General features: G+C 69.2%; 38 protein-coding genes and 7 pseudogenes (2 of these 45 running past the window's edge). 26 read left to right on the top strand and 19 right to left on the bottom strand.

Features of this window, described 5'->3' with window-relative positions; all coding sequences use genetic code 11:
- The 5 genes from xylB to exaC form a co-directional block, all read left to right on the top strand.
- On the top strand, nucleotides 1-850 hold the 3' portion of the coding sequence (gene xylB, locus K1J60_RS39830) for a xylulokinase (RefSeq protein WP_220650455.1). Its footprint begins 596 nt before the window's first position; the window shows 850 of its 1,446 coding nt (coding positions 597-1,446); its start codon lies beyond the left edge, outside the window; its stop codon occupies nucleotides 848-850.
- A gap of 115 nt (nucleotides 851-965) precedes the next feature.
- Nucleotides 966-2,174: an ROK family transcriptional regulator gene (locus tag K1J60_RS39825; protein WP_220650454.1), complete on the top strand. Its 1,209-nt coding sequence runs from the start codon at nucleotides 966-968 to the stop codon at nucleotides 2,172-2,174.
- 270 nt (nucleotides 2,175-2,444) lie between these two features.
- The gene (locus tag K1J60_RS39820) at nucleotides 2,445-3,044 is read left to right on the top strand and encodes an N-acetylmuramoyl-L-alanine amidase (RefSeq protein WP_220650453.1); all 600 of its coding nucleotides are present in this window, start codon (nucleotides 2,445-2,447) and stop codon (nucleotides 3,042-3,044) included.
- Nucleotides 3,045-3,129: 85 nt separating this feature from the next.
- Entirely contained in the window at nucleotides 3,130-4,407 is a 1,278-nt protein-coding gene (locus tag K1J60_RS39815) for a GAF domain-containing protein (RefSeq protein WP_220650452.1), read from the top strand.
- Nucleotides 4,408-4,652: 245 nt separating this feature from the next.
- Nucleotides 4,653-6,176, top strand: a complete 1,524-nt coding sequence (exaC, locus tag K1J60_RS39810) for an acetaldehyde dehydrogenase ExaC (RefSeq protein ID WP_220650451.1) — start codon at nucleotides 4,653-4,655, stop codon at nucleotides 6,174-6,176.
- 160 nt (nucleotides 6,177-6,336) lie between these two features.
- On the opposite strand, the gene K1J60_RS46405 is transcribed toward exaC, so the two are convergent.
- The gene (locus K1J60_RS46405) at nucleotides 6,337-6,609 is read right to left on the bottom strand and encodes a site-specific integrase (protein WP_259408116.1); all 273 of its coding nucleotides are present in this window, start codon (nucleotides 6,607-6,609) and stop codon (nucleotides 6,337-6,339) included.
- A gap of 171 nt (nucleotides 6,610-6,780) precedes the next feature.
- Here K1J60_RS46405 and K1J60_RS46400 point away from each other — a divergent pair.
- The 4 genes and pseudogenes from K1J60_RS46400 to K1J60_RS39790 all read left to right on the top strand — a co-directional run.
- Nucleotides 6,781-7,390: pseudogene (locus tag K1J60_RS46400) on the top strand (family 43 glycosylhydrolase); the annotation flags it as partial.
- A gap of 188 nt (nucleotides 7,391-7,578) precedes the next feature.
- Entirely contained in the window at nucleotides 7,579-15,765 is an 8,187-nt protein-coding gene (locus K1J60_RS39800) for a type I polyketide synthase (RefSeq protein WP_220650450.1), read from the top strand.
- Complete coding sequence (locus K1J60_RS39795; protein ID WP_220650449.1) at nucleotides 15,762-17,267, top strand: tryptophan 7-halogenase; 1,506 nt, start codon at nucleotides 15,762-15,764, stop codon at nucleotides 17,265-17,267. Before K1J60_RS39800 ends, K1J60_RS39795 begins: the two co-directional genes overlap by 4 nt.
- Before the next feature lie 259 nt (nucleotides 17,268-17,526).
- A pseudogene (locus K1J60_RS39790) lies at nucleotides 17,527-17,682 on the top strand (transposase); the annotation flags it as partial.
- Between the two features lie 138 nt (nucleotides 17,683-17,820).
- On the opposite strand, the gene K1J60_RS39785 reads toward K1J60_RS39790, so the two are convergent.
- Together K1J60_RS39785 and K1J60_RS39780 are read right to left on the bottom strand one after the other, a co-directional pair.
- On the bottom strand, nucleotides 17,821-19,146 hold the full coding sequence (locus K1J60_RS39785; RefSeq protein ID WP_220650448.1) for a cation:proton antiporter: 1,326 nt from the start codon (nucleotides 19,144-19,146) through the stop codon (nucleotides 17,821-17,823).
- A gap of 410 nt (nucleotides 19,147-19,556) precedes the next feature.
- A complete protein-coding gene (locus K1J60_RS39780; RefSeq protein WP_220650447.1) occupies nucleotides 19,557-20,534 on the bottom strand; it encodes an RNA ligase family protein in 978 nt (325 codons plus the stop codon).
- A 334-nt stretch (nucleotides 20,535-20,868) separates the two neighbouring features.
- Here K1J60_RS39780 and K1J60_RS47290 point away from each other — a divergent pair, with 334 nt between their 5' ends.
- Complete coding sequence (locus K1J60_RS47290) at nucleotides 20,869-21,342, top strand: recombinase family protein (RefSeq protein WP_398683939.1); 474 nt, start codon at nucleotides 20,869-20,871, stop codon at nucleotides 21,340-21,342.
- A 14-nt stretch (nucleotides 21,343-21,356) separates the two neighbouring features.
- Here the strand turns inward: K1J60_RS47290 and K1J60_RS39770 are convergent, their stop codons facing one another.
- Entirely contained in the window at nucleotides 21,357-22,058 is a 702-nt protein-coding gene (locus K1J60_RS39770; protein WP_220650446.1) for a response regulator, read from the bottom strand.
- Nucleotides 22,055-23,350: a sensor histidine kinase gene (locus K1J60_RS39765; RefSeq protein ID WP_259408115.1), complete on the bottom strand. Its 1,296-nt coding sequence runs from the start codon at nucleotides 23,348-23,350 to the stop codon at nucleotides 22,055-22,057. The genes K1J60_RS39770 and K1J60_RS39765 overlap by 4 nt, the downstream gene beginning before the upstream one ends.
- A gap of 213 nt (nucleotides 23,351-23,563) precedes the next feature.
- Between K1J60_RS39765 and K1J60_RS39760 the strand changes: the two genes are divergently transcribed.
- Complete coding sequence (locus K1J60_RS39760; RefSeq protein WP_220650445.1) at nucleotides 23,564-24,256, top strand: ABC transporter ATP-binding protein; 693 nt, start codon at nucleotides 23,564-23,566, stop codon at nucleotides 24,254-24,256.
- On the top strand, nucleotides 24,253-26,598 hold the full coding sequence (locus K1J60_RS39755; RefSeq protein WP_220650444.1) for an ABC transporter permease: 2,346 nt from the start codon (nucleotides 24,253-24,255) through the stop codon (nucleotides 26,596-26,598). The genes K1J60_RS39760 and K1J60_RS39755 overlap by 4 nt, the downstream gene beginning before the upstream one ends.
- Before the next feature lie 1,083 nt (nucleotides 26,599-27,681).
- Here K1J60_RS39755 and K1J60_RS39750 read toward each other — a convergent pair.
- The 3 genes and pseudogenes from K1J60_RS39750 to K1J60_RS39740 all read right to left on the bottom strand — a co-directional run bounded on the left by K1J60_RS39750 (nucleotide 27,682) and on the right by K1J60_RS39740 (nucleotide 31,955).
- On the bottom strand, nucleotides 27,682-29,958 hold the full coding sequence (locus tag K1J60_RS39750) for a GmrSD restriction endonuclease domain-containing protein (RefSeq protein WP_220650443.1): 2,277 nt from the start codon (nucleotides 29,956-29,958) through the stop codon (nucleotides 27,682-27,684).
- Nucleotides 29,959-30,168: 210 nt separating this feature from the next.
- Nucleotides 30,169-31,039: pseudogene (locus K1J60_RS39745) on the bottom strand (IS5 family transposase).
- 235 nt (nucleotides 31,040-31,274) lie between these two features.
- Nucleotides 31,275-31,955, bottom strand: coding sequence for a hypothetical protein (locus K1J60_RS39740; RefSeq protein WP_220650442.1), 681 nt, complete (start codon nucleotides 31,953-31,955; stop codon nucleotides 31,275-31,277).
- A gap of 17 nt (nucleotides 31,956-31,972) precedes the next feature.
- Here K1J60_RS39740 and K1J60_RS39735 point away from each other — a divergent pair, with 17 nt between their 5' ends.
- The 5 genes from K1J60_RS39735 to K1J60_RS39715 all read left to right on the top strand — a co-directional run bounded on the left by K1J60_RS39735 (nucleotide 31,973) and on the right by K1J60_RS39715 (nucleotide 37,688).
- Nucleotides 31,973-32,569 carry an alpha/beta fold hydrolase gene (locus tag K1J60_RS39735; protein WP_259408114.1) on the top strand — a complete coding sequence of 199 codons (597 nt, stop codon included), beginning with the start codon at nucleotides 31,973-31,975 and terminating at the stop codon, nucleotides 32,567-32,569.
- A gap of 271 nt (nucleotides 32,570-32,840) precedes the next feature.
- Complete coding sequence (locus tag K1J60_RS39730; RefSeq protein WP_220650441.1) at nucleotides 32,841-34,310, top strand: amidase; 1,470 nt, start codon at nucleotides 32,841-32,843, stop codon at nucleotides 34,308-34,310.
- Between the two features lie 68 nt (nucleotides 34,311-34,378).
- A complete protein-coding gene (locus tag K1J60_RS39725; RefSeq protein ID WP_220650440.1) occupies nucleotides 34,379-35,626 on the top strand; it encodes an NADH:flavin oxidoreductase/NADH oxidase family protein in 1,248 nt (415 codons plus the stop codon).
- Nucleotides 35,627-35,848: 222 nt separating this feature from the next.
- Nucleotides 35,849-36,808, top strand: a complete 960-nt coding sequence (locus tag K1J60_RS39720; RefSeq protein ID WP_220650439.1) for a GlxA family transcriptional regulator — start codon at nucleotides 35,849-35,851, stop codon at nucleotides 36,806-36,808.
- Between the two features lie 262 nt (nucleotides 36,809-37,070).
- Entirely contained in the window at nucleotides 37,071-37,688 is a 618-nt protein-coding gene (locus K1J60_RS39715; RefSeq protein ID WP_220651912.1) for a TetR/AcrR family transcriptional regulator, read from the top strand.
- Nucleotides 37,689-37,738: 50 nt separating this feature from the next.
- Here K1J60_RS39715 and K1J60_RS39710 read toward each other — a convergent pair whose 3' ends face one another.
- Nucleotides 37,739-40,498, bottom strand: coding sequence for an AAA family ATPase (locus K1J60_RS39710; RefSeq protein WP_220650438.1), 2,760 nt, complete (start codon nucleotides 40,496-40,498; stop codon nucleotides 37,739-37,741).
- 749 nt (nucleotides 40,499-41,247) lie between these two features.
- Here K1J60_RS39710 and K1J60_RS39705 point away from each other — a divergent pair.
- On the top strand, nucleotides 41,248-41,994 hold the full coding sequence (locus K1J60_RS39705; protein ID WP_220650437.1) for a response regulator: 747 nt from the start codon (nucleotides 41,248-41,250) through the stop codon (nucleotides 41,992-41,994).
- Between the two features lie 146 nt (nucleotides 41,995-42,140).
- On the opposite strand, the gene K1J60_RS39700 is transcribed toward K1J60_RS39705, so the two are convergent.
- Complete coding sequence (locus K1J60_RS39700) at nucleotides 42,141-42,722, bottom strand: GtrA domain-containing protein (protein WP_259408113.1); 582 nt, start codon at nucleotides 42,720-42,722, stop codon at nucleotides 42,141-42,143.
- Between the two features lie 544 nt (nucleotides 42,723-43,266).
- Between K1J60_RS39700 and K1J60_RS47285 the strand changes: the two genes are divergently transcribed.
- From K1J60_RS47285 to K1J60_RS39685, 4 genes and pseudogenes are all read left to right on the top strand, one after another.
- On the top strand, nucleotides 43,267-43,434 hold the full coding sequence (locus K1J60_RS47285; RefSeq protein WP_398684338.1) for a transposase: 168 nt from the start codon (nucleotides 43,267-43,269) through the stop codon (nucleotides 43,432-43,434).
- 183 nt (nucleotides 43,435-43,617) lie between these two features.
- A pseudogene (locus K1J60_RS47280) lies at nucleotides 43,618-44,304 on the top strand (transposase); the annotation flags it as partial.
- Nucleotides 44,305-44,412: 108 nt separating this feature from the next.
- Nucleotides 44,413-44,660 (top strand): annotated as a pseudogene (locus K1J60_RS46975) (group II intron reverse transcriptase/maturase); the annotation flags it as partial.
- Between the two features lie 114 nt (nucleotides 44,661-44,774).
- Entirely contained in the window at nucleotides 44,775-45,149 is a 375-nt protein-coding gene (locus K1J60_RS39685; protein ID WP_220650436.1) for a hypothetical protein, read from the top strand.
- Between the two features lie 34 nt (nucleotides 45,150-45,183).
- On the opposite strand, the gene istB is transcribed toward K1J60_RS39685, so the two are convergent.
- A complete protein-coding gene (istB, locus tag K1J60_RS39680) occupies nucleotides 45,184-45,954 on the bottom strand; it encodes an IS21-like element helper ATPase IstB (protein ID WP_220650435.1) in 771 nt (256 codons plus the stop codon).
- Nucleotides 45,951-47,369, bottom strand: coding sequence for an IS21 family transposase (gene istA / locus K1J60_RS39675; protein WP_220650434.1), 1,419 nt, complete (start codon nucleotides 47,367-47,369; stop codon nucleotides 45,951-45,953). Before istA ends, istB begins: the two co-directional genes overlap by 4 nt.
- Nucleotides 47,370-47,580: 211 nt before the next feature.
- On the opposite strand from istA, the gene K1J60_RS47275 reads away from it, so the two are divergent.
- The 3 genes and pseudogenes from K1J60_RS47275 (at nucleotide 47,581) to K1J60_RS47270 (ending at nucleotide 49,020) form a co-directional block, all read left to right on the top strand.
- On the top strand, nucleotides 47,581-47,793 hold the full coding sequence (locus K1J60_RS47275; RefSeq protein ID WP_398684336.1) for an HNH endonuclease: 213 nt from the start codon (nucleotides 47,581-47,583) through the stop codon (nucleotides 47,791-47,793).
- 76 nt (nucleotides 47,794-47,869) lie between these two features.
- A pseudogene (locus tag K1J60_RS46970) lies at nucleotides 47,870-47,992 on the top strand (terminase gpP N-terminus-related DNA-binding protein); the annotation flags it as partial.
- Nucleotides 47,993-48,099: 107 nt separating this feature from the next.
- Nucleotides 48,100-49,020 (top strand): annotated as a pseudogene (locus tag K1J60_RS47270) (IS3 family transposase).
- 341 nt (nucleotides 49,021-49,361) lie between these two features.
- Here the strand turns inward: K1J60_RS47270 and K1J60_RS39655 are convergent.
- From K1J60_RS39655 to K1J60_RS39645, 3 genes are all read right to left on the bottom strand, one after another.
- Complete coding sequence (locus K1J60_RS39655; protein ID WP_220650431.1) at nucleotides 49,362-49,952, bottom strand: TetR/AcrR family transcriptional regulator; 591 nt, start codon at nucleotides 49,950-49,952, stop codon at nucleotides 49,362-49,364.
- A gap of 731 nt (nucleotides 49,953-50,683) precedes the next feature.
- On the bottom strand, nucleotides 50,684-51,613 hold the full coding sequence (locus K1J60_RS39650) for an enoyl-CoA hydratase/isomerase family protein (protein ID WP_259408112.1): 930 nt from the start codon (nucleotides 51,611-51,613) through the stop codon (nucleotides 50,684-50,686).
- A gap of 151 nt (nucleotides 51,614-51,764) precedes the next feature.
- The gene (locus tag K1J60_RS39645) at nucleotides 51,765-52,178 is read right to left on the bottom strand and encodes an MDR/zinc-dependent alcohol dehydrogenase-like family protein (protein ID WP_220650429.1); all 414 of its coding nucleotides are present in this window, start codon (nucleotides 52,176-52,178) and stop codon (nucleotides 51,765-51,767) included.
- A 560-nt stretch (nucleotides 52,179-52,738) separates the two neighbouring features.
- Here K1J60_RS39645 and K1J60_RS39640 point away from each other — a divergent pair.
- Entirely contained in the window at nucleotides 52,739-53,698 is a 960-nt protein-coding gene (locus tag K1J60_RS39640; RefSeq protein ID WP_220651910.1) for an NADP-dependent oxidoreductase, read from the top strand.
- A gap of 595 nt (nucleotides 53,699-54,293) precedes the next feature.
- Here K1J60_RS39640 and K1J60_RS39635 read toward each other — a convergent pair.
- The 4 genes from K1J60_RS39635 to K1J60_RS39620 form a co-directional block, all read right to left on the bottom strand.
- Nucleotides 54,294-55,211: an alpha/beta hydrolase gene (locus tag K1J60_RS39635; RefSeq protein ID WP_259408111.1), complete on the bottom strand. Its 918-nt coding sequence runs from the start codon at nucleotides 55,209-55,211 to the stop codon at nucleotides 54,294-54,296.
- A 61-nt stretch (nucleotides 55,212-55,272) separates the two neighbouring features.
- Complete coding sequence (locus tag K1J60_RS47265) at nucleotides 55,273-55,401, bottom strand: hypothetical protein (RefSeq protein ID WP_398683933.1); 129 nt, start codon at nucleotides 55,399-55,401, stop codon at nucleotides 55,273-55,275.
- Nucleotides 55,402-56,094: 693 nt separating this feature from the next.
- Nucleotides 56,095-56,523, bottom strand: a complete 429-nt coding sequence (locus tag K1J60_RS39625; RefSeq protein WP_220650428.1) for an ester cyclase — start codon at nucleotides 56,521-56,523, stop codon at nucleotides 56,095-56,097.
- Between the two features lie 187 nt (nucleotides 56,524-56,710).
- Nucleotides 56,711-57,671 carry the 3' portion of an alkene reductase gene (locus K1J60_RS39620; protein ID WP_220650427.1) on the bottom strand. Its footprint extends 101 nt past the window's final position, so only the last 961 of its 1,062 coding nucleotides appear in the window; the start codon falls outside the window, past its right edge; its stop codon occupies nucleotides 56,711-56,713.

Below are 57,671 nucleotides of genomic sequence, written 5' to 3'. Positions count from 1 at the left end.
CGGGCTGGACCCGGCGCTGCTGCCCCGTGTCGTCCGGCCGGGCGAGGTCGCCGGGACCGTACGGGACGCCCACGAGCTGCCGTTCGCCAAGGGGACCCTGGTCGCCGCCGGTACGGGCGACAACGCGGCCGCCGCGCTGGGGCTCGGGCTGCGCCCCGGCACCCCGGTGCTGAGCCTGGGCACCTCGGGCACGGTGTACGCGGTCTCCAGGCACCGCCCGGCGGATCCGACCGGCACGGTGGCGGGCTTCGCCGACGCGCACGGGGACTGGCTGCCGCTGGCCTGCACCCTGAACTGCACCCAGGCAGTCGACCGGGTGGCCGCCCTGCTGGGCCTCGACCGCGAGTCCGTGGAGCCCGGCACGGACGTCACCCTCCTTCCCTACCTGGACGGCGAGCGCACCCCGGCCCTGCCGCACGCCTCGGGTCTGCTGCACGGGCTGCGCCACGACACGACCGGCGGACAACTGCTGCAGGCCGCGTACGACGGCGCCGTCCACTCTCTGCTCGGCGCACTGGACCTGGTGCTCGACTCCGACGCGGACACCTCCGTACCGCTGCTGCTCATCGGCGGGGGCGCGCGGGGCACTGCCTGGCAACAGACCGTGCGCCGCCTCTCCGGGCGTGCCGTGCAGGTCCCCGAGGCCAGGGAACTGGTCGCGCTGGGGGCCGCCGCACAGGCCGCCGGGCTGCTCACCGGCGAGGACCCGGCCGCGGTGGCCCGCCGCTGGGACACCACCCGGGGGCCGGTGCTGGAGGCGGTGGAGCGGGACGAGGAGACGCTCACCAGGATCTCCCGGGTGCTGTCCGACGCGGCACCGCTGCTGGATCACGGACCGGACAGCGACTGACCGGCGAGGGGGTGTCCCGAGTGGGAAAATCTGATTCCGGCATGATCTACAGAGCACGGACAGGAAAACGCACGGGGACACCCACCGGGACGCACCGACGGGAGCCGAGGGAGGCATGACCGCACCACTGCACGAAACCCGACCAAGCGGCTCCGGCCGCCGCCTGCCCGACAACCAGCAGGGCATGCGGCGCCGCAATCTCTCCCGCGTCATGCACACCGTCAACGCCGAGGGGCCGCTGTCCCGGGCCGCCGTCGCCTCTCACATCGGACTGACCCGGGCCGCCGTGTCGACGCTGGTGGACGAGCTGATCCGTGCGGGGCTCCTGGAGGAACTGGGCCCCGAGCGTCCGGGACGGGTCGGACGGCCCGGCTCGGCGCTCGCCCTCAGCGGACGCGGCCCCACAGGTATCGGCGCGGAGATCGGTGTCGACCATCTCGCGGTCTGCGCCGTGGATCTGCGGGGCGAGGTACGGGCTCGGGCGGTGCGGCTCGGCACGAACCGCGGCCGGGCGCCGGAGCCGGTCATCGAGGACCTGACCCAGCTGGTGCGAGGGGTGGTCGCCGAGGCGGAGGGCGAGGGTCTGTGGCCCGTTGGGCTCGCGGTCGCCGTGCCCGGGCTGGTGGCGAGCGACGCCCGCACGGTGGTCCGTGCACCCAACCTCGACTGGCACGACACGGATCTGGGCGCCCTGCTGCCCGCCGGTCTGCCGGTGACCGTGGACAACGAGGCCAACTTCGGCGGTCTCGCGGAACTCTGGCTCGGTGACGGCACACCGCTCGACTTTCTGCACGTCTCCGCAGAGATCGGCATCGGCGGCGCGGTCGTCGTGGACGGTCGGCTGCTCCGCGGAACACGCGGATTCGCGGGCGAGTTGGGGCATGTTCCCGTCCGGCCGGAAGGACCGGACTGCGCGTGCGGTGGACGGGGCTGCCTGGAGCAGTACGCCGGTGAGGAAGCCGTACTTCGGGCGGCCGGACTGGAACCGGGCGAACACCGTGTCGAGTTCCTCGCCGAGCGGGCCGCCGCCGGCGACAAGGATGTGCACCGGGCCCTGCGGGGCGCCGGCTCCGCGCTCGGTGTGGCGCTGACCGGCGCGGTGAATCTGCTGGACCCGCAGACCGTCGTGCTGGGCGGCGCCCTGGCCGCCCTCGCGCCCTGGCTGCTGCCCTCGCTGGAGCGTGAGTTGGCGCGACGGACGGCCGGTCCGGCGTGTTCCGTGACCGTGTCCCGGCTCGGCCCCGAGGGGCCGCTGCTGGGTGCGGCCCACTCGGTGGTGCGTGGTGTGCTGGACGATCCGGCGACGGTCGGGGTGCGGCCGTAGCGCTGCGGAAGCGGTCACGGGCTGCGCCGACGCGCAGGCCGACGCAGCCCTGGACTGGACTCCGCAGCCACGCGTTCCCCCTGCCGGGTGACGAAGTTATCCACAACTAGCCGGTTTTCCACCGTTATCCACACGCTCGGACAGCCCGGCCGGCAATCGCCGTACCGTGATCCACGTGAGGCGCAGCCATTCGACCTGCGGATGCGTCTTCGCTCACGGGTGCGAACCGACCAGCACATGTCCCCCTACCGACCGGAAAGGCAGAGCCACATGGAGCGAGCCAGGCCGTTGCCGAGCAGACGGCGGCTGCTGCAGGGCACCGCCCTCGCCGCGATCCCCTACGCGTTGCTCCCGAGCCCCCGGGCCGGCGCCCAGTCGCCGCCCCTCGACCACACACCCGCCCGATGGGAACCCGCGAGCCCGGCCAACTACACCGCGGCCGACCGTCCGGCCGGTCAACCCATCGACCTGGTGATCATCCACGTCACGCAGACCACGTACAAGAACACCCTGCCCGTCTTCTGGAACCCGGCGAAACAGGTCTCCGCGCACTACCTGCTCCGGTCGGCCGACGGGAGCGTCACACAGTGCGTCCGCGAACGCGACATCGCCTGGCACGCCGGCAACTGGGACTACAACGCACGAAGCATAGGCATCGAGCACGAGGGCTGGATCGACCGTCCCGAGTACTTCACCACCGCCATGTACGAGCAGTCCGCGGCGCTCACAGCGGCGATCTGCGACAGGCACGGCATCCCCAAGAACCGCGCGCACATCATCGGCCACTACGAGGTACCGGGCACCGACCACACCGATCCGGGGCCGCACTGGGACTGGGACCGCTACATACGCCTGGTCGACGCCGCCTGACGTCGACGGAGCGCGCGGCTTGTCTGGGTGTGGGTCCGGCGGTGACGATGGGTTCCAGCCGTGAGCGCATGTCCGGGAGGCCGAGTTGACCGATCCTTGGGTGGCTCTGGAGCCGGGAGCCGACCCCGTCGAGCGGGGACGGGTGCTGCGTCGCGCGCATGAGGCGTTCACACAGCGGGGCACAGTGGGACGACCGGTGCGTTCCGTGGTGGCGGACTCGTGGCGGCGTTCGGCGAAGGCGGGTGTGGGACCGGAGGGCACCGCTCGGGTGGAACTGACGGACGGCGACCTCGGTTCCTACCGCGCGGAGCATCCGCTGGCCCGGGTGATGCCGTTGGTGCGCGAGTTGCTGGGCACGTTCGCGTCGGACGGCGAACATCTGCTGGCCGTCTGTGACGCGCAGGGCAGACTGCTGTGGGTGGAGGGGGACGCGGCGACCAGACGGCGGGCCGACCGGATGAACTTCGTCCCCGGTGCGCGGTGGGCGGAGTCCGCGGTCGGCACGAACGCTCCGGGCACCGCGGTCGCCGTGGACCGGCCCGTGCAGGTGTTCGCGGCCGAGCACTTCATACGGCGGGTGCAGCCGTGGACGTGCGCGGCGGCGCCGGTGCACGATCCACGCACCGGGCGGGTGCTCGGTGCGGTCGACATCACCGGCGGTGACGGCCTGGCTCATCCGCACAGCCTCGGCTTCGTCCAGGCGGTCGCCAGGGCGGCCGAGTCCCAGCTCGCCCTGCTCACTCCGCCCGGGGCCTCGACGAACGCGCTCGAACTGGCGGCCCTGGGTCGGGACGAGGCCCGACTCCTGGCCCGTGGGCGGAAGATCAGGCTCAGCCGTCGGCACAGCGAGATCCTGGTGCTGCTCGCCCGTCACCCGGAGGGACTGTCCGGCGACGAGCTGCTCTGCGCGCTGTACGAGGACGAGTCGGTGACGCCGGTGACGTTGCGGGCCGAACTGGCGCGGCTGCGCCGTCTCCTCGGGTCAGGGCTGCTGGGGTCACGGCCGTATCGGCTGTTGGTTCCCGTCGAGTCCGACGTGGCGGTGGTGGAACGGAGACTGGAGACGGGTGCGGTGACGGCGGCCGCGTCGGCGTACGCGGGCCCGCTGCTGCCGGGCTCACAGGCGCCGGCCGTCGCACGGCTGCGGCGCAGACTCGCCGACGGCCTGCGGTCGGCGCTGATAGCCGTACACGATCCCGACCTCCTGGCGGACTGGGCGCACGCCCCATGGGGTGAGGACGACCTGGAAGTGTGGCGGGCGCTGGCAGCCGTGCGCCCCACTCCGGCCGTACGGTCCCGGCTGCGCGAGCTGGAGTCGGAACTGTCGGCGCCACCGGTATGGGGGCGCCCTCGGGCCCGGTGACCGTGAGGGATGCCATCGGGCTGACGGGCCGGCTGGCTGACTGGCTGACTGGCTGACTGGCTGACTGGCGTGGTTGCCTGGTGCTGCGGCGTCCCACGGTCTTCGGCTGGAGCGGGGGCGGGGCGGGGCGGGGCCGGGCGGGGCGGGGCGGGGCGGGGGCGCAACGTCGTTGCAACATTCCGGTTTCTAGCCTCCTCGCGAGAGCTGCCCAACGGCGGGCAGCGCTTCTCGGGAGGCAGGTATTCATGACCCGTTTCGCAGCGCCCGGTACGGATGGCGCGGTCGTCTCCTACGAGGCGCGTTACGACCACTTCATCGGGGGTGAGTACGTGCCGCCGGCGCGCGGGCAGTACTTCGAGAACCCGAGTCCGGTGAACGGTCTGCCGTTCACGGAGATCGCGCGAGGTACGAGCGAGGATGTGGAGCGCGCGTTGGACGCGGCGCACGCAGCCGCGCCCGGCTGGGGGCGCACGTCCGTGACCGAGCGTTCTGACGTCCTGCGGAAGATCGCCGACCGTATGGAGGCGAATCTGGAGCAGTTGGCGGTGGCGGAGAGCTGGGAGAACGGCAAGCCGGTGCGCGAGACGCTGGCCGCCGACATCCCGCTGGCCATCGACCACTTCCGGTATTTCGCGGGAGCGGTCCGCGCGCAGGAGGGTTCGCTGGCGGAGCTCGACGAGGACACGGTGGCGTACCACTTCCACGAGCCGCTGGGTGTGGTCGCCCAGATCATCCCGTGGAACTTCCCGATCCTCATGGCGACCTGGAAGCTGGCGCCCGCGCTGGCGGCGGGCAACGCGGTCGTGCTCAAGCCGGCCGAGCAGACCCCGGCGTCCATCCACGTCTGGATGAGCCTGGTGGCGGATCTGCTGCCGCCGGGTGTGGTGAACATCGTGAACGGGTTCGGGGTGGAGGCGGGCAAGCCGCTGGCGTCGAGTCCGCGGGTGGCGAAGGTGGCGTTCACGGGCGAGACGACGACGGGGCGACTGATCATGCAGTACGCCTCCGAGAACATCACACCGGTGACGCTCGAGCTCGGCGGCAAATCGCCGAACATCTTCTTCGACGACGTGTGGTCGGCGAACGACGATTTCCGTGACAAGGCCCTCGAAGGTTTCACGATGTTCGCGCTCAACCAGGGCGAGGTGTGCACGTGTCCGTCGCGGGCGCTGGTGCAGCGCGGCAACTATGCCGAGTTCATGGAGGCGGCCGTCGCCCGCACCGAGCAGATCAAGACCGGGCACCCGCTGGACACCGACACCATGATCGGCGCCCAGGCCTCCAACGACCAGTTGGAGAAGATCCTCTCCTATTTGGACATCGGTCGGCAGGAGGGCGCGAAGGTCCTGACCGGCGGAGAACGCATCGAGCACGACGGCGAGTTGAAGGGCGGCTACTACGTCCAGCCGACGATCTTCGAGGGTGACAACCGTATGCGGGTCTTCCAGGAGGAGATCTTCGGTCCGGTCGTCTCCGTGACCTCGTTCAACGACTTCGACGATGCCATCAAGATCGCCAACGAGACGCTGTACGGCCTGGGCGCGGGTGTCTGGACACGCGACACCAACACGGCCTATCGCGCGGGCCGTTCCATCCAGGCGGGCCGCGTCTGGACGAACTGCTACCACGCATATCCGGCGCACGCCGCGTTCGGCGGCTACAAGGGTTCCGGCATCGGCCGCGAAACCCACAAGATGATGCTGGACCACTACCAGCAGACGAAGAATCTTCTCGTGTCGTATTCGCCGAAGAAGCTGGGCTTCTTCTAGCGACACAAGGAAGGGCGCCTGACCAGGGAAAATACCCGTCAGGCGCCCTTCGGGAGTCACAACTAGGTGGCGGGCCGAAAATGCACCCTTACTCCTGATATCCCCCGCCCGTATCCCAGTTCCGACCAGCAGTTCCGGGGCGTATCCGGGCCAGTCCAGCTCAGGGGCTATCCGTGTCGCCCATCGGCGCAGCCCACCACTGCATGGACTCCTCGATCAACCGGTTGGCATGGTTCCGCGTTTCGGCCAGGAACCTGGCGTAGTAGCGGAAGAGAACCCGGATGCCCTGCCCTGCGCGGCGTGCGCACTCCGACGGGTCGACTCCGGACGACAGCCAGAACGAGATGCCCGCATGGCGCAGGTCGTAGGGGCGCTTCGCCAGCTCAAGGGCGTGCTCGTCAAGGGTGAGAGTGGCCTCCGCGCTCGCGCCCATGCGATGCCGTACGCCGAGGCATCGGTGTAGTTCCCCGCAGCGTTGCGGAACAGACGTCCGTCGGGTGCGACGACAAAGATTCGTATGCGATCACGCAACATACGGACGAGTACGGGAGGGATCGGCACCGGCCTCGCGGCCTTGGCTGCAGCCTTCTTTCGTTTCACGCTCTTGCCTCCGCCCAACCAGTGGGGCACACCGTTCCAGGGTCCCGTCCTACATGCGCGGCACGATCACGGCCGTGACCTCATCGCTGCTGGGCCCGTTCACGGCTGTCGACCCCGCATGCCCCACCCCGCCCGCGAACCTCATGACCCTCGACGGGACGTTCTACGTCGACCCGTCCGGGCAGCCGTGGATGGTGTACGCACACGAGTGGCTGCAGACCATCGACGGAACGATGGAAGCGATCCGCCTGACCCCGGACCTGTCCCGCACGATCGGAGACCCGGTCTTCTCTTCACGGCCTCGGACGCGTCCTGGATCACCGAGGAGATCCCCGACGGCTCCCTGCTCATGCCGTGGTCGACGTACGAGAAGAACGTGGCCGGCAAGGACGGGACCACCTCGAAGTCGGGCGGCATCGAGGGGCCGTGGCAGCAGCACCGGCCGCTGGTCCGCGAGGACAGCGGTCACGGCATGCTCTTCCACACTCGACGGCCGGCTGATGATGATCCTCCACCGCCCCTTCGAGAACGCGCGGGGCAAGCTGTACGAGATGGAGCTCGCCGGCCAGGAGCTACGGGTGCTGCGCCGACGCGCGGACCTGGACGGCGGCGGCCGACGCCGCGCTGCACTGCACTGCACTGCACTGCGGACGGACGGACAAGATATATCGCACAGGCGCGACGCGACGCCGGTCGTCGACACATTCGATCACCGGCCGACCTGCCTTTACGATCAATACCGTTGCTCTGCAAGGGTATTGACAACGGTCCGCGCTGCGCCACGGGCCGGAGGGGCGGGTACATGACGCGCGACGAGCTGATCCGGCCGCTGCCCGAACTGTTGAAGGCGCACGCCGAGAGGTCACCGTCGCGGGTGGCGTACGCCGACGACGAACGGGACGTCACCTACGCGGAGTTGGAGCGGCGCACAGGTCGGCTGGCCGTGTATCTCGCGGGGGCGGGTGTGCGGCGCGGGGACCGGGTCGCGATCCTGCTGGGCAACCGTGTGGAGACGGTGGAGAGCGTCCTCGCCGGTGTCCGGGCGGGTGCGGTCGGCGTGCCTCTCAACCCCCGGTCCTCGGACGCCGAACTGGCCCATTTCCTTGAGGACAGCGGGGCCTCGGTCGTCGTCACCGACCGCGCGCACCTGGCCCGCCTGAACCGCGCGGGGGGCCTGCACGACCGTACGCGCGTCCTGCTCACCGGCGCGGATCCCGTGCCGTCGGACGCCCCCGACGGCACGGTCCTCTTCGAGGAGGCGGCCGAGGCGGAGCCCGCAGTGCCGCCCCGCGACGATCTCGGGCTCGACGAGCCGGCCTGGATGCTCTACACCTCCGGCACCACCCATCGACCCAAGGGCGTGCTGTCCACGCAGCGTGCGGCCCTGTGGTCGGTGGCGGCCTGCTACACGCCGATCTTCGGGCTCTCCCCCGAGGACCGGCTGCTCTGGCCGCTCCCGCTGTTCCACAGCTTCGGGCACTCGCTGGCGATCCTGGGGGTCACCGCGGTCGGCGCGAGCGCGCGCATCACCGGCGAACTACTGTCTCCTGGCGGCCTGTTGAGGGAGCTGCGCACGCCTCGCGCATCCCTGGGCGGCTCCTACACCGTCCTGGCCGGGGTGCCCGCCGTGTACCACCAGCTGGTGGCGGCGGCCGAGGACACCTCGCCCGTACCCGCTCTGCGGACGTGTGTCGTGGCGGGCGCCCCGAGCGCGCCGGCCCTGCGACGTGCGGTGGAGGACCTGCTGGGGGCGCCGCTGCTCGACGCGTACGGCAGTACCGAGACCTGCGGGATGATCGCGGTGAACCGGCCGGACGGGCCGAGGGTCGACGGTTCCTGTGGGCCGCCGGTCCCGGGGATGGACGTACGGCTGGTCGATCCGGGCTCCGGCAACGATGTCGCGGACGGCGACGAGGGCGAGATCTGGGCGCGTGGGCCGAGCCTGATGAGCGGCTACCACCATCAGCCCGAGGCGACGGCGGCCGCGCTGCGTGACGGCTGGTACCGCACCGGTGACCTGGGGCGACGCGTCGCGCACGGGCATCTCGTCCTCACCGGCCGGGTCAGCGAGCTGATCATCCGGGGCGGGGAGAACATCCACCCCACCGAGATCGAGCAGGCCCTGCTGCACTGTCCCGGCGTGCGGGACGCGGTGGTGGTGGGCAGGCCGCACGACGTCCTCGGCGAGGTCCCGGTGGCGTACGTCGTTCCGGGACCGGACGGGTTCGACCCTCGGCGGATACTGGCCGCGTGCCGGAAGCGGCTGGCCGCGTACAAGCTGCCCATCGAGATCCACGAGATCGCGGCCGTCCCGCGTACGGCGTCCGGCAAGATCACCCGCCACGCGGTCCTGCCGGACCTGGCCCGACCGGTACCCGAGGTTCACCCCGCATCCCCGACGGCGGCCGACGGTGCCCTGCGCCGACGCCTGCTCGCTCTCCCGCCGGAGGGGAGGGAACGCGCCCTGCGCGAGGCGGTACTCGCGCAGACGTCCGCGGTGTGCGGCGACGGATCGTACGAAGGACTCGACGCCGACGGATCGAACGAGCGGCCCGACGCCGACGGTCCACATGAACGGCTCGACGCCGACCGCCCGTTCACCGATCTCGGGCTGACGTCCGAGGGAGCCGTCACGCTGATCGAGCGGCTCGGCGAGGCGACCGGGCTGCGGCTCCCGTCGACGCTGGTCTTCGACCATCCCACGCCGGACGCCCTGACCCGGCACGTGCACGACATCCTCTTCACCCCGGCGCCCGTACCTGTGGCGCACCTCGGCTCCGCGACGGAACCGGACGACCCTGTGGTGATCGTCGCCATGGGCTGCCGTTACCCCGGGGACGTGTACTCCCCCGAGGATCTGTGGGACCTGGTGGCGGAGGGCCGGGACGCGGTCTCGGGCTTCCCCACCGACCGGGGCTGGGACCTGGCCGCCCTGTACGACCCGGACCCGGACCGGGTCGGTACGTCGTACACCCGCGGCGGCGGATTCCTGCACCGGGCCGCCGAGTTCGACGCGGGCCTGTTCGGGATCTCGCCGCGGGAGGCACTGGCCATGGACCCGCAGCAGCGGCTGCTGCTGGAGACCTCGTGGGAGGTGTGGGAGCGGGCGGGCATCTCCCAGGCGGCGCTGCGCGACAGCGACACGGGTGTGTTCGTCGGCGTGATGCACGGCGACTACTCCACGCGCCTGGACAAGCACGAGCTGGAGGCCCATCTGGCCCTGGGCTCGGCGGGCAGCGTGGCCTCCGGCCGGATCAGTTACGTGTACGGCCTGCGCGGGCCGTCGATCACGCTCGACACCGCGTGCTCGTCCTCGCTGGTGGCCCTGCACTGGGCGGCGCGGGCGCTACGCTCCGGCGAGTGTTCCCTGGCCCTGGCCGGGGGTGTCACCGTGATGGCGACTCCCAAGGCGTTCGCGGCTTTCAGCCGACACCGCGCTCTGTCGCCCGATGGCCGCTGCAAGTCGTTCTCGGCCTCGGCGGACGGCACCGCCTGGGGCGAGGGCGCGGGCCTCGTGCTGCTGGAGCGGTTGTCCGACGCCCGACGCAACGGCCACCCCGTCCTGGCCGTGCTGCGCGGCTCCGCCGTCAACTCCGACGGCGCGTCCAACGGCCTGACGGCACCGAACGGCCAGGCCCAACAGCGCCTGATCACCAGGGCGTTGACTGACGCCGGGCTCGGCGCCGACGACGTGGACGTGGTGGAGGCGCACGGTACGGGCACCACGCTGGGTGACCCCGTCGAGGCAAGCGCCCTGCTGGCCACCTATGGACAGGGGCGGGCCGGGGACCGGCCGCCGCTGTGGCTGGGCTCGGTCAAGTCCAACCTGGGGCACACCCAGGCCGCCGCCGGTGTCGCCGGGGTCATCAAGATGGTGCAGGCCATGCGCCACGAGCAGCTCCCGCGCTCGCTGTACGCGGAGGAACCCAGCCCGCACGTCGACTGGTCGGCAGGCCGGGTGGAACTGCTGGCCGAGTCCCACCCCTGGCCGGTGACGGCCTCCCGGCCACGCCGGGCCGGGGTGTCCGCGTTCGGCATCAGCGGGACCAACGCCCACGTGATCCTGGAAGAGGCCCCTCAGCGACCCGACACCGGACCGGGCCCCACCCAGGTCCCGGTGCCCTGGCTGCTGTCCGGCGCCGACGAGGCCGCCCTGCGCTCCCAGGCCCGACGTCTCGCCGCCCACCTGACGTCCCGGCCCCACCTGTCGACCACCGACGTCGGTGTCTCCCTGGCCGTGCCGAGGTCCCCGCTCGCCCACCGGGCGATGGTTCCCGCCGACGACCGGGCGCGGATGCTGACCGCCCTCGATGCGCTCGCCGACGGGAGGGGAGCGGATCGTGGCGTCGCCGATCCCGGCGTCCGTACGGCCTTCTTGTTCACCGGTCAGGGCTCTCAACGTGGCCGTATGGGTGCGGAGTTGCGCGACGCCTTCCCCACCTTCGACTCGGCGTTCGAGGGGGTCTGCCGGGCACTGGACGGCCGCCTGGAGCACCCTCTCGACGTGGTGCTGTCCGCGCGGTCGGGCACGCCGGAGGCCGCCCTGCTCGACCGTACGGACTTCACCCAGGCCGGTCTGTTCGCCTTCGAGGTGGCGCTGTTCCGGCTGTTGGAGTCCTGGGGAATACGACCCGACTTCCTGGCCGGGCACTCCGTGGGGGAACTGGCGGCCGCCCATGTCGCCGGAGTGCTGGACCTGGCCGACGCGGCCGAACTCGTCGCGGCCCGGGGGCGGTTGATGCACGCCCTGCCGGGCGGCGGGGCGATGGTGGCGCTGCATGCGACGGAGGAGGAGATCCTCGCCGAACTCCCCGCGTTCGACGGCCGGGTGGCGCTCGCCTCTGTCAACGGACCTGATGCGGTGGTGATTTCGGGAGCGGAGGACGCGGTGCTGGCCGTGGCGGCCGGATTCGAGGCGCGAGGCCGCAGGACCGTTCGGCTGCGGGTCGCTCACGCCTTCCACTCCCCACTCGTGGAACCGATGCTCGACGACTTCCGCCGGGTCGCCGAGGGGCTGACGCTCCGGCCGCCGCGGATCCCGGTCGTCTCGGCCGTGTCGGGCCGCCCGGCCGAGGCCGGGGAACTGTGTTCGCCGGAGTACTGGGTGCGGCACGCCCGTCTGCCGGTGCGTTTCGCCGACGCCGTGCGATGGCTCGGGGACAACGGGGTGTCGGCGTTCCTGGAGATCGGCCCGGGGGCGGCGCTGACCGCCGCCGCCGAGGACTGTCTGACCGGCCCGGACGGCGAGGGCCCCGCCCCCTTGTGCGCCGCCGCCACCCGTGGTGGCGATCCCGAACCGAAGAGCCTGCTGGCCGCCGTGGCCCGCCTCCATGTGCGCGGAACGCCCGTCGCCTGGCCCGTCGTGTTCACGGGCAGCGGTGCACGGCACCTGGAGGATCTGCCGACGTACGCCTTCCAACGGCAGCGGTACTGGCTGGCCGCGCCGAGCACTCCCCTCGCCGCCCCGGACCCGCACGAACACCCGCTGCTGGGACCGGCGTTCATCGTGCCGGACACCGGCCGGACGGTGTTCTCCGGCCTGCTCTCCACCACCGCTCACCCGTGGCTCGCCGACCATGTGATCGACGGACGGGTCCTGGTCCCCGCGACGGGGTTCGTGGAGCTGGCCGTACGGGCGGGTGACGAGGTCAGCTTCGGCACGCTCGACGAACTCGTGGTCCTGGCCCCGCTGATCCTGCCCTCGGCCACGGGCGTTCACCTACAGGTCGTCGTGGGCCCGGCGGACGACTCCGGCCGGCGCCCGGTCGACATCCACGCCCGGCCCGCCACGGACGACTCCGAGCCCGACTGGACCCGGCACGCCACAGGCCTCCTCCGCGCCACGGAAACCACCCGGCCGGAGGCAGAACCGGCGGTGTGGCCGCCGCGGGACGCGACCGAGGTCGACCTCGCCGACGCGTACGACAGCCTCGCGGAGGTCGGCCTCTCCTACGGCCCGGCGTTCCGGGGCGTGCGGGCGGTCTGGCGGCGCGGCGACGAGATGTTCGCGGACGTCCGCCTGCCCGAGGCGGAGTCGGAACACGCCGACCGGTTCGGGATCCACCCGGCGCTGCTGGACGCGGCCCTGCACGCCCCGATGCTCACGGGCTCGGCTCCCGGCTCCGGCACGGTCCGGGTGCCGTTCGCGTGGAACGGCGTACGTCTGTACGCGACGGGTGCGTCGGAGGTACGCGTACGGATCGCCCCGAGCGGGACGGACTCGGTCACGGTCACCCTGGCCGACCCGTCGGGACGCCCGGTGGCTCACGTGGACTCCATGACCACGCGTGAACTCCCCGCCGAGCCGGTCGAGTCGACGGCCGACGCCGTGCGCCGGGCCCTGCTGCGCCCCGAGTGGACCGGCGTCGAGGAGCCGGAGGGCGAGCGGCGACCCGTGACCGGCGGACGCTGGGCGCTGGTCGGCCCGGACGAGCTGGACCTGCGCGGGGCGCTCCCCGACCTCGTGGGAACCGACGCCCCCGAACCGGACACCGTCGTCGTCACGGCCGTCGACGGCGGCCCGTGGGCGGATGCCGATCCGCTCCCCGCCGTACACCGGCTGACCGGCAGGGTGCTGCGTACCCTCCAGGACTGGCAGGACAACCCATCGACGGCGGGCTCCCGTCTGGTCGTGCTGACGCGGAACGCGACCGCACCCGAGCCGGATCCGGCCGGGGCCGCCGTGTGGGGGCTGGTGCGTGCCGCACAGACGGAGCTGCCCGGACGTGTCGTTCTCGTCGATGTGGACGGGCGGCCGGAATCACTGCGGCTGCTCCCCGCTGCGGCGGCCGGCGACGAGGGTCAACTCTGCGTACGCGACGGGCACTTGGCGGTGCCGCGTCTGGTCGCCGCCGGTGAAGTCTCCACCCGGGGCGACAGTTTCGGGCCCGACGGCACGGTCCTGATCACCGGCGGTACCGGCGCGCTCGGCGCGGAGGTCGCCCGCCATCTCGTGGCTGCCCATGGCGTACGGCACCTGCTGCTCACCGGTCGGCAGGGGCCCCAGGCGCCGAATGCCGGGGAACTGCGCGTCATGCTGGAGGAGTTGGGCGCCGAGGTGCGGATCGTGGCCTGTGATGCGGCCGACCGTGCCGCGCTGGCCGAGGTGATCAAGGAGTGCTCGCCCGCGCTGACCGCCGTGGTGCATGCGGCGGGGGTGCTGGACGACGGTGTCCTCGCCGCGCTGACCCCCGGGCGGATGGCGGCCGTGCTGCGGCCGAAGGTGGACGCGGCCTGGCATCTGCACGAGCTGACCCGGGACCTGGACCTGTCGGCGTTCGTCCTGTTCTCCTCGGTGTCCGGCCTGCTGGGCCGCGTCGGCCAGGGCAACTACGCGGCGGCGAACGCCTTCCTGGACGCCCTGGCCCGGCACCGTTCCCAACTGGGGCTGCCCGCCGTGTCCTTGGCCTGGGGACCGTGGGACCACGGGGCCGGCATGGCCGGTGCGGCCGATGAGGCCGATGAGGCCGATGGGAACGCAGGGGTCCCGCACCGGTCGGCCGGTGAGGTGCTCCGAGCGCTCTCCGTGGAGCAGGGCCTGGCCCTCTTCGACGCGGCGCTGCGCGCGGACGAACCCGTGCTGGCGCCGGTACTGCTGGACCGGAGGGCACTCAGGTCCGCCCAGGGGCTCCTGCCGCCGCCGCTGCGCGGACTCGTGCCGCCCCGCAGGCCGGCCGCCGGGACCGGGGAGGGCGCCGGTGACGGCTCCTCGCCCGGTGCGGAGCAGGTCTGGGAGCCGGGCGCCTGGCGCAAGGTGCTGGCCGGGTTGCCCGCCGACCGACGGGAGGACTCCCTCGCGGAGTTGATGCGTGCCGACGTGGCCACGGTTCTCGGCTACCCGGACGCCGACGCGCTGCCGGCCGGCAGGTCCTTCGCCGAGCTGGGCTTCGACTCCCTGATGGCGGTCCAGGTCCGCAACCGGCTGAGCATGGCCCTGCGGCTGAGGCTGTCCGCCGCCGTGGTGTTCGAGCACCCGACGGCCCAGGGGCTGGCCCGCCACGTACTCGGTCTGCTGGACGACCTGCCCGACGTCGCACCGGAGCCGGAGCGCGCTCCCGCGCAGGACCGGCCCGCGCAGACGGAGGAGGAGCGGCCCGCGCAGACGCTCTCCTCGCTCTACCGGCGGGTCTGCGAGGCCGGGCAGGTGGTCGCGGCGATGCACATGCTGGTCACGGCTTCCTGGGCGCTGCCGACCTTCGGCCCCGACGCCGACCGGGAGCACGCCCTGGCCCCGCTGCGGCGCGCCGACGGTTCCCAGGCCGGGCCAGTACTCGTCTTCCTCAACGGCTTCCATCCGCCCTTCGCCGCCCCCGGAGGTGAATTCGCCGCATTCCACGCCCACTTCCAGGGCGAACTGGACGTCCTCGAACTCCCGCACCCCGGCATCGGGGCGGGCCGTGCCGTGCCGGCCGACCGGGACACGCTCGCCCGGACACACGCGGAGACGGTGCGACAGCACGTCGGCGACCGGCCCTTCGTGATCGTCGGCGTGAGCACCGGAGGCGCGGTCGCCCATGCGGTGACCCGGCGGCTCGAAGCCATGGGCAGCCCGCCCGTCGGACAGGTGCTGCTCGACACGTACCTCATCAACGACGGCAACAGCGACAAGGACTGGCTGCTGTCCCTGCCCGCCGTGATCGCGCCGCGTCTGGGCGGAAACCAGTTCACGGGGGACGAGGACACCGGGGTGGCCGCGCTGGGCGCGTACACCCGGATGTTCCTGGACTGGGAGCCGGAGCCGGTCGCCGCCCCCACCCTGCTGGTCCGGGCCACCCGGCCGACGCCCGCGATGGCGGCGGGCGCGGCCCCGGACGAGTGGCGCACCTCCTGGCCGCTGCCGCACACCCGGGTCGACGTCCCCGGCGACCACTTCTCGCTCATGGGGGAACACACCCCCACCACGGCGGCGGCCGTCCGCACCTGGATCGATTCCCTCAACCGTACGGGCGTCCCGTCGGCGCCGAACACAGGAACAGAAGGAGAGCGGTGAACCCCGACCACGAGACTGGGAAGACAGCGGAGACCGAGGAGTTCGACGTGATCGTCGTGGGCGGCGGCCCGGCCGGGTCGACCGCCGCCACGGCCGTCGCCCTGCGGGGTCACCGCGTCCTCCTGCTGGAGCAGCAGACGTTTCCCCGGTACCAGATCGGCGAGTCGCTGCTCCCCTCCACCGTGCACGGGGTGTGCCGCATCCTGGGCGTCGAGGAGGAGGTCGCGCGGGCCGGCTTCAAGACGAAGCGCGGCGGGACCTTCCGCTGGGGCCGGAACCCGGACCCGTGGCAGTTCTCCTTCGCCCTGTCCCCCCGGCTGGCCGACCCGACCTCCTTCGCCTACCAGGTCGAGCGGTCCCGGTTCGACGCGATCCTGCTGGACAACGCCCGCCGGGTCGGCGTCGACGTTCGGGAGGGCTGCCGGGTCAAGGGCGTGCTCGGCGACGAGGAGCGCGTCAGGGGCGTCGGCTGGACGGGCCCCGCCGGGGAGACCCGTGAGGCCCGGGCCCGTTACGTCGTGGACGCGTCCGGCAACGGCAGCCGGATCCACGGCGAGGTCGGCGGCAGGCGGACGTACTCCGACTTCTTCCGGAACATCGCGGTGTTCGGCTACTTCGCCGGCGGCAAGCGGCTCCCGAAGCCCAACGACGGCAACATCTTCTGCGCCGCCTTCGACGAGGGCTGGCTCTGGTACATCCCGCTCCGCGACGACCTCACCAGCGTCGGAGCGGTGGTCGGCCGGGACAACGCCGCCGCGATCCAGCGGGACCCGGTGACGGCCTGGCGCGGGCTGATCGACTCCTGCCCGGAGGTCCGGGGCCTCCTCGACGGGGTGGCGCAGGCCACCGAGGCGCCGTACGACCAGGTGCGGGTCCGCAAGGACTGGTCGTACTGGAAGTCACAGCTGTGGCGGCCCGGCATGGTGCTGGTCGGCGACGCGGCGTGCTTCGTCGACCCCGTGCTGTCCTCCGGAGTGCACCTCGCCACGTACGGGGCCCTGCTCGCGGCCCGCTCCATCAACAGCGGCCTGGCCGGAACCCTCGACGAGGACCGCCTCTTCAACGAGTTCGAGGCACGCTACCGGCACGAATACGGCCTGTTCCACGAGTTCCTGGTCTCCTTCTACGACATGCACCAGGACGAACGGTCGTACTTCTGGAAGGCCCGCAAGGTCACCCACGTCGACGCGACGGAAATGGAGGCGTTCGTCGAACTGGTGGGCGGACTGGCCTCCGGCGACACGTCCCTCGCCGGGCCCGGACAGGCGGGCACCCGGCTGACTGTCACCGCCTCGGAACTCGACCACGCGGTCGGCCGGCTCCCGGACTCCGACGGCCTGCGCAATCCGCTCTTCGAGTCCGCCTCGATCCGCCAGGTCTTCCAGGAGGGCACGATCCTCCAGGAACGGGGTGTCTTCGGTGGCCCGCTGGAGAAGGAGACCCCGCTGCACCCCGGCGGCCTGATGGCCTCGGAGGACGGACTCACGTGGGTGACCGAATGAACCTGCCCATGCCAAAAGGGTCCCCCACAGGCTCTCGCCTGTGGGGGACCTTCGTCGAGCACCGTCGGGACCGACAGGGTCCCCAACTGGTCCCCACCCGCAGGCCATAGCTCCGCCGCCAAGCCACTCCGTGAAGCGTCCTCGCGCGTTCTTGGGGCTGGGGGACTCCGTTCACGGGTGTGCGTCCAGTCTCATGGCGCTCCATCGCAGAAGAAGAACGAAAGCGCTGTGAGCATCGCTCGCGTAGAGGCGCGGGTACGCGGAGATCTCCAAGTCCACGATCTCAACGATCACCGACAGCGTGATGGCCGGCATGACGGAACGGCAGAACCGTCCCCTGGACAGCGTCTACCCGGTCGTCTTCATCGACTGTGTGAACGTGAAGGTCAGGGACGGGCAGGTCGCAGGTCGCCCCGCTGGGGTGGTCCCAGCGGGGCGGTTGTCGGCGCCGTGTCGGCGTGGTCGGCCCATCACGACGAACGGGCCCGCCGTCTCCTGACCGTCCTGGTGTCCGGCCCTGAAGATCTTTTCGCGCACTCCCGCCGGGTAGTACTCACTTGGCCACATCGGCATCTTCCGCTGAGGGTGCGGCGTCGCCGCCGAGCTCGCCTCCGCGGTCGACGGTGCGCGACCTGGGCGCCAGCCACAGACGTTGCACCAGCGGGCCGGCCATCATCGTGGTGATGACGTCCATGGCCACCATCACGGTGAAGAGCCGGCCGTCGATGACGCCCAGGCCCAGGCCCACGTTGAGCAGGACGAGCTCGGTGAGCCCGCGCGCGTTCAGCAGCACGCCCAGCGTGACGGACTGCCGGGCGGTGGCCCCAGTGAGTCGGGCGGCGCCCGCAGCGCCGAGGAACTTGCCCGCGCAGGCCACGACGAGCACGGCCAGCAGCATGACCAAGCCCTGTCCGCCGAGGCCACGGAAGTCGACGGACAGCCCGGTGACGACGAAGAACACCGGCAGCAGCAACAGGCTCGACTGCTCCAGCCGCATCGGCACATCCGGGGCGTACGCGTCGATGTGCCGACGCGGTACGACGGCGCCGAAGATGAAGGCGCCGAACACCGTGTGCAGCCCCATCACGTCGGTGGCCCAGGCGGACAGCAGCAGTCCGCTGAAGACCACCCCGTAGACCAGCGTGCTGTCCCGGTTCCAGGACCGTTCGGGCGCCAGCAGCCAGCGCAGGCCGGGCCGGATCACGTACATCATGCAGAGGACCAAGAGGGCGGACAGCATGGCCATCCGGGCCAGCGGCCAGGAGCCGGTGGCATTCACCACCACGACCACGACGGCGAGCATGGCCCACGCCAGCAAGTCCTGCAGGGCAGCGCTGGCGAGCGCCACCTGCCCGATGCGCTCCCGGGACAGACCGTGGTCGGAGAGGATGCGGGCCAGCACCGGAAAGGCTGTGATGGACATGGCCGCCCCGAGGAACAGCGCCGGGCCGACCAGCCCGGTCCGCTCCTGCTCCGAGAAGGTCCAGGGCGCGAGCACGAGGGCCAGGCCCGTGCCCAGCGCGAACGGCAGGCCAACGGAGGTGAGCGAGACCGCCACTACGTGGCGTCCCTGGCCGCGCAGATCAGCGAAGTCCAGGTGATAGCCCACCTGGAACATGAAGAGAACGAGGCCCAGTTGGGCCAGTATCTGCAGAAAAGGCCGGGCCTCGGTCGGGAACAGGACCGCGGTCGGATTTCCGGGGAGCAGACCCAGCAGGCTCGGTCCCAGCATCAGTCCCGCGGCTATCTCCCCCAGCACCGCCGGCTGCCGCAACCGCTGGGCGATCCGGCCGCACAACAACGCCGCGGGCACCACCACGGCAAGGCCGACAAGCACCTGCCGAGTGGTTCCGTCCGTCGCGCTACTACTGATCAGCATGACCCCTCCCCCATCACCGGTCCACCTCAGTTTCGAGGAGCCAACGGCCAGACAGAAATGCGCACTTGGACATCTGAACGGGGTTTCGGAGCGGCTGTGTGCACCATGCCGACCGTGAAGCAGGAGCCTGCCGGCACAAGCAGGAAGGGGGTCTACAGACCTGGCCCTGCGCACAGTGCTGCGCGTGCGGCGGTGTTCACCCGGCGCAGCCGCGACGTACATGTCAACCGCGCCCCGCTCCCGGGCGGGCTCGGTCAGACCGTCCGCAGCGCCTCCGTGGGCCGCATGCTGCTCGCGTCCCTAGCCTCTGACCGAAGCGAGCCCGATGACCTCAATCACCGGACCCGGCCAACCCACCAGGCTGATGCTCTTTACTCATCGCGCATCACCGAGGCGACTGCTTGTTGCCGTCACCGTGTGCCTTGTCTGCCTGTCCGGGAACGGTGGCGGTCCTTGGCATCGAACACCGCCAAGGACCGTGCCCCAGGCAGAAGCGCTCGCTCCAGCGGGCGTAGGAGTGTGTCTTCCAGTCCTCCCAGCGCTTCGGCGAGCTCCTCCGAAACATCCCGTGTGATCTCCTCCGCCACAGCGTCTGCCGGAGTGCGGGGGCCCAGCTTGCTGACCACGGCGGCCGCGCGAGCGGGGGTGAGGAGTGCTGAGGCCTGGGCCAGGAGCCAGGCGGGAACCCCGGCCGCTCCCTGCAGCGGCGGCAGATAGGGACGTGCGCCGTCGAACCGCTCGTCCTCCGCGAAAGACTTTTGCTTCACCTTGACAACAGGACGTATGCCTGTGCCGGCAGCCTTCGTCTCCGGCCATTCGTCGGCTGGCTTGAGGACGTAGCCTTCGGCAAGATTGTCTGCCAACTCGGGCAGCTCAAAGAGGGCTGGGACCCTTGTGGGGAAGGTACACGGCAGATCCTGGAGCTTGTTCAGCGCGCCGTTCCCCAGAGCTGGAGGACAGACGAGCTCTGCAGCGGCTGCTGCGTCACGCAGAGCACGGTCAGAGATCCAGCAGCGTCCCTCGGCCGTCTCGACTGAGGCGTCGAATGGCAGCCACTGCAGGCCCGGCGCGTACCACACGCCCGTCTGCACTGGCTCGGCCCCGGCGATGGCGGGAACATCCGGGTGCGGATAGCTTCCACCGGCCAGTTCACCGTAGATCGTCACCATCGCAGCGTCGCCCCACGAACTGTGCAGTGCGGAAGCGAAACGGGCCGCCGCTACCGACAGCATCGGCCAAATTCTGCTCACGCCGAAGAAACCATCCAGCGCATCATCGCCCAACAGCTCACGCCGCTTCGCCGGACGAACCCCCGCGCCATCACACACCACCGCAAAGTGTGCTCCATGCACTTTTTCCACCGCGATCCACTCCCGGACTCCGGACACGCCAAGCCCTCCCCTTGCAGAGATCTTGGGATACGGCCGTAGTGCGGGACCCGCAGACGCAGCATCGAGCATGAGGAGGATCATCGCTGCCTGCCCAGCCCCGGGCAACCAGAATTCACCGCGACAACTCTGAAAGATCAACCCATGCGAGGCAGCTGCAGCTGTCCTTGCAACTCAACGGGCACCTGAAGACCCAGTGACCTTCAATTGACCTTCGTCTTCTGAAGACCGCCCGGCGGGTCACCGAAAGTCCCCCAGAGCCTTCAAAAACCCCTTTGAAAACCAGGGTGGTTCGACAATCCCCGACCACCGTTTTCTGACATGACCCGGGGCCATGACCGCCCTCGAACCGGCCGACGCGCCGGTCCTCCTCGTCGCCGAGCCGCTCGTCCGCACCGAAATCAAGATCGGATACGCCCGGGTCCCCACCGGCGGCCAGAAGCTGGAGCGGCAGCTCGACGCGCTCACCACCGCCGGATGCCGGAAGATCTTCGCGGACAAGAAGTCCGGCAAGAACGCCCTCTGTGCTCCTCGCACCCGCGGGGGTGGTCCGATGTCCCCGGCGACGCTCAGGCGCCTTGGCCTTGGTGGCCTTGCCGGACGCAACACTGCCCGCCTTGCGCTGGCGGCCGACGTTCCTGCCTCAGTCCGCGCCGCTCTCACCGGGACCAGCGTCGACAACGCGACGGACTGGACGAATTCGTCAAGCGCGACCGGACCGGCTACATCTGCTGCTGGCGAAGCGACAGCTGACAAGTCCCGGTTGGCGGCGCGTCTCTCCATCGCCGAGGTGCTGCACGACGAGTAGCCCGCCGGGACGGTTCACGGGTGCTCGGCGGACGGCCCTGCGGGCTCCTGTCTGCCCACGTTGACCAGCCCGGTCTCGTAGGCGGCGATGACGGCCTGGACGCGGTCACGCAGTTGGAGCTTGGCAAGGATGCGGGAGACGTGGGTCTTCACCGTCGTCTCGGCCAGGTGCAGGCGGTCGGCGACTTCGGCGTTGCTCAGCCCCCGGGCCACCAGGCCCAGGACTTCGCGTTCGCGCGGAGTCAATGAGGCGAGGTCGCGGTGGATCGTGGTGGCGTGGCTGTCATGCCGCGTGAATCGCTCCACCAGGCGGCGGGTGACGGCTGGTGCGAGCAGCGCGTCGCCGGAGCGGACCGTGCGGACGGCGGAGATCAGCTGCTCGGGGGTGACGTCCTTGAGGAGAAAGCCGCTGGCCCCGGCGGACAGCGCCGCGTAGACGTACTGGTCGAGGTCGAAGGTGGTCAGGATGATCACGCGGGGTTCGCCCGGGGTGCCGGTGAGGATGCGGCGGGTGGCCTCCAGGCCGTCCATCTCGGGCATCCGGACGTCCATCAGAACCACATCGGGCCGGGTACGGCGGACCGCGTCGACGGCTTCGGAGCCGTTGGTGGCCTCGGCGACCACCTCGATGCCGTCGGAGCGCAGGATCATCCTGAATCCGGTACGGACAAGGGTCTGGTCGTCGGCGAGCACCACGCGCAGTGGCGGCTCGGTCACGGTGCCTCCAGGGGGATGAGTGCCTCGACACGGTAGCCGCCGGTGAGACGCCGGCCGGTGTGCAGGGTTCCGTCGTAGACGGAGAGGCGCTCGCGCAGGCCGAGCAGTCCGCGGCCGTTTCCGGTGGCCGCGCCGAGGCCTGGAGCGCCGCCGGTGTCGGAGACATCCACCCGGAGCCGGTCGGGGGCGTACTCGACGGAGACGGTTGCCTGCGCCCCGGACGCGTGTTTGACCGTGTTGGTCAGGGCCTCCTGGACCACGCGATAGGCGGTGAGCCCGATGCCGGGCGGTATGGGGCGGGCCGCCCCGGTGATTTTCAGGTCGACCGGCAGGCCGGTGTCCCGGACCCGCCCGATGAGTGTTTCCAACTGCTCCAGACCCGGCTGTGGGGTCAGGTTCTCGGCGAGGGTCGCGTCCTGGTTGCCGCTGTCCATGGTGAGCAGGCCCATGACGTGGCGCAGTTCGGTCATGGCCGCCCGGCCGCTCGCCTCGACGGCGAGCAGTGCCTCGTCGGCCTCGTCGGGGACGGCTCGCATGACCCTGCGGGCGGCGCCGGCCTGGATGACCATGACGCTGACGTTGTGGGTGACGACGTCGTGCAGTTCGCGGGCGATCCTGGCGCGTTCCTCGGCGACGGCACGGCGCAGCGTCTCGGCCTGTTCTCGTTCCACGGCGGTCAGCCGGGCGCGGCCCTCGTCGGTGCGTACCCGCCAGGTGCGCAGGCCGTTGGCGGCCATCGCGAGCGGCCCGAGGATCCACAAGACCACGTACTCGTTCGGGACGATGCCCGGCTGATACGGGTAGACGTGGGTGGTCGAGGTGCCCGACGTATAGACCAGGAGGACCGCCGTCGGTACGGCCGCCAGGGTGGGGATCCTGTACGGGCTGTAGGCCGCGGCGCTGTAGACGGCGACGACGAGGGGGTAGAAGGTCAGCCGAGCGACGTCCTGAGGGGTGAGCAGCGCCAGGCAGGTCACCGCGCAGAGCACGGCGAGCGGGTAGCGGCGGCGGAGTACCAGGGCACCGGAGGTGACGAGCGCGAGGGCGCTCAGGGCCACCCGGGCGTCCGTTCCCGACGGTTGGACCGCCTTCGCCACACCGGGGAGGACCTCGCGAATCTGATTGTCCGCGACATCGATGGCGTAGTACACGGTGCCGACGGCGAAGGCCACCGCCACCACCAGGTCGAACTGCCGGCCGCGCCGGGTGAGGCGCGGTGCCGGCCCGGTCGGGCGCAGCGCACGACGGGCTGCCTCTCGCAGCCGGTCCACCGCGGTCGTCTCGTTCGTCACCGGCACATTCTCGCCGCCACCCCGCCCTCGTGGGATCCGTCCCGGAGATCACTTCCGGCGCACCGCCTACACCAGTCGCCTACTTCTCAGGGAGGACACCGCCCGGCCCTCGTTCCGACGGAGGACCGCAAACGGCACGGGCGAAGGACGTGGCCGCACCGGGAGCCCGCCTAGCGTCCAGGGCGCCAGATGCGTGGACACAAGGAGCCCTTCATGACCCAGCCGGTGATCGACCTGCGCGACGTGAGCCGCAGATACGACGACGGGCCGCCCGCCCTGCAGGACACGTCGCTGACCGTGCGGCCCGGTGAGGCCGTCGCGATCCTGGGGCCGTCCGGCAGCGGCAAGTCCACGCTGCTCAACCTGATCGCGGGCCTGGACCGGCCGGACACAGGGACCATCACGGTGGACGGCGTACGGGTCGACCAGTTGGGCGAGGCCGCGGCGGCCCGCTACCGGCGATCCAAGATCGGCATGGTCTTCCAGTTCTTCAACCTGCTCGACGACCTGACCGTCGCGGACAACGTCGCGCTTCCCGCGCAGCTGGCCGGCATGGCGCGGGGAGAGGCGCATCGCCGGGCGGCGGAACTCCTCGAAGTCCTCGACATCGACCGGCACGGCCGCGCCTACCCGGGGCGGCTGTCCGGCGGTGAACGCCAGCGTGTCGCGGTGGCCCGGGCATTGATGAACCGCCCGCCGTTGATCCTGGCCGACGAGCCCACCGGCGCGCTCGACACGGCCGCCGGTGACGACGTCAGCCGCCTGCTCAGGGACCTCAACGCCGAGGGTCAGACCCTCGTCGTGGTCACCCACGACCTCGCCCTGGCCCGCTCCTGCACGCACCGCACGGTGCGGATCGTCGACGGCCGAGTCGCCGAGGACGTCAGCGCGGAGGTGGCCCGATGAGCGCGCTGGGCCGGGTCGTGCGCTCGGGTGTGGGACGACGCCGGGTGCAGACGCTCGTGATCGGCCTGACCGCGATGATGGCGGTCGCCGCGTCCGTCCTGGGAGGCTCGCTGCTGGTGGTCTCCGGCGCGCCGTTCGACGACGCCTTCGCCCGGCAGCACGGCGCGCACCTGTCCGTCGAGTTCGACGCGGCCCGCACCAGGGCCGGGCAGGCGCAGGCGACCGGGCGGGCAGAGGGGGTGGCAGCTGCGGCAGGCCCGTTCCGCGCGGTGTCGGTCACGCCACGCATACACGAGGGCGCGGATGCGTGGCCGATGACCGTCGTCGGCCGTGGCAATCAGGACGGAGCGGTCGACGACCTCACGCTGACCGCCGGGCGCTGGGCCACCCGCCCCGGCGAGATCGTGCTGAACACCGACGCCTCGCTGTTCCCCACCCTCGGTCTCGAACTCACCTTCCCTGGCCTGCCGGGAGCCCCCATCCTGGTGGTGGTCGGCGCGGCCCGCTCGGTCACCCAGAGCGCCGACGCGTGGGTGACACCGGCCCAGGCCACCGAGCTCAGCACGCCCGACCGCCCCGGCGGCTACCAGATGCTCTACCGCTTCACCGCCGCCGACACCGCAGCCCAGGTCGCGGCAGGCCGTAAGGCCGTGACAGCGGGGATCAAGACAGTGACGGGAACGCAGTCCTGGCTCACCGTCAGGGCCTCCGCCGAACGCGACACCGCGCTGTACGTGCCGTTCCTCCTCGCGTTCGGCGTGCTGGGCCTGGTCATGTCGGTGCTCATCGTGGGCAACGTGGTCGCCGGCACAGTGGGTGCGGGGCTGCGCCGGATCGGCGTCCTCAAGGCCATCGGCTTCACCCCGGCGCAGGTCGTGCGGGCCTACGTGGGCCAGGCGCTGATCCCGGCGGCGGTCGGCACGGCACTCGGCGTCCTCGCGGGCCACCTGCTGGCCGTGCCGGTGATGTCCGAGACGGAGGACGTCTACGGGACCACGTCCCTGGCCGTCGCCCCCTGGGTCGACGCGGCCGTCGTCGTCGGGGTGCTCAGCCTGGTCGCGGTGACCGCATGGGCGAGCGCCTGGCGGGCCGGTCGGCTGCGCACGGTCGACGCGATCGCCGTCGGGCGCGGTGCGCACACGGATCGCGGCCGGTGGGCGGCACGCCTGGCCGGACGGCTCCCCGTGTCCCGGCCGCTCGCCCTGGGGCTGACCCGCCCCTTCGCCCGCCCCGCCCGCGCCCTGGGCATGGGGACGGCCATCCTGTTCGGCGCCGCCGCCATCACCTTCACCGTGGGCATGGGGGCATCGCTCGGCGAAGTGACGAAGGCCAGGGCCCACGACGCCGCCGACGTCACCGTCGCCGCCCCTCTGCCGGAGCTCGGCCCCGACGGCCCGATCGCCACAACACGGCCTGAGCCCGATCCGGCCGCCGTCGCCGCCGTGATCGACGCCCAGCCCGCGACCCGGACCCACTACAGCACCACGACCGCCCGGGCCACTGTGCCCGGCCTGGCCGGCACCACCGCGGTGGTCGCTTTCACCGGCGACGCCTCCTGGGGCGGCTACACCATGGTCTCCGGTCGCTGGATCGCCGAGCCCGGCGAGGCCGTGGTACCCACCGGCTTCCTCACCGCTACCGGTACGCGCATCGGGAACACGGTCACCCTGGGCGGCCTGGGCCAGGCGGTCTCGGTCCGGATCGTCGGCGAGGTCCTCGACCCCCGCTACGACGGCATGCAGGTGTTCACCGACGCCGCGACGCTCGCACCCGCGCACTCGGACCTGACGGACACCACACAGCACATCGCGGTGAAATCCGGTGCCGACGTGGCCACTTACGTCGACGCGCTCAACGAGGGCCTGAAACCGCTGGGGGCCACCGCCCGGCCCGGCGGGGCCGAAGGCGGCAGCGACATGGTCGTCACCTTGAACGCTCTGTCCGCGCTTCTGACGCTGATGCTCGTCGCCGTCGCAGCGCTGGGTGTGCTCAACGCGGTCGTGCTCGACACCCGCGAACGCCTCCGGGAACTCGGCGTGCACAAAGCCCTGGGCATGACCCCCCGGCAGACGATCGCGATGGTCGTCACCTCCGTCGTCGTGACCGGACTGGCCGGAGGCGCCTTGGGCGTTCCGCTCGGCGTCACCCTGCACGGCTGGGTCATCCCCGCCATGGGCCACAGCGCCGGCATCAACCTCCCCGACTCCGTGCTCGCCGTCTACCACGCGGCCGAACTGGCCCTGCTGGTCCTGGGCGGCCTGCTCATCGCCGTCCTGGGCGCGCTGCTGCCCGCGAGCTGGGCCGTCAGGGTCCGCACCGCCACCGCCCTGCGGACCGAATAGGAAAGGAACCCGAGCGGGCGGCCGCACGGAAGAAGTTGCCGTCGGTACCTGCCGAGCGTCCGGAGTGAGGGCGGCGAGTTGGCAGCCGCCTGCGGGGCTCAGCGATCACGCTGACGCCGGGCGCCACGTTCCACTTCCGTCGGCCCGATGCCGTACAGGCGATCGAGGACCTCCTACCAGTAACAACCGCTGTCATCGCGTGGCAGCGAGTGCGCACCCTGGTGGTGCTATCGCTCGATCCAGCGATAGCGCGTCGGCGGCGGCGCCGCCCCGCTCAGATCGGTGAGACTCCTGCATGCTCAGCGAGACGGGACACCACGGCTCATGTGGTGTCTCACCGAGGTGTCGGATCCGACATCCATCCGACACCGCCCGTGAGATTCCGACACGAAACTTGAGACCCTACACCGCACCCCCGGGGGTCGGCCCTACAGGATCCAGGGCACCGCCGCCATCTTCATGTGCTCCCTGCACCCGCGAAGGGTGGTCCTCAACTCCTCCTCCACCATGATCGAGCGGTGCCCGCCCCTGCAAGGGTCCCCCCTACGAAGGCGAACAGCAGAAGCTCGCTGTCTCGCGCTTCCCATACTCGCGGGGGCTGGTTCCGGGCGACGTGCTGGCGCGGTCCAGTCCCGTCCAAGACGGAGGCGGCACCGATGGCAGACCAAGATCCGGACCACACGCGGGCCAGGGGGCTGAAGTTTTCGTCGACTTGGGCTGTTACAGCTGGTCAGAACCATGCAAACCGTGTACCACCAGCAGACGAAGAACGTTCTTGTTTCATACAGTCCGAAGAAACTTGGGTTCTTCCAGAGCCTCAAGTTGGGTGCCTGGCGAGGGCTTTGCCCTTTCAGGCACCCATAGGCTGAAGCGACCATCCGTGACCGTTCAGCAACTTCCCGAACTCGTCCACCGAGAATCGGTGCCCGTCCCGGACCAGCCACGGACCGGCTGAGGTGCTACCTTGCGTCGTCCGCGGCGGTGCGAAGTGTACGAAGAAGTGCGGACGACGTCGGGCGCCGGACGTGGTCACACGGCGGCATGCTCGCGGGTTGTTTCAAGGCAGGTCCTCTTCGTGGACGATCACCCCCAATGCTCCTCCCGGTACCGCAGGAGACCCTCACCATGCAGCTGCTTGGTGGCGTTACCGACCCGGACCCAGAAGTCGGTGGCCGCGCTGCCGCCTTTGGCGGGCCTGGCGAACACGGCCTTGCCGGCCGCGGCCACGCTGACCCGGCAGACGACACGGTCGGCCACCTCGGGAAAACTGATCCGCACGGTGGTCGCGGTCGGGGCCGACAGGTTGTCATCGAGGACTTGGCGTACGAACAGTTCGTAACCATCGGGATCAGCCTGCTTCGGCAGGGTGGACAGATCGTTCTCGATCCCTAGTACGGTCCCGTCGTCACCGACGCCGACGAACAGGTTGCCGCCCTCCCCGTTGAGGAAACCGCAGACCGTCTTGACGAGATTGTTCTGCAGGGACTTGTCGTACTCCCCGGTGTGCACGTTCCAGCGGGCACTCGCCTTGAACTCGGTGCTCTGGGACTCACCGGCGGCGATCAGATCGGCCGCCGCAGTGGGCACGTACGCGGGTCGGTCCGCGCTGAGCGTCTCGAACGCCTCCCGTACCACTTGGGCGATCAGCTGGCGGCGTCGTTCCAGGAAGACCGCGTAGTCGAGCTGCTCCCAGCCGACCGGCAGCGCGTGCCACAGGGCCTGCCGCCTGACCACCTCCGGGTCCATCGCCTCGGTGATCCTGGGCCAGTAGACGTGAGGTGCGTCGGTGTTGCCCTTCTCACTTGCCGGCCAAGTCACATATGCCATGTTGGCGATGGCGTTGACCTGGCGTTTGTCGGTGATACCAAGACCCGCGAGGGTCTCGGAGTAGAACAGACGGTCCCGGGGAACCTTCCGGGCGGGCCTGGCCGCCGGATCCATCAGGTCGCGGATGTGCTGGTCGCCGCAGAGCAACTCGGCGTCCAGGATGTTCAACGCAGCCTGGTAGGCGAACACCACCGGGGAGTACGACGATGAGCTGTCGAGCCTGTTCGGCAGGGAGATGTCCCAGTAGTCACCGGTGAAGTGCGCGGAGATGATCCGGGCGAGTTCTGCGGCGAACGCCTGGCCGTCACCCTGCGGCAGGCCGCCGATCCGACCCAGGTCAAACTCCATCTGCGACTCGGGGGAGTTGGAGTAACGGCCGGTAGTGTGCACCATGAAGAACCAGCGCGCGATGACCGGACGGAGTTCTTCCGCCGACAGCCCGAAGTCGTGCAGTCCGATCAGCCACAGCGCGTAGCTGTACAGCAGGGCGGTGTCAGAGGTGATCATCTTGCGGCTACGGAAGCCGGCCGCGGTGATGCACTGGAAGAACTCGTGCCAGCTGGTCAGATCGAGGACCTGCGTGTGCGCCTGCGCCAGCCGTTCGAACTGTTCCTGGCGCCGCTCGGCGGACACCTTTCCGGTCTCAAAGTCCTTGCCTCGCAGCACGTTGTAGACGTGCTGGAGCCGGGCACGCCGGAAGGCCACGGCGACAGCGACGCGCAGGAGCTGGTCCGGGCTGGGGTCCAGGAACGGATTGCGCGGGTTCGGTCCGGGAAGTCCCGCGACCACCGCGGCCCGGCAGAAGTCCTCCAGTTGACGTCGGCCCTTCTCCCAGTGCACCGACATCAAGGTGAGGATGAAGTCGGACTGGTTGAGCTTCACTCCCTGGAAGTTGATACGGACGAAGATCTCCGCGACCTGCTCCTCGTCGGCTGCGGCGTCCAACTCCACCACCTGGAAACGGAAGTCGTGCAGGCCCCGGACACGGTCAATCCGCTCCTCCAGCTCGTCCCTCGTCGCGGTCGGCAGGGGCTCGCCTGCGGCCTGTTCGAGCCGGTGGAAGAACTCCCGGACGGCGCCACGGTGGCCGCCCGGGGCCCAGAGCTTGGTGATGTCCGGGATGTAGGCGGTGTCTCGCTCGATTGCCGCGTCCGTGACCTCGAACGTCTGGTCCTGCGGGTGGAAGGCGATCCGCAGCGTGACCTCGTCGAAGGACTTGTTGACGACCTTGCGCCCGGTGAGTACGGCGAACAATGCGGTGAGCCGCTGCTGCCCGTCCACGACCAGCCGTTGGGGCGCCCGGTCGCCCGTTCCCGTCCCGATCTGCCGGGTCCCCACCTCGGCTCCGGTCTCCCAGAACATCAGGGTGCCGATCGGGTAGCCGCGGTACATCGAGTCGAAGAGATCGCGGGTCTTCGTGGCGGACCAGACGAACGGCCGCTGAATGTCGGGAAGCCCGATCCTTCCACCCTCGATGTCCTCTATCAGGTGCCGAAGGGTGTAACCCGTGTCGCGGTAGAGGGTGGGTGGCACGGCGCGGGCTCCTCACGTCAGCGGGCCAGTCAGGGCGGATACTTCGGTTGCTTCAGCGACTGAGACAAACAGAGAAAGAGAACAACATCAGAGACTTACCACGTGAGTTGCTCTTGTTGCAGCAAAGTTGAGGTGCCGATGGCTGACCGCTGGCCGTCGGTCAAGCAGAGCGAGGTCGTCGTCGATGGCCATCGGGCTGATCTCGATATTTTATCCGGGAATCGCCTGTTTGGTCTGTGGTGCCGGGTCGCGCCAGGAGATGGTGTTCTCGCCGATGAGGCGGCGGGCCATGAGGTCGGTCATGGCAAAGTGGATCATGGCTTCGCATCGGGTGGGCAGGGTTTCGTAGTCGCGGGCCAGGCGGCGGTGCAGCATGAGCCAGCCGTAGGTCCGTTCGACCGCCCACCGCTTCGGGATGGGAGTGAAACCTCTGGTCCCGGGCTTGCGAGCGGTGATTTCCATGTCGATGCCGAGAACGGCGGCATGTTCGACGAGGTGCTGGCGGTAGCCACCGTCGACCCACACCTTGCGGATGCCGGGATGGTCGGCGGCGACCTGGTCCAGGAGCCGGGCGCCGGCGGCGGAGTCCTGCACGCCTGCCGCAGTGACCAGCACGGCAAGCAGCAGTCCGAGGGTGTCGGTGACGATGTTCCGCTTCCTGCCGACGATCTTCTTCCCGGCATCGATGCCCTGGCCGGCGGCGGGAACGCTGGTGGAGGTCTTGACGCTCTGGGCGTCGATCACACAGGCCGACGGCTCGGCGTCCCGTCCTTCCTTCTCCCGTAGCAGTTGCCGCAGCAGGCCGTTGAGCTGGGCGAACACGCCGTCCTGCTGCCACTTGGCGAAGGAGTCCGTAGACCGTGTTCCAGTGCGGGAAGTCGTGTGGCAGGTAGCGCCACTGGACCCCGGTGCGGTCCACGTACAAGATCGCGGCCATGATGTCGCGCAGGTCGTGTTCCAGCGGCCGGCCGAAGCCCAGGGCCCTGCCGCGGCGCTCGAAACGCCAGGCCGAGAGCACCGGCTCGATCAACTCCCAGCGGGCACCGGACAGATCACTCGGATACGGGCGTCGTGTCGGCATGCTTCCGGCGTACCGCCGCGGACCGAGTGCGCCCAGGCACACAGCGACACCAACGGAAGCACGCGTCCGCGAAGGCCGGACGTCCTGGAATGAGACAGGCGTAAGACACCTCCCGCCTCACCTCGCACCCCATCTGAACAGCAAAAACCAACCCGCATCTCCAGCAGCACGAGCACCACAACCTGGCGGTCCGAAAACCCCTGGATACACGGGCAATCCAGGTGAAAACGACCTCTTAGACGACATGAGTGAAGGCGCGGCACTCCGGAACCACCAGCTCCACCTCGTGGGAATGCCTGTTGAGGTACTGCCCGATCGAGACGATCTCGCCATCAGCCGCAATGGTTGCGTACGCCTGTGCGTACCCGCGAGGATCCGTGTCCGAGGAGTAGACGCGAGCACCCTGATCTTGATGTATCCAGATGCGGTGCTCTTCGGCCACCGTCGCCTCGGACCCCACGGGTCCGATCTTCTCCAGGAGCACGTAGTGCAGCCCCAGGAGATCCAAGAGCTCTCGGTCACGTTCCCACACGGCCCCGGCGTACATGTTGCTCATCAGGAACAGCGGATCGCGGTACACGAGCCGTACCGCATCGGGCAACGACAGGCCTCGGCCGTTCCAACACAGGGCGCCACGTACCGAGTGGCGTAGGCCGTGGCGGGGTACGGCTTCGCCCATGACCATGGGCAGGAGATTCTCCAGGCCGTCTGGCCACCCATGGGTGGTTGTTTGCAGGAGGTCACAGGGGTTGTAGACGTGCAGTCCGACGTCTCCCTCACCAACCTTCGGGCCCACTTCGTCGAGCCAACCGGCCACCAGCGAATCCCACTCGTGGTTGCCGGCCAGGCTCTGCCGAGCCTCCTGCCGGAACGCCTTCCAACGGCTGGCTACCTGCGGGCTGACGCGGCTCCGCACCGGACACGATCGAAGAGATGGCGCACGACGCGGTGCGGTTCATCCATGCCCTTGGCTTCGACCAGGTCGATCTGCTCGGCCTGTCGCTGGGCGGCTTCATCGCACAGGTCATCGCGGAAGAAGAACCGCGCCTGGTCCGCAAGGTCATCCTCGCCTGCACAGGTCCCGCCGGTGGCGATGGCATCGACAAGGTTCCGGCTCTTGCCATCCAAGCCACGATCAAGGGCACCCTGACCTTTCGGGACCCGAAGCTCTCCCTCTTCTTCACCGACACCGCAAACGGCCGACGGGCAGGACGCGCCCTCCTGCGACGACTGAAGGAGCGCACGGACAACCGCGACAAGGACATATCGCTACCGGCGGTCCGTGCCCAGATGAAGGCCGTCAAACGATGGGGCCGCCAGTCACCGTCAGACCTGTCGACGATTCGCCAACCAGTCCTCGTGGCAAACGGCGAGAACGACCGGATGGTACCCAGCATGAACACCATCGACCTGGCCGCCCGCCTACCCAAGAGCGAACTTGTCCCCCTCTACCCTGACTCCGCCCACGGGGCCGTCTTCCAGAACCACGAGGATTTCGTCGCAAGGGCCATTGGGTTCCTCGAGTCCTGAGCTTGATCGAATGGCGCGCGAGCGTTGCCTCACATCGGCCGCGGTGACGCCCGGACGGAACACGATGAGGGCTGCGACTGATCTGGCGCGCCTCCCGCGGCGCGAACGTGGGCCGGGCTCCGATCCGGTGACAACCGAACTTCACGAGGGGAGAAGGCTAGAAATTAACGTATGGTCGTAATAGTATGACCGTTCGCCCATGAGGGATCAGGGGACCGCCCCCTCTCGGCCTATGGGCCCGCCCAATCGGCGCAGCGAAACGAGGCTCCCCGTGCATGACCTCCCGTTCCAGTCAGCCGTGGACCAGTTGAGTGCGCTGGCCTCGGGCGAGGTGTCGAGTGAGGAACTGCTCGATGTCTACCTGAGCCGCATCGACGCCCACAACCGGACGCTCAACGCGATCGTCACCCTCGACGTCGACCGGGCGCGGCGCGATGCAAGGAATGCCGACGCGAAACGCGAGAGCGGGGCAGAACTCGGTCCGCTGCACGGTCTGCCGATCACGCTGAAGGACAGCTACGAGACCGCCGGTCTGCGGACCGTGTGTGGCCGGCCCCACCTCCGGAACTACGTGCCCGAACAGGACGCCGAGGCGGTGCGACGGCTGCGTGCCGCAGGTGCGGTGATCATCGGCAAGACCAACATGCCCCCGGGGAACCAGGACGTCCAGGCGGACAACCCGGTGTTCGGACCGACTCTCAACCCGTGGAACACCGCGCGCACGTCCGGGGGCTCCGCAGGGGGCGGCGCCGTGGCCACGGCCGCGGGGCTGACCGCTTTCGACTTCGGCTCGGAGATCGGGGGATCCACCCGGATCCCCGCACACTTCAACGGCCTCTACGGACACAAGGCGACCTGGCGGTCCATCCCGCTCATCGGCCACGTGCCGGGCGGACCCGGTGTCGGGCGGTGGGGTGAGATCGACCTCGCCTGTGCGGGCGCCCAGGTGCGCGAGGCCCGCGACCTCGTCCCCATCCTCCACGCGACGGTGGGGCCGCCCGAGCGCGACGGCGGTTTCAGCTACACCCTCGCACCCCCCAGGGCGGGCGAGCTGGACGGCTTCCGCGTCGCGGTGTGGCCCGAGGATCCCTCGTGCCCCGTCGACCACGACGTCGCCACAGCGATGGACGACGCCCTCAATGCCCTCAAGGCGGCCGGCGCCAAGGTCGAGTTGCGGCCCTCCGGCCTCCCCGGTGACATGGCGACCAGTCATGACATTTTCCTACGCCTGCTGTTCGGTGCGTTCACCTACGACCGATCCGGACTGACAGCGGCCTCCAACACTGCGCTCCTCGCGCGTCTTGCCCAGCATCCTCGTGGAGAGGCGCTGTACGCCTTGCGCGGGACCTTCCAGTCCCACTACAGCTGGCTCCAGGCGGATGTGGCACGCCATGAGCTGCGGCAACGGTGGACCGAGTTCTTCCGGGACTTCGACGTCCTGCTCATGCCGGTCACCCCCACCACGGCACCGCCTCATCACAACAAACCGATCGACCGATTCGGACGGCGGATCCAGGTCAACGAGCGGTCCCGCCCGTACTGGGACCAGGTCAAGTGGAGCGCCATCGCCAACGTGGCCGGTTCTCCGGCGACGACCATTCCCGTCCGAACCGGCCGGGACGGTCTGCCTGTCGGGCTCCAGGTGATGGGTCCGAGCGGCGGCGACCTCACCACCATCAAGTTCGCCGAGCTCCTCGGCCGGGAACTCGAGGGCTACCAGCCCCCTCCGGCCTTCATGTGACGATCCGCCGACCGCACTGCCTGAACCCGCCCCCCGGCTGACGCCGACCGCACCGAAGAAGAGCCCGGATGAATACGCTGGACACCTCCCTCACTCTCCCGAACGGCCAGATACTGGCCAACCGCCTGATGAAGTCGGCGCTCAGCGAGTCGTTGGGGAACAGGGCCAACGCACCCGACGAACGCCTCGGCCGTCTGTACTCCACATGGAGCAGGGGCGGCTACGGCCTCATGATCACCGGCAACGTCATGGTCGACCGCACACAGCTCGGCGAACCGGGCAACATCGTCATCGAGGACGAGCGTGATCTAGGCGCTCTCTCGCGCTGGGCCAAGTCGGCCCAGGACTCGGGCGGTGCGATCTGGGCACAGCTCAACCACCCCGGGCGCCAGGCCAACCCGTTGGCACTCGGGCACACGCCCGTGGCGCCCAGCCCGATCCCGGCGAAACTTCCCGGAGCCACGACGCCGCGGGAGCTGCGACCGGCAGAGATCGAGGAGATCATCGAACGCTTCGCCACGGCCGCGGCCGTGTGCGAGACAGCCGGCTTCAACGGCGTTCAGGTGCAAGGGGCCCACGGGTATCTCATCTCGCAGTTCCTGTCACCGCTGTCGAACCGACGCGACGACAAGTGGGGCGGTGACCTCCAGGGGCGGATGCGTTTCGGCCTGGAGGTCGTCCGCCGCATCCGTGGCCGCGTCGGGCCCGGCTTCGCGGTGGGCATCAAACTCAACTCGGCGGACTTCCAGCGCGGCGGATTCACCGAGGCCGAGTCCCAGGCCGTGCTGGCGGCGCTCGCCCGCGAAGGCATCGACCTCATCGAGGTCAGCGGCGGTACGTACGAGTCCATGGCGATGAGCGGCTCGGCGGCCCCCAGCACCAGGGCACGCGAGGCGTACTTCCTGGAGTACGCCCGCACCGTTCGCAAGCTCGTGGGCGACATCCCCCTCGCCGTCACAGGCGGATTCCGTACCCGCGACGCCATGCAGCGAGCCGTACAAGCCGGCGAATGCGACGTGGTCGGCATCGGCCGGCCGACCATCACCACGCCGGACGCGGGCCGGCTCATCCTCGAAGGACGAGCCGAGGCACTCACGGCTCACCAGGTGCGCTACGGCATGAGAAACCTGCTGGGCAAGATCACCGACCTGAAGGCCCTGGACGGGGTACTGGACATCAGCTGGCACACCGACCAGATACACCGCCTCGGGGACGGCCTGCGCCCCGACCTGAAGCGCGGCAGCCTTGCCACCACCGTCGCGATGGTTCGGCGAAACGGCCGCACCTCGTTCCGCGCCAAGCGAGGCGGGTCATGAGCGCCCGCAGCTCAACGGGCTGGAGCCCCCGCCGAGTCCGCCTCGGGAAGTGCTGCGGCGGACGGGTCCGGTCGTCGTGTTCACGGCGCTGCCTTCGAACTCGGCGAGAACAGGGGACCTTGCCTTGTGGCGCGTAGGTGACGCTGCGCGTGAAGCGTCCAGCGTGTTGCCGCCGCCGTCCGATATCATGGCATGAATTGCAACATTCGACGGGATCACGCCATGGCACCTGTGCACCGAGTCGTCGTTCTGGCCGTAGAAGGCGTTTACCCCTTCGAACTAGGCATTCCCAGCCGGGTTTTCGGAGCAGCGGACGGCCGCTACGAGGTCATCACCTGCAGCGTCGACGGCCGCCCGGTACGCACCAACTCCGACTTCTCGATCACCGTCGAGCACGGCCCGGAAGCGCTGCGCACCGCCGACACCGTCGTCATCCCACCCTTCACCTCCACCGACGTCACAGCGGGGATTCCTCAAGTGCTGGTCCAGGCACTCGCGTCCGTGACCCCGGGCACCCGCCTCGTATCGATCTGCACCGGCGCTTTCGTCCTCGCCGCAGCCGGTCTCCTCGACGGTCGGCCGGCCACCACCCACTGGATGGTCGCGGACCTCTTTCGAACACGCTTCCCACAAGTCGCACTCGATCCGGACGTACTTTTCATCGACGACGGAGACGTGCTGACCTCGGCCGGGGCCGCCTCCGGGCTCGACGTCTGCCTGCACATCATCCGCAAGGACCACGGCAGCGAAGTCGCCAACCGGGTGGCCCGCATGTGCGTCGCCCCTCCGTGGCGCGAAGGAGGGCAGGCGCAGTACATCCTGCACCCGGTGCCCGAGACCACGGCCAACGGGACGGCCACCGCCCGCCAGTGGGCCCTGGAAAACCTCCACGAACCCATGACTCTCACGGACCTCGCCGAGCACTCCCACATGAGCTTGCGCACCTTCGCCCGCCGCTTCACCGAGGAAGTGGGCATGAGCCCGGGACGCTGGCTGATCCGGCAGCGCGTCGACCGGGCACGGCACCTCCTGGAAACCACCGACCTGCCGGTGGACGAGATCGCCGGCCAAGTCGGCTTCGCCGGCGGCACATCCCTGCGCGAACACCTGCATGCCGCCATCGGCGTCTCCCCACTCAGCTACCGGCGCACCTTCCGCGGCACCCCGTCCCCTACGCACTGAGAAGCGTCCCGCACCTACCGCCCTGCCAAGCCGACTGCTGACGGCATCCATGACGCCGTGGCCCCGAAAACCCTGAGCGGCGACCGTCCCCGTCAGACGTTCCGGGGCCGGGCAGCCGGTGACGGCCGGTTCCGTGGTTCCTATGACGACCTGCGCGCCGGTCGGCCCCCTCGACCCTCGGCCGACCCTCCCGTCCAAGTGCGCCCAGGGGCAGATCCAGGACGGATGCGTGTATGTACGTACGCCCGAAATGACGGAGTCAATGGTGACGGATACACCGAACAACGCATCGATCGGCGTCACCGCCGAGCGATCCGATGCCGCGCGCAATCGCTCCCGGCTACTGGGAGCGGCCGCACAACTGATCGCTGAACAGGGAGCCGAGAAGGTGACGATGCGGGAGGTAGCCGAAGCCGCCGGGGTAGGAAAGGGCACGCTCTATCGCCGGTTCGGCAACCGCAACGGCCTCCTGGTCGCTCTCCTCGACGAAGCCGAGGCGGAGTTCCAGGATGTGCATACCTCGGGTCCTCCTCCCCTGGGGCCAGGAGCACCTGCGCAAGAGCGTCTGGCAGCGTTCGGCTGCGCGCTGCTTGAGCGCATCGCCGCCGACGCGGACCTGGGCGCCGCGCTGGGACGCCAGGTGTCCTACGCACGCCGCAATGCCTCGGACACCGGCCGGACCTACCACCGTCATGTCTCAACTCTCCTGCGAGAGACCGGAGTAGACGGAGACCACGACATGCTGGCCCACGCCCTTCTCGCCTTCACGAGCTTCGAAGCCGCGGACTACCTGCGCAAGGAGCGCGGGGTGGCCACCGCACACCTGCAGGCCACCTGGGTGGACCTGGTACGGCGGCTGCCCCAACCCGAAGGACCGTGACGGAGATCATCACTACGGTAAGAAACCGGGCAGCCCGGGAATACAGCCGGTCACCCCATCAGACGCAGCCCGTCCTCGAAGTCGATGCGCGCGAGGTCTGCGCGCGAGACGATACCGAGTTTGGGGAACACGTTGGCCAGGTGATGACTCACCGTGCGGGGACTGATCAGCAACTGCGCCCCGATCTCCCGGTTGGTGAGCCCCTCCGCGGCCAGCTTGACGACTCTCAACTCCTGTGCCGTAAGGGTTGCTTGTGCCCGCGCGGAGTCACGGCGTGGTTGCTGCCCGGCCAGTTCCTGTTCGGCCCGGGTGCGGGCGAGCAAGGGAGCCGCGCCGAGCCGCTCGAAGGTTTTCGCGGCTTCGGCCAGCTGTGTCCGGGCATCTGTGCGGCGGCGGGCCCGCCTGAGCCACTCGCCGTACAGCAGTCGCGTCCGGGCGTAGTTGAAGGGCCGCGACTCGGCTCCGGGGACCTCCAGCGCAAGCCGGAACTGCTTCTCCGCATCGTCTCGGGATGCCAGCAGTGCATGGACCAGGTGCGTCGCGGAGATCACCCACGGTGCGTTCGTACGTTCGGCCCACCTTCGCAACAGCCGTGCCTGTTCCTCGGCCGTCGCCCGCCGCCCGACCTGGAGGGCGGCCTCGGCGGTGTCCGGCGCGGCGAGCACCGCGATGGTGGCGTTCACCGCTTGATGTCCGTGCTCACCCAGCCGGACCAGGCGGTCCAGCGCCTCCTCGGCCCGGCCTGCGAAGAGCGCCGACATGCCGAGGTTCCACTCAGCGCAGGCACTGAAGACGCGCACCCCACGTGGCACCCATACCTCGATGCACCAAGCGGCGAAGTCTGCGACGGTCCGCTCCTCGCCTCGGGCGGCTGCCAGCCATCCGAGATTGGCGCGGCACTGCGCCGCCAGGTGGTCATCGCCGGTCCCCTCGGCCACTTGGAGCCCCTCAAGGGCGTTCGCCGTGGCCGAGGCCCAGGAGCTTCGCGCGATGTCGAGCGCCACAGTCTGGGCCAGCGCCTGGGTCAGCGCGGTGACCTGGTCCGTGTGCCGCAGCATGTCGATTTCACGGCGGAGCGCCTCGTGCAGGGCGGACTCGATGCCCCAGGCCACCGCCAGAGGTGCCGGGGGCATCAGGAGCCAGGAACTGCCGCTGAGCCGGGTGAGGATTTCAGGGACGGGGGCCACGCCCTGCTGTCGGTCATCGGCGCCGCCGCTCTCCTCCGTCCACCATTGGCGCAGCAACGGCAGCAGATCGGCGTTCGGGAAATTCCTTTGCGGGAGCCGCCGCTCGAGCCGTTGGAGCGCCTCGCGCTGCAGTGCGTCATGACTGGCCGCCCACGCCGCCCGCAGCGCCATACTGCCGAGCATCAACGCCTGACCGGGATCGGCCACCCGCTCCATGTCCCGGGTCAGCTGACGGCAGGCGGTTTCCAGATCGCCGTGTGCGAACTCGATCAGCCCGCGCAACCCCATGCTGAGCTCCGCGACCGTGGCCGCGGAGGACATCCCTTCGGCCCGCTCCAGCATGCCCCGCGCCACCCCGACGTGGCCGGCCTCCCAGGCCGCCCTCGCTCCGTGAGCCAGTCGCCTGGCCGCGTCGTCCGTTGAAGGGGAGAATTTCGCCGCACGCCGCAGGGCACGGGCAGCCGTGGCACAGCCACCGCGCGCCCAGGACCGGTGGGCCGACTCCTCCAGCAGCCGGGCCACCTCCTCGTCGGGTAGCCCCACGGCTTCCAAAGCTGCGGCGAGGTGCCAAGGCCGCAGTTCATCGGCGTTCTCACCGGTCAGCACGGAGGCGAGCGCATGATGAACGGCCTGGCGGTTCGCGGGCGGCGCCAAGTCGTAGACCACCGCCTCCATCAGCTGGTGGCGGAAGCAGATGCGACCGTCCGAGCGCTCGGTGAGCAGGCCCGAGTGCAGCGCCTCGTCCCACGCGACTGCGTCGAGGCCGAGCACAAGTCCGGCCTGGCACATGGTGTTTCGATCGCTACGGTCATCGGAGGCGGCGAGAAGGAGCGCGGTGCGGGCAGCCGCGGACAACCTCTCGATCCGGGCGCGGAAGGCACGGCGCAGGCGTGGCCCTACGGCGACCTGCTTATCGGCAAAAGGGTGCGCCGAGATGTCGCCGGCCGCCAGGGACGTGGGCAGTTCCTGGAGTGCGAGGGGATTCCCGGCTGCCGCGTGGACCGTGCGGCGGATCACCGCCTCGTCCGCGTGTGGTGCGACGGCCCGGGCGAGGAGCTGGGCGTCCTCGTCGCCTAGCTTCTGGACCTCCATGGCCGCCGCGTTCTCCCAGGGGCCGTCGACGGGGTCGTCGTGTCCGGTGAGGAGCATGACCACGGGCTCGTTGCGCAGTCGGCGCGCGGCGAAGGCCAGGCACTGTGCGGATGGCTCGTCGAGCCATTGGGCGTCGTCGGCGATGATGAGCACCGGCCGTTCCTTGGCCAGCTCACCGACGAGCGTCAGTACGGCCACGCCGATCAGGAACCGGTCCGCCACGTCGCCGCTCATCCCGAGCGCCCCGTTCAAGGCGTTGGCCTGCGGCTCCGGAAGGGTGCTGATCCGCTCCGTCACCGGCCACAGCAATTCTTGCAGAGCGGCGAACGTGAGCCCCGACTCAAGACGAGTGCCCGCGCATCTCAAGACAGTGAAGTCCGCAGCCGCGGACTCAGCCACGTATTCCAGCAGGGCGGTCTTGCCGATGCCGGGGTCACCCCACAGCACCAGCGTTGCCCCGTCGCCTTGCCGAGCACCGTCAAGGATCCGGTCAAGGGCTGCCTGCTCCTGGCGTCGTCCGTAAAGGTCCATTTGCTTGAAAGCTTAAATGACTGCGCTCACCCCGAGCCACTCCCGCTGCCCCGTTCAACCAGACTTGACGGTTCCATGACCGATATGGCGACGGATCCGGTGCCGTTCCTTCATCGATAGCGTCGGAAACGTGATCTGCACGTTCGCGAAGTGCGCCGTCGGCCCGACCACCGGAGGCATCAGCATACTCGGCCATGCCGTTCCCGCGAGGGACTTCGATGGGCAACTCCGCACGCTCAACCGGCGACCGACTGTCGCCCGTGGAGACGTACGGCGCCGACTCCGTCATCCGTGACGACGGCGGGATACCGGAGTGACACCCATACTCATCACAGTCGGGCCTGGTCGATCTCGACGCCCTGTTGCGGTGGGACCGCGCCGCCACCCCGCACACCGAGGGCGACGCGGCAGGCCGCACCCTGGGCTCCAGCTCGCCGTCCACCGCATCGTCCACCAAGTCCTGACCAACATCGTCAAGTACGCCGCATCCTTGGCACGCGACGCATGTCATCGTCATCCCCACCCTCGACACGGCAGACGTCACCGCCGAGGACACCGGACCGTCGTGCACCCCACGGGTGGACGGCCATGTCGGCGGCGGTCAGCGGCTGTTGGCATACGCAAGCGGGTTGCCCTCCGCCAAGGAGAGGGCGTCGCGGGCCCCAACTCCCGCGGTGATCGGACCGTCCGTGCCCTTCTCGGCCCCACCAGCCCCACCACCCCCACCACCGCTCACACGGAGACTTGGCATGACCACCGTTCTCATCGTCGACGACCACGCCCTGCAGCGCTTCGGCTTCCGGATACTTCTGGAACAGCACCCCGATCTGACCGTGGTGGGCGAGGCCGCACACGGAACGGAGGCGGTCCGCAAAGTCGCTGAACTGCGCCCCGACGTCGTACTCATGGACGTACGGATGCCCGGCATGGACGGCATCGAGGCCACCCGCCGCATCATCGAGGCCGAAGGCCGCTCCCGCGTCCTGATCCTGACCACCTTCGACATCGACGAGCACGCGTACGACGCCCTGCGGGCCGGCGCCAGGGGGTTTCTGCTGAAGGACGCGCCACCCGACGAACTCGTCGCGGGTATCCGGTCCGTGGCCGCCGGGGACGTGGTCATCGCCCCCAGCCTGACTCGCCAGCTCATCGACACCTTCCCCGACCGGCTGCCCGGCCGCGCCCCCGGCCACCAGCGGCAGCCCGCCTTCCTGACCCGGCGCGAACACGGATCCCTGACCCGGCGCGAGCGCGAAGTGCTGACTGCCATGGCCTCCGGCTGGAGCAACATCGAGATCGGCGAGCGGTTGTCGCTGGCCGAATCCACCGTGAAGACCCACGTCAGCCACATCCTCGCCAAGATCGGCGCCCGCGACCGCGTCCAGGCCGTGATCTTCGCCTACGACACCGGACTGGTCAGGCCGGCACGACCGGCACCGCCGCGCCCGACCAGCGCCGACCGCAGAGGTCCTCACGCTCTGCCTACAGTCGGCTGACCAGTCATGCGCACAGTCAGCCTGCCGCTGTCGGTGCTCGGCTTCACGCCGAGCCAGCGGCATTCAATGATTCAGAAGGTGCGGACCATTTCGGAGCCCGAAGAAGTCGGCGGCCATCGGTGAGGAAGACACTGTCAGGCGGCTACTCATAGCGTCGGCACCGGGAAGAGCAGGGACACCTTGGCGCCCGACTCCCGTGCCGGCGCCGGGCTCATGGCCCGCGCCGTGGTCCGGGTCCGGCCATGGGCGAAGACGAACACACGCAGCACCAGGAAACGCCCGATGCCCGCGAGTCCGGCGGCGGTGAGGTAGACGACCTGCTCATAGAACACTCCGGCCGACGGCTGCACGAGATGCAGGACGAGCACCGCGGTGGAGGTCACCACATAAGCGGCCGTGGCCGACCCTGTGGACTGCCAGTGCTCACGCCATCCGGCACGCCCTGCCCCGAAGGTGAAACGGGCGTGGAGCTCCGTACTGAGGAGAGTCGAGGCGACGGTGATCAGAGCATTCGCCGCAGCCCAGGGCATCAGTCCGGCGAGACCGACCACGGCGGTGCTGGACGCGACCCCGACGCCACCACCCAACAGGACGAACCGGGCGAAGGAGGCGATGGGACCAGGGGCCGGGCTCCGTCCCCCGGCGGTCGTGTCGGCGTCCGCCCACTTCGAACCCCACGGCTCCCCGGCCGCCCCCGGCGCCATCTTCGACAAGACCAGCAACTTCACGGGAAGCCCCTTTCGGCTGGGAGGGCTACTGGTCCTCTTTGGCCAGCGGGTTCACGGGGGGGCGATGCGCCAGCACGCTTACGCGCCTTTTACATTACGACCGTACGACCATAAGTGGCCAGCCGACTCACAGACAAGGACCTGATCCAACATAGAATTATGATCGTACTCACATGCGGTGCGAGGAGCGGGCTCCCCGCAGCACACCCCGCCGCGACGATCGCGTCGCTGCGCAGGCCACGAGTCCGGGTGGCATCCCTCCCGTGACTTCTCCACCGATGCCCCTCCACGCGCACTGGGCGGCACGAACAGGGCGGCCGCCGAACCGAAGAGACTCCGTTACCGACCGCTGCACGCTGCCTCCCGCATCACGCCGAGGGGCGGACAGGGCATGACTTAGCAGGGTCAGCCGACCCAACGCAGAACGGAGGCGACGACGCTCTGGCGCACCGGGATCCCGGTGAACGCGCCTCCTAGCGCGTGTCTCTTTGATGGGTTGGTCAGTTGATCGGATGTGTCCGTCCGATTAGTGATCACCGATGCGATGTGGGACCGGATCGAGCCGCCGATGCCGGCGGATCCGGTCCGCGGGCGGCGATGGGCCGACCACCGCCGCACCCTCAAAGCCATCGCGTGGAAGTACCGCACCAACTCGCCCTGGGCGACCTTCCCAACCAGCTCGGCTCGTTCCAGACCGCTCACAAGCGGCTGATCAGATGGGCCGTCGACGGCACCTGGGAGAGGATCCTCGCCGCCGTCCTGGCAGTGGCGGACGCCGACGACGACATCGACTGGACCGTGTCGGTGGACTCCACCGTCGTCCGGGCCCACCAGCACGCCGCCGGAGCACTCAAAAGGGGCGGCCCGCTCCGGCGAACCCGCCGACCACGCGCTCGGACGCTCTCGCGGCGGACTGAGCACCAAGGTCCACCCCGCTGCAGACGGCCACGCACGGCCCCTCGCCTTCACTGTCACCGCAGGCCAGGCAGGTGATGCACCCGCCTTCGAGATGGGGATGTCCCGCATCCGCGTGCCCCGCGAGGGCCCGGGCAGGCCTCGGACCCGGCCCCTGGCCGTTCTGGCCGACCGCGCGTATTCCTCACGCGCCATTCGCAGCCACCTGCGGCGCCGGGGCATCCGCGCGGTCATCCCGCAGCCGTCCGACCAAGTCGGCCACCGCCTGCGGCGAGGCCGACTCGGTGGCCGTCCGCCCGGCTTCGACAGCAAGGCCTACAAGCAGCGAAACACCGTCGAACGGTGCATGTGCGCCACGAGGCGCCTTGTTGTATCCCCGGCCCAGCCGGGAGGAATTGGAGGGATATTCCTGGGCCTGATGGCTCACCTGGATCCGAAAGGTGATGGGGACCAGAGCATGCCAGAGAATCAGCGACCGGGCTCAGTTGCCAGGGACGGTGCACTGAGGGGCCCGCGTGATAAGGCGAAAGCTGTATTGCCTGAACTCCAATCTCCAGTCGATGAAAGTTCGCATCCATCGGAAAGGCTACTAAAACCGATGCCATGTCCTGTGACGGCTTTGATGCATGGCCGACGCACCCTCTGCGGCGTGGGCGATGTCCAGTGAGGACATTCGAGGAGATGAGTGGGGCACCTACGTCACGCCATGAAGTGCAATAAGGACGAACGCGGGATTTCGCCTACGGGGCGCGAGCCCTAGGGCGACGGATTACCTCTCAACGACGACGACTACACCATTGTCAACGTCTACGGGGCCGAGTATCGGGGCTTCGTCCAGTACTACCTTCTGGCCGGCAACGTATGCCGATTGCATCGGCTGCGTTGGGCCATGGAAACCTCGTTGCTCAAGACACTGGCAGCGAAGCACCGCTCGACGGTGTCCAAGATGACGGCCCGTTACAGGCCAAAGTCGAGACACCGTATGGGCTCCGCACATGCTTCGATGCCAGTTGTCGGCGTACGGACTTTTCTCCCCAGTTGCGTACGGCCCAACGTCCCCAGCTCTGACCGCGGGCAGCGGCAGCACGGCAGAGGATCTCGGTTGAGATCGATGCCCCGACCAGGGACACTCGCGCGATGAGCCACAGCACATCGTCTGAACCGATCGAGCGAGGGTGGGACGAGCCCTGGTATCGGGTCCGCACGGAGGGCTTCCAGGCGTCGTTCCTGCCCAGCGACGGCGAGGACTTGGACGAGGTCTGCAACGTCGATGTCTTCGTGACTCTGAAGGATGAATCTCGTTGGACCGCGACCGTGTTCACCGTCGCGGAAGTCGAGCGCCTGATGAAACTCTGGGCAGGGACCGACGAGGCCCTCGGGGGCCGGTACTTCTGGGTCTCGGACGGCCTGATCGTCAGGGATCCCGGCATCGACAACATGACCGACGTGATCGCCGGACTGATCGAGAACGGCGAGTTCTCCGAGATCTTTCAGCGGGTGAGCAACAACTGATCAAGTGCTCGGCCGGCGGAAGCGACGTGGGGCGTCAGGCCACGTCGTTGTCCCGCTCGATCGCCTTGAGGCGGTTCCTGAGCCGGTAGCTGGGACCGTTGATGGAGATCACTTCGCAGTGATGGAGGAGACGGTCGAGGATGGCGGTGGCGAGGACCTCGTCGCCGAAGACCTGGCCCCATTCGCTGAAGGTCTTGTTCGAGGTCAGGATGATCGAGCCCTTCTCGTAACGCTTTGAGATGACCTGGAAGACCAGGTTTGCCTCGGCTCGTTCGAGGGGCTGGTAGCCGACCTCGTCGACGACGAGAACGCTTGGCCGCAGGTAGGTGCCGAGCTTGTTCGTCAGACGTCCGGCGGCTTCGGCGGTTTTGAGGTTGCGGACCATGTCGTCGAGGCTGGTGAAGTAGATCGAGTAGCCGGCCCGGCAGGCCGCGACCGCGAGAGCGACGGCGATGTGTGTCTTGCCGACCCCGGGCGGCCCGAGCAGGGCGGCGTTCGCCTTGCCGTCGACGAACGAGAGGGTGGCCAGGTCCTTGACCTTGCGCGGGTCGAGGTCGGGCTGGAAGGAGAAGTCGTACTCGTCGAGTGTCTTGTGGTGCGGCAGCCGGGAGAGCCGCAGGCCCTGGCGGAAGCGGCGGTCGTCACGGACGGCGAGTTCCTCTGACAGCACCAGGTCGAGGAAGTCGAGGTAGCCCATCTTGCCCTCGTCGGCCCGCCGCGTGTACTCGTTGATCGTTTCGGCCAGGTGGGGCAGGCCGAGCTTGCCGGCCGTATTGCGGATGCGGGTGGAGACCAGCTCGCTCAAGACGTTTCCCTCGTGCTCGGACGGGTGGTGAAGGGACGGGTGCCGGTCAGCTCGTCATAGACCGACAGCGGACGGCGGCCGACCTCGACGCGGGTGGCCGCGGCCCGGTTCAGCAGGGCCTGCAAGGGTCCGGCCTCCTCGCCCAACGGACGTTCATGGCGAGGCCGTGGCAGGACATCGCCGGTGGTGGTGCGGCGTCCCTTGCCGGTGGGCAGACCGTCCCAGTGGGCCTCTTCGACGACGCGAACCCCGCGGCCGATCGCCCGCGGATGGGTGGCCAGCAGCGTTTCGCCGCTGGTGTCCGCGATGGTGGAATGCAGCATGACCTGCGATTTCGTGGCCCTGATCTCCACCAGCTGACGCGGTCGGACCTTGCGGGCGGGCACCGAGTAGAGGTTGCCGCCGAAGGCGACCAGGCAGTCCTTGCCGACCGGTCGCAGATGCCGTTCGGCCACCAGATACGGAGTCTCCGGCAGCGGTTTGAGGGCCATGTGGTCGCGGGCCGCCCGCTCGCCGATGATCTGCTGGTGAGTCCTGTGGGCCTGAGCCCGTCGCTGCGGCACCCAGGTAGTGAAGGCGGCGTCCATCTCCTCGACGGAGGAGAACGACCGGCCGGACAGGACGTGGTCACGGACGATGAGGACCTGCCGTTCGACGCGTCCCTTGCCGGTGGGCCGGTAGGCGGCCAGGACGTCGATGTCGAAGTCGTAATGGCCGGCGAAACCGACCGCTTCCGGATGCAGCGGGACCGCCTCGCCCGGAGCGACATGGCGGCGGACGACGGTCTTCGTGCGGTCGTAGACGATCGTCATCGGGACGCCGCCGAAGTGGGCGAAGGCCCGTCGGTGGCAGTCGAAGAACGTCTGGAGGTCCTGGCTGGTGGTGAAGCAGCAGAACGGGTCTCGCGAGTACGACAGCGTCATGTGGAAGGAGTAGACCTTCGGAATGCCCATGTGGGCGAGGATCCTGCCCTCGTCGCCCCAGTCGACCTGGGCCTGGGCGCCGGGGATGACCTCGAACCGGCGGTGCATGCCGGCGAGTTCCTTCGGCGTGATGCCGAGTTCCTCAGCGATGCGAGGCCGGGCTTCCTGAACGTAGAGCTTGACGCGCTGGTAGTTGCCGGTGAACCCGTACTCCGCAGCCAGCCGCCCGTGGATCACCGCGGCCTTCATCAGGATCTCCGCCCGCAGCATCGAGTCGACCAGCGGCGCGAACTCGTCGATCACCCTCGCCTTCGACCGCCCGTTCGGCGACCGTCGTGGCGGGGTCGCCGGACCTGGTGCCGACAGATACTTGCGGACCGTCTTCCGGTCCAGCCCAGTCTCCCGGGCCACCTCCGACAAGCTGATCGCCCCGGACTCCAGCAGACTCCGGAAGCGCCGCAATTCCAACCATCGATGCGGATCCAGGACCACCGCCGACCGCCTTCCGCCGCCTCTCACCGACCAAGCAGCAGAGTGCCGAGCAGCAGGTCTCAACGCATCAGCAACTGTCCCTTTTCATCCGTACGCGGGTGGGGACGTTCACGTGTACGCCGACACCAGTGTCCCCCGCAGCGCAGGTAGGAAGCCACTGGTCGCACGATTCGGCGGAATCTCACTGACGCGACAGAAGGCAGCGGTTCTCATGGACCGTCAAGTGGCCAACCCCCGCCCCAGAAGAGAGCTGATTACCCGGCTCTCGCGGGGGAAGTGCGAGCTATGCGGGACGCCGGAAGACGTGCGAGTGCACCACATCCGAAAGCTCGCCGACCTCAACAAGGGAGAGCCACCTACTGAATGGTGCCAGGTCATGGCAAAGAAACGGCGCAAGACTCTTGTCCCTCCCCTCGTAGCGTGAAGACCGTGACTGCAGGGGAAGTTGGGAGTCATGGCGGAGAAGCGACGGAAGTTCGACCCGGAGTTCCGCGAGGGGGCTGTGCGGATCGTCACGGAGACCGGCAAGACAGATCGCCGAGGTCGCCGAGGACCTGGGGATCAACGAGACCACCCTGGCGAGCTGGGTCTCCCGTGCCCGTCGGGCAGGGACCGCACCGGCCGGCGAAAGTGACGAGCTGGAGCGGTTGCGGCGGGAGAACGCCCAGCTCAAGCGGGACAACAAGGAACTGGTCATGGAGCGTGATGTCCTCAAACGCTGCATGGTCCTGTGGGTGAAGTAGCCGTGGCGGACCCGGCGTCCGTCGTCGGGGTGATCAGCGACTTCAGGACCGAGCACGGCATTTCGCACCGCGTCTCCTGCCGCGCCCTGGGCGTGAGTGAGTCGTGGTTCTACAAACACCGCACCCGTCAGCCCACCAGGCGTGAGCTGCGCAGACAGCATCTGATCGAAGCGGTGAAGGCAGAGTTCGACGCGTCCGGCGGCACCTACGGCTCGCCGAAGATCTGGATCAGGCTGGTGAGGCAGGGCTGGCGGGTCTCGGTGAACACCATCGCGAAGATCATGGCCGAGCTGGGCCTGGTCGCGCGGAAGGTGCGCAGACGGCGGGGGCTGACCCGGCCGGGCAGACGGCCGGCCGCCCCGGACTTCGTGCGCCGCGACTTCATCGCCGAGGCGCCCGACCTGGTCTGGTGCGGGGACATGACGGAGATCGAGACCGGTGAGGGCAAGCTGTATTTGGCCACGGTCATCGATCTGTTCTCCCGCCGCCTGCTCGGGTAAGCGATGGGTGCCCGTCACGATGCCGAACTGGTCGTCGCCGCTCTGCACATGGCCGCGGCGACTCGCGGCGGGGACGTCCGCGGTGTCATTTTCCATACGGACCGCGGCAGCGAGTACGGCTCTCGGAGGTTCCGCCGGGTCTGTCGCCGGCTGGGCGTCTTCCAGTCCATGGGACGGGTCGGCTCGTGCTTCGACAATGCCGTCAGCGAGGCATTCAACAGTGTGCTGAAGGTCGAGTACGTCCACCGGCACGCCTTCGCCACACGCACCGAGGCCCGAATCCGGATCGCGACCTGGATCACCGACTTCTACAACAGCCGTCGGCTACACAGCGTGTGCGGCTTCAAGAGCCCGATCGACTACGAAAACGACTACTGGTCCAGCCTCGGTGAGGGGCTGGCTGCATAGGAAGGTCTCCGCGATTCGAGGGGATTGACACTCTGGTGGTCTGCTCCGGTTGCCATGACGCAATCCACTCAGTAAAGCCAACCAGCGGCGTCATGAAATAGGTCACTGGAGAGCCCGTTACCGGGAAACTCGTACGGCGGGTTCGGAGGGGGCCGCGCGGAAAAGGGCCTGCACATGGCAAGCACCTCGTCGCGCGGCCTACCCAACCAACCGCCTCAAGCAGTGGCGCGGCCTGGCCACACGAACCGACAAGCTTGCGATCGCCTACCAGGCCCACAAGCCCTTGACCGAACAGATGGAGGCACCCCCGGAGCTACAGCCCGGGCTGGGGATGTGGTGCGTCAGATGTGCTGCCCAGCGTCGAGCAGGGCGAGGGCGTTGTTTATCCCCTGATCGAGGAGCTCATGGGCGAGTTGCGTGTCGGTCAAGGCGCGTGCAAGCTGCAGCGTCCCGGCCATCAGGCCGAGGAGGCTGAGCGCCTTCACGCGCGCGGAATTCGGGGCTTCGGGCGCCATACGGGCGGCAATTCCGTCGATGAGGACCAGCACACCGTCGGTGTACGCCTGCCTGGTTGTGTCGGTGCAGCGCCCGATCTCGTCGAGCAGAGCGGCGTTGGGGCAGCCGTCGCCAAGGCTTTCGCGATGCTGGGGTGACAGGTACCCGCGCACAATCTGCTCGAGTCCGGCCCGGCCAGGCGCAGCCCGCGCGACGACGCTCTCGGCCTGCGCCTGCAACTGGTCGGCGATTGCCGTGGTGACGAGGTCATCTTTGGATTCGAAGTGAGCGTAGAATGCCCCGTTGGTCAGCCCCGCGTCCTTCATGAGCGTCGAGACCCCGGAGCCGTCGATACCGTCTTGCTTGAATCGGCGACCCGCTGTCTCGATGATCCGCCGCCTCGTCTCCACCTTGTGCTCTTTCGCGTACCGCACCACAGCACACGCTCCTTCGCCGGCCGGAAGAGCCGGTTGCCCTTCACCGACTCACCAGTCTATGGTATTGCGAACGTAATCCAAAGGGTCGCCGACGGCGACGGTCGGCCGCCTCGCCACCTGCCGCCCTCTGGAGCAGGGGCGACAGGCCAGCGACGGGCTTTCATCATCAGGGCTGCCACGGACGCAGCGCCTGGACTCGCCATCTTCGGCAAGACTCATGGCGTCGGCCGTCAACAGAATCCTCGCCGGCCACCCCACTGGGGCCCTGGCGCTCATCCCTGGAAACGCCGTCGACTGGTTCCTGTCCGCTGCGATCCGACGCGTGCCCGTCGGAAGCGCGGGGCGCGCTCTGCACCTCTTGGAGCGCTCCCCGCTTGCAATCGCCGCTGCAACGCCAGTGCCAAGCGCCCGAGAGGAATGCCTCTCCGGGCGCCCAGACATGCTGCGACACATCAGCCTCACAACCGACGAGTCACCAACAGACAATGGACCGCTGCCGAGTGACATATCGATGCACCCGCTCTCCCGGCTGCCCCACGGCCCGGGGTCCTACCTGCGGACTCAGACCTCATCGAGACCTTCTACAACCGCCGCTGCCTGCGCAAGCACAAGATTTTCGGCTACCTCACCCCAGCCGAGACCAGGCAGCGGCAACAGCACGCCCTCGCTGCATAACCATCGAGTGTCCGAGATCACGGGGAAACTTCAGCCGTTGGTCAGGCCGGCGTCTTTCATGAGGGTGGCGACTCCGGAGCCGTCGATGCCGTTGCGCTTGAGCCAGCGGCAGGCTGTGGGCTGCTACCTCCGATTCGCCCGGTGGCGAGTGCTCGCGCGTACGTTTCACGATTCAGCAGAGGAAGCTCGCCAGTGGCGTCCGTGGTGGCGATGTACTCAAGCAGCCGCTCCTGACCTTCCTTCGATTGGTCTCTGACCAGGAACTCGGCGTGCTCGAACTGCAAGCCGTCCTCCAGCGACAGGGAACTGCCGAAGTAGATGGATCGCTTGATGGCTCCGAGAGATTTCTTCGAGCGTAGGCTCAGGTACTCTGCGCGCTCGATCGCCCTGCCGAGGACCTCTTCCTGTGGCACCACTTCGTCGACCGCACCGAGCGCGAGAGCCTCTGCGGGCGTGAACGGCCTGCCTTCGAGAACGGCGACCAACGTCTGCTGTGTACCGATCAGACGAGGCAGTCGCTGAGACCCGCCGCCGCCCGGTGTCAGTCCGAGCAGGACTTCTGTCAGGCCGATGACATGCTCTCCGTCTGCCATGATGCGCAGATCACAGGCAAATGCCAGTTCCGCGCCGACTGCAAGGGCCGAACCGTTGAGTGCCGCGACGAAGATCGTGCCGCTTGCATTCATCTTCAGGAAGGTGGCATGGAAGCTGTCGAGCTGCAGAAGTGACTTGAGCCGGGTCATTCCCGCGAGCGTCCTGACGATCGGCACCCTGTTGATGAGCCTCGCCGTACGCGCTGCGAGCTTGGCGAAGCGCGTGTTGATCGGCGGGAATCCAGTGCCACCTGCTTGTAGCCAGCGCGCATCGGAATGACTCAGGAAGCGGTCAGGATGCGTACCGGTGAAGACGACCGCGTGGATGTCCGGATCGCGGTCTGCACGATCGACCAACTCTTTCAGCTGCTTGGAGATCTCGGGATCGAACAACGCATGCGGGCCTCCGTGGAAACGGGCGACAAGCACCCCCGCGTGGCCCTCGACGGCAATGTGTCCTGCGGACTGCGAGCTACTTCGCGACGTGTCCATGTGGTCCTCCGATGGGTTGGTTGTGGTGGGGAGTTTCCGGTGCTCGCGCGGGTCACGCTCCTCCTGAGACGGCGACGCGTTCTGTGCGCGGAGGGCTTGGCGGCCGGGCCACCGGGGGCGGCAGGTCGGGCGTGGTCATGCCACACGGATGACGACCTTGTCGGCCTTGGTGCGTCCTTGGTGCGTCCTTGCCGAGGTGGGCCATGGCTTCGCAGATCTGGCCGAAGTCGAACGCGGAGTCCACGAACGGCCGGATGATCTCGGCGGCGAGTTCGCGGAGTCGGTCGCCGCCGGCCTTCATGAACAGGTACGAGTACGTCACCTGGTGCCGTCGAGCACGTCGGCGGATCCGGTAGCTCAGGGCGGCCACGGCCAGCCGGACGACGGTATGGGCGCCGCCCTCCCGGGTGAACGCGGGGTCGGGTGGCCCGGTAGTGATGATGACGGTCCCGCCCCGCTTCAGCACCCGCGGTGCCTTGTCGAGACCCTTGCACCACCGGATCCGCCGACATCCCGTCCTTGCTTCCGGTTTCGATGATCGCGGTCGCCATGTCGTCTCCCGCGGTACGCGCGAGTGCGCCGACCGCGTCCGACGTTACGGACAGCGAGCTGCAAGCGGATCTGTCACCGTATCGGTCACGGAGACGGCGAGTTCGCCCCGCAGGTATGCACACCTCCCGATCGGCGGCCGAATCGTCGTGGGGATCCGGGTGGCCAAGCATCTCGAGGGCGCGACCGGCAGCACGACGAAGCGGCACCCAGCTCCTCTGGGTGCCTCAGCCCTACGAATTACTGCGACCGACCCAGGAAGGCACGTAGAGCACGACAAATGGATCGCCCGTCCCCCGCCGGTACCTGACGCCTGAAGGCGCCATGGGGCGCCGTGTCGTCGGGCAGACCTCGTAGATCGTCTGCTTCAGCCCCGACGCCATGGCATGATCTCGTTGAAAGTTGGCATTCACGCCATGGCACTGCGGAGGGGTGGGCGTCGACGCTGGACGCATGACGAATCCCGATACCGCCACGATGCGCGCCATCCGCCAGGACACCCACGGCTCCCCCGAGGTACTCAAGGAGGTTGAACTTCCCCGGCCCGAGCCGGGGTTGAGTGAGATCCTGATCGCCGTCCGCGCGGCCGGCGTCAACCCGACCGACTGGTGGAACCGCGCCCAGCCCATGACCGCAGGCGGCCTGCCCCTCATCCTGGGCTGGGACGTCTCCGGAGTCGTCGAGGCGGTTGGCATCGGCGTCACCCTGTTCAAGCCGGGCGACGAGGTCTTCGGCATGCTGCCCTACCCCCACGGGGTCGGTTCGCACGCCGAGTACGTGACCGGCCCGGCCCGCGCCTTCGTCCACAAGCCCGCCGGTATCGACCACGTCCAGGCCGGCGCGCTCCCGCTCGCGGCCCTGACCGCCTACCAGGTACTCGTCGACACCGCTGATGTCCAGCCCGGGCAGCGTGTCTTCATCCACGCGGCGGCCGGCGGCGTCGGCCATCTCGCCGTCCAGATCGCAAAGTCCCGCGGCGCGTACGTCATCGGCACGGCCAGTGCCGCCAAGCACGACTTCCTGCGCTCCCTGGGAGTGGACGAGGCCATCGACTACCACACGGTCGACTTCACCGAGGCAGTCAAGGACATCGACGTGGTCCTCGACTCGGTCTCAAGGGACACCACCGGCCGCGTCCGCTCCCTCGCCGTGCTGCGCTCGGGCGGCACTCTCATCTCGATCCTTCCGGCAGCGCCCATCGGCCCCGACGAGATGGCCGACTTCGCCGAGCGGGGCGTCCGCTTCGAGAGTCTCCTCGTCGAGGCCGACCGCGCAGGCATGCAAGCCATCGCCGACCTCGTCGAGACCGGCGCCCTGCGGGCCCACATCGAGGCCACCTTCCCACTCTCCGAGGCCGCCAGGGCCCACGCCCTGGGCGAGACCGGCCGCACCACCGGCAAGATCGTGCTGACTGTAGAAGAGGCGGGGAAGGCATAGAGACACGACCACGGCCCACCCACCTCTGCAGGGCGTCGAGTCGATCTCCGGGCAGAGGTGGAGCCTGAGGCGAGTCGGCCGACCACTTCGGTCAGCGCTTCGTAGGCGGTCCCACTGAGGTTGGGCGTCCCGGCGGCAACGTTCCCCTCCATGCGGGCCATGGTGAAGCAGCGGGGACGGGCAGCAGGTTCCGGCGAGCTGCGCTGCAGCCAGGCCAGAGCGGGTTTGGGCCCGGGTAGCGTTGTGCTCCCTGGCACCTGCCTCCAAGGGGCCGCCAGGCTTGGCGGCGGGGCGGGATCGTCGATCGGCCTGCACGGGCGACGTGCGTGCAGGCGCGGGGTACTCAGGATCGCGAGTGCCGACCGGGGGGACCCAGCGACTCGCCTCGCCGCACCTGATCTAGCGGCACACGCTGAAGGAGACCGCGGCCGAGCGGTGGGAAGCGCACCGCCTCCCACCGCGGCGCGGCCACCGTTGATGCGCAGTCACGACCTGTGCATCAACGGTGGCCGCACCCGGGCGGGGAAGAGGCGGAGAGAAAAGGACACCGACGGCATCGGGAAGCCGATGTGGCGCACCAGCTGGTCGCACCCGGTCAGATCTTCGTCTTCTCCCGGACCCACGCGCCGATCTGCGCTATAGCGGCGTCGACCTCCGGAACCCGGCCGGCGCCATAGACGTAGGAGTGCTGGCCTCCCGGCACCACCACGGTCGCCGTGTCGATTCCGGCGTCCTTGACCCGGGCGGCGAACTCCTCGTCCTCGCCGGCCAGGACCTCGTACGATCCCCAGGAGACAAGGGTCGGGGGCAGTCCGCTCAGGTCCGCCCGGTTCAGGTTGATCCTGGTGTCCGTGAACTCGATGCCCGTGCCGCCGATCCAGGCCTCTCGGAAGAAGGTCAGCAGTTCCTTGCTGAGTATCTTGTCCGTCTCGGCGTTGGTCACCATGGTCTCGTTGGCGATCTCGAGGTCGCACCAAGGGGAAATCGAGACGATGGCGCCGGGCAGGAGCTGCTTCTTGTCGCGGAGACGAAGCGCCAGGGCGACAGCGATGAACCCGCCGATCGAGTGGCCGATCGTGATGATGTTCGCCGGCTCGTACCCTTCGGAGATCAGCCAGTTGAAGGCCGCCTCCGCGTCGTCCACCTGGGCCGGGTACTTGTGTTCCGGTGCTCGCCGAAAGTCCAGGACCAGGACGGGGGCTCCTGCCGCCTTGGCAATATGGCCGGCGAGCTTACGGTCGACGAACGCCGACGACAGAACGGAGCCGCCGGCGTGGCCGTGCAGGAGGACGTAGTCGGTGTTGGCGTCGACGGGTTCGCACCAGATTCCCAGAACGCCGCCTGCGTCCACCTCCCGATAGGTGACACCTTCCGGCTCCCTGGCCGTGACATGGACGCCCTCCGACACGATGCGCATCGCATCCAACTCGGACTCGGGAACCGCCAGTCCGGCGAAGAACTCCGCGAACTCGGTCGCTTCCGGGCTCAGTTCAACAGCAGTGTGCTCAGACACGAGGCACCTCCATGGGGCCGTTGGGGGATACCGGCGCCAGAGCCGGTATCGCCGGGGTTTGTCAGGCGGTGAGGACGGGGTAGTCGGTGTAGCCGACCGCGCCGCCGCCGTAGAAGGTGGCGGGGTCGGGGGTGTTCAGCGCGGCGCCGGTGCGCACCCGCCCGACCAGGTCGGGGTTGGCGAGGGCCATCGAACCCACGGTGACGACATCGGTCAGACCGTCCCCGCCGTGTCCGAAGTGCAGGTACGCGAGGTCGAGAGGCGCGAGGGCGCGCGGGAGATGCGGGTCAGGTCACCTACAGCGACAGCGTGCGCTCGGCGAATGCGCCTATGGGGTCCTTGCCGAGCCCGGCGTAGACCCGTGTCCGCGCTGGAGCCGCGAGCTGCCGTCCCTGCGCCGATGACGATCCACGCGAGGTCGTTGCCAAGGATCAGGCGCCCATCGGGCAAGACCTGCTGGAACGCACCTACGCGGGCCTCTTCGCCCAGCGGTCCGAGGCCGGCGACCTTCACCCGGCCGAGCCAGTCGTGGGAGCACGACGGGCTCGGGCCAGTGGAGCTGTCGATCCGCAGCCGCTCGCGCCGCCGACCCCGGTACAGCAGCCGGACCAACCGGCCTACCAGCAGATCACGGCGCTGGACTGCCGCAGCCGACGCGCGCCGCTGCGGCGCGGTAGATGTGCGAGGCGATGGACATGGAGAGCACGCCCAGCGACATCAACAACACCCGACTGACTCAAGCGGCTGACCGGCTGCGGAATCCCGGTCGAGACGAGCAGGGCTTCTTCACCCGGCCGCGGCCGTGGGCGCCCGGCGACGCTGCGGCCGGCCCGTCCCCCCCCTGGCGAATGGGGGGAACGGGCAGCGACTCAGCTAGACCTTCTCAAGACTGCAACTGGGCGAAGAGCGTCGCCAGGTCGATGAGGCCCCAGTGCTCGGCGAGCTTCCCGTCGACCACCTTGAACATGCGCATCTCCAGCACCTGGATCGATCGGCCGGTGGCGGGAGTGCCGTTGAAGGGCCCGGTGTTCGTGCCGGTGAGGATGAAGCTGATCGCGAACCAGTCGTCCTCGGCGACGACACGGACCGGCGTAGCAGCGAAGTCGGGGACCGCGTCGAGGAACGACGCCAGCACCGCGCGGGTCTCCGCGAGGCCGGTGGTGGTTCCGTCGGCGGCGTGGGAGCGGAAGTCCGGCGTGTACAGGGCGAACAGGGCGTCGAGGTCACGCAGGTTGACGCGCCTGACGTACTCGTCCGCGATCTGGTGCAGGTCGGCGGTGGACGCCTGGGTTTCGACGTTCGAGGAAGACATGGGATTCTCCGATAGGGATGGACGGAGCGGCTCCGCCCGGGTGACGGACTGTGGAATCGGTTCGAACAGGCAGGAGAACGGCCCACATTGACTTGTGGCCATGCTTCTGTCGGCGGGCCATCTGTCCATACCGGCCCACCAGGACCGGGTACGGCCGGGGTTTGTCAGGCGGTGTGGGCCGGGTTCATCAGGCGGACAAAGTGGGGTAATCGGTGTAGCCGGCCTCGCCGCCGCCGTAGAAGGTGGCGGGGTCGGGGGTGTTGAGCGGCGCGCCGGTTCGTACACGCTCGACCAGGTCGGGGTTGGCGAGGGCCATCACGCCGACAGTGACGACATCGGCGAGGCCGTTTTCGACGTCCTTCGCGCGGGTGGCGATGTCGGTGCCGGCCCGGTTGAGGACCAAGGTCGTCGGCCACAGCTTGCGGAGGGTGTGCAGGAGTTCGTCGTCGCCGCCGTGGCCGATGTGCAGGTAGGCGAGGTCGAGCGGGGCGAGGGCGCGCACCAGTGCCGGGTACAGCTCGTGGGTGTCGCTCTCCGCGATGTCGTTGAACGGGTTGCCGGGAGAGATCCGGAAACCGGTGCGGCCGGCGCCGATCTCCTCGGCCACGGCGGTGGCGACCTCCACCGCGAAGCGGATGCGGTTGTCGATGGAGCCGCCGTAGCGGTCGGTGCGCTGGTTGGTGTTGCCGGCGAGGAACTGGTGCACCAGGTAGCCGTTGGCGCCGTGGATCTCGACGCCGTCGGCACCGGCCTCGATGGCGGCCGCGGCGGCGCGCCGGAAGTCCTCGACCGTCGCGGCGACCTCCTCGGTGGACAGTTCGCGCGGTACCGGCATCTCCTGCGGGCCGGACAGGGTGAACATGTCGCCCGCCGGCTGGACCGGGGAGGGGGCGACCGGCTGCCGGTGGTGGGGGGTGTTGTCCGGGTGGGACATCCGTCCGGCGTGCATGAGCTGGATGACGATGCGTCCGTCGGCCTTGTGTACGGCGTCGGTGACCTTGCGCCACCCGGCGATCTGCTCGTCATTGTGGATGCCGGGGGTGAGCAGGTAGCCCTGGCCGTCGGCGTTGGGCTGGGTGCCCTCGGTGATGATGAGGGCGTGCGAGGCGCGCTGGGCGTAGTACTCGGCGTTCAGCTCGGTGGGTATG

The sequence above is a fragment of the Streptomyces akebiae genome, assembly GCF_019599145.1.
GTDB classification, from domain to species: domain Bacteria; phylum Actinomycetota; class Actinomycetes; order Streptomycetales; family Streptomycetaceae; genus Streptomyces; species Streptomyces akebiae.
The sequence above is the reverse complement of the archived record's forward strand: the minus strand, read 5'-3'. Positions and strand labels throughout refer to the sequence as shown.

Excerpts from the sequence above, each read along its gene's own strand:
- K1J60_RS39825 (WP_220650454.1), top strand. The coding sequence starts at position 966 with ATGACCGCACCACTGCACGAAACCCGACCAAGCGGCTCCGGCCGCCGC.
- K1J60_RS39820 (WP_220650453.1), top strand. The coding sequence starts at position 2,445 with ATGGAGCGAGCCAGGCCGTTGCCGAGCAGACGGCGGCTGCTGCAGGGC.
- exaC (WP_220650451.1), top strand. The coding sequence starts at position 4,653 with ATGACCCGTTTCGCAGCGCCCGGTACGGATGGCGCGGTCGTCTCCTAC.
- K1J60_RS46405 (WP_259408116.1), bottom strand. The coding sequence starts at position 6,609 with ATGGGCGCGAGCGCGGAGGCCACTCTCACCCTTGACGAGCACGCCCTT.
- K1J60_RS39800 (WP_220650450.1), top strand. The coding sequence starts at position 7,579 with ATGACGCGCGACGAGCTGATCCGGCCGCTGCCCGAACTGTTGAAGGCG.
- K1J60_RS39785 (WP_220650448.1), bottom strand. The coding sequence starts at position 19,146 with ATGCTGATCAGTAGTAGCGCGACGGACGGAACCACTCGGCAGGTGCTT.
- K1J60_RS47290 (WP_398683939.1), top strand. The coding sequence starts at position 20,869 with ATGACCGCCCTCGAACCGGCCGACGCGCCGGTCCTCCTCGTCGCCGAG.
- K1J60_RS39760 (WP_220650445.1), top strand. The coding sequence starts at position 23,564 with ATGACCCAGCCGGTGATCGACCTGCGCGACGTGAGCCGCAGATACGAC.
- K1J60_RS39755 (WP_220650444.1), top strand. The coding sequence starts at position 24,253 with ATGAGCGCGCTGGGCCGGGTCGTGCGCTCGGGTGTGGGACGACGCCGG.
- K1J60_RS39735 (WP_259408114.1), top strand. The coding sequence starts at position 31,973 with ATGGCGCACGACGCGGTGCGGTTCATCCATGCCCTTGGCTTCGACCAG.
- K1J60_RS39725 (WP_220650440.1), top strand. The coding sequence starts at position 34,379 with ATGAATACGCTGGACACCTCCCTCACTCTCCCGAACGGCCAGATACTG.
- K1J60_RS39720 (WP_220650439.1), top strand. The coding sequence starts at position 35,849 with ATGGCACCTGTGCACCGAGTCGTCGTTCTGGCCGTAGAAGGCGTTTAC.
- K1J60_RS39715 (WP_220651912.1), top strand. The coding sequence starts at position 37,071 with ATGGTGACGGATACACCGAACAACGCATCGATCGGCGTCACCGCCGAG.
- K1J60_RS39710 (WP_220650438.1), bottom strand. The coding sequence starts at position 40,498 with ATGGACCTTTACGGACGACGCCAGGAGCAGGCAGCCCTTGACCGGATC.
- K1J60_RS39705 (WP_220650437.1), top strand. The coding sequence starts at position 41,248 with ATGACCACCGTTCTCATCGTCGACGACCACGCCCTGCAGCGCTTCGGC.
- K1J60_RS47285 (WP_398684338.1), top strand. The coding sequence starts at position 43,267 with ATGTGGGACCGGATCGAGCCGCCGATGCCGGCGGATCCGGTCCGCGGG.
- K1J60_RS39685 (WP_220650436.1), top strand. The coding sequence starts at position 44,775 with ATGAGCCACAGCACATCGTCTGAACCGATCGAGCGAGGGTGGGACGAG.
- K1J60_RS47275 (WP_398684336.1), top strand. The coding sequence starts at position 47,581 with ATGGACCGTCAAGTGGCCAACCCCCGCCCCAGAAGAGAGCTGATTACC.
- K1J60_RS39640 (WP_220651910.1), top strand. The coding sequence starts at position 52,739 with ATGCGCGCCATCCGCCAGGACACCCACGGCTCCCCCGAGGTACTCAAG.
- K1J60_RS47265 (WP_398683933.1), bottom strand. The coding sequence starts at position 55,401 with ATGGCCCTCGCCAACCCCGACCTGGTCGGGCGGGTGCGCACCGGCGCC.
- K1J60_RS39625 (WP_220650428.1), bottom strand. The coding sequence starts at position 56,523 with ATGTCTTCCTCGAACGTCGAAACCCAGGCGTCCACCGCCGACCTGCAC.